General features: G+C 45.3%; 49 protein-coding genes and 1 riboswitch. Of the genes, 30 read left to right on the top strand and 19 right to left on the bottom strand.

The features are described from left to right. The first annotated feature begins 152 nt into the window (after positions 1-152). From QUA33_RS13635 to QUA33_RS13590, 10 genes are all read left to right on the top strand, one after another. A complete protein-coding gene (locus QUA33_RS13635) occupies positions 153-4,097 on the top strand; it encodes a PAS domain S-box protein (RefSeq protein ID WP_333149029.1) in 3,945 nt (1,314 codons plus the stop codon). A 7-nt stretch (positions 4,098-4,104) separates the two neighbouring features. Then, a complete protein-coding gene (locus QUA33_RS13630) occupies positions 4,105-5,529 on the top strand; it encodes a response regulator (RefSeq protein WP_333149028.1) in 1,425 nt (474 codons plus the stop codon). A 215-nt stretch (positions 5,530-5,744) separates the two neighbouring features. Next, positions 5,745-6,137 carry a response regulator gene (locus QUA33_RS13625; RefSeq protein ID WP_333096600.1) on the top strand — a complete coding sequence of 131 codons (393 nt, stop codon included), beginning with the start codon at positions 5,745-5,747 and terminating at the stop codon, positions 6,135-6,137. Beyond that, positions 6,134-8,704 (top strand): response regulator, encoded by a 2,571-nt coding sequence (locus tag QUA33_RS13620; protein ID WP_333149027.1) that lies wholly within the window; start codon positions 6,134-6,136, stop codon positions 8,702-8,704. Before QUA33_RS13625 ends, QUA33_RS13620 begins: the two co-directional genes overlap by 4 nt. Continuing rightward, a complete protein-coding gene (locus tag QUA33_RS13615) occupies positions 8,679-10,337 on the top strand; it encodes an adenylate/guanylate cyclase domain-containing protein (protein WP_333149026.1) in 1,659 nt (552 codons plus the stop codon). Before QUA33_RS13620 ends, QUA33_RS13615 begins: the two co-directional genes overlap by 26 nt. 68 nt (positions 10,338-10,405) lie before the next feature. Continuing rightward, positions 10,406-10,921, top strand: a complete 516-nt coding sequence (locus tag QUA33_RS13610; protein WP_333149025.1) for a DUF1499 domain-containing protein — start codon at positions 10,406-10,408, stop codon at positions 10,919-10,921. Between the two features lie 390 nt (positions 10,922-11,311). After that, a complete protein-coding gene (locus tag QUA33_RS13605) occupies positions 11,312-12,172 on the top strand; it encodes a DUF2382 domain-containing protein (RefSeq protein ID WP_333149024.1) in 861 nt (286 codons plus the stop codon). 221 nt (positions 12,173-12,393) lie between these two features. Beyond that, positions 12,394-13,287 carry a DUF2382 domain-containing protein gene (locus QUA33_RS13600; RefSeq protein WP_333149023.1) on the top strand — a complete coding sequence of 298 codons (894 nt, stop codon included), beginning with the start codon at positions 12,394-12,396 and terminating at the stop codon, positions 13,285-13,287. A gap of 290 nt (positions 13,288-13,577) precedes the next feature. Then, the gene (locus QUA33_RS13595) at positions 13,578-14,063 is read left to right on the top strand and encodes a glutathione peroxidase (RefSeq protein WP_333149022.1); all 486 of its coding nucleotides are present in this window, start codon (positions 13,578-13,580) and stop codon (positions 14,061-14,063) included. A gap of 491 nt (positions 14,064-14,554) precedes the next feature. Then, positions 14,555-15,016, top strand: coding sequence for a VOC family protein (locus tag QUA33_RS13590; protein WP_333149021.1), 462 nt, complete (start codon positions 14,555-14,557; stop codon positions 15,014-15,016). 93 nt (positions 15,017-15,109) lie between these two features. On the opposite strand, the gene QUA33_RS13585 is transcribed toward QUA33_RS13590, so the two are convergent. Further along, on the bottom strand, positions 15,110-17,644 hold the full coding sequence (locus QUA33_RS13585) for a PAS domain S-box protein (RefSeq protein ID WP_333149034.1): 2,535 nt from the start codon (positions 17,642-17,644) through the stop codon (positions 15,110-15,112). On the opposite strand from QUA33_RS13585, the gene QUA33_RS13580 reads away from it, so the two are divergent. Beyond that, complete coding sequence (locus QUA33_RS13580; RefSeq protein WP_333149035.1) at positions 17,622-17,747, top strand: hypothetical protein; 126 nt, start codon at positions 17,622-17,624, stop codon at positions 17,745-17,747. The two genes, QUA33_RS13585 and QUA33_RS13580, sit on opposite strands and share 23 nt — an antisense overlap. A gap of 79 nt (positions 17,748-17,826) precedes the next feature. On the opposite strand, the gene QUA33_RS13575 is transcribed toward QUA33_RS13580, so the two are convergent. The 3 genes from QUA33_RS13575 to QUA33_RS13565 form a co-directional block, all read right to left on the bottom strand. After that, positions 17,827-18,153, bottom strand: coding sequence for a hypothetical protein (locus tag QUA33_RS13575; protein WP_333149020.1), 327 nt, complete (start codon positions 18,151-18,153; stop codon positions 17,827-17,829). Positions 18,154-18,634: 481 nt separating this feature from the next. After that, positions 18,635-20,773, bottom strand: a complete 2,139-nt coding sequence (locus QUA33_RS13570) for an ATP-binding protein (RefSeq protein ID WP_333149019.1) — start codon at positions 20,771-20,773, stop codon at positions 18,635-18,637. Between the two features lie 148 nt (positions 20,774-20,921). Continuing rightward, on the bottom strand, positions 20,922-21,266 hold the full coding sequence (locus QUA33_RS13565; RefSeq protein ID WP_333067612.1) for a slr1659 superfamily regulator: 345 nt from the start codon (positions 21,264-21,266) through the stop codon (positions 20,922-20,924). 447 nt (positions 21,267-21,713) lie between these two features. Here QUA33_RS13565 and cynS point away from each other — a divergent pair, with 447 nt between their 5' ends. From cynS to QUA33_RS13550, 3 genes are all read left to right on the top strand, one after another. After that, complete coding sequence (cynS, locus tag QUA33_RS13560; protein WP_333149018.1) at positions 21,714-22,157, top strand: cyanase; 444 nt, start codon at positions 21,714-21,716, stop codon at positions 22,155-22,157. Between the two features lie 227 nt (positions 22,158-22,384). Beyond that, complete coding sequence (gene clpX, locus QUA33_RS13555; RefSeq protein ID WP_333149017.1) at positions 22,385-23,767, top strand: ATP-dependent protease ATP-binding subunit ClpX; 1,383 nt, start codon at positions 22,385-22,387, stop codon at positions 23,765-23,767. A gap of 66 nt (positions 23,768-23,833) precedes the next feature. Continuing rightward, a complete protein-coding gene (locus QUA33_RS13550) occupies positions 23,834-24,421 on the top strand; it encodes a type IV pilin-like G/H family protein (protein ID WP_333149016.1) in 588 nt (195 codons plus the stop codon). Here QUA33_RS13550 and QUA33_RS13545 read toward each other — a convergent pair. Then, on the bottom strand, positions 24,413-25,687 hold the full coding sequence (locus tag QUA33_RS13545; protein WP_333149015.1) for a serine/threonine-protein kinase: 1,275 nt from the start codon (positions 25,685-25,687) through the stop codon (positions 24,413-24,415). The genes QUA33_RS13550 and QUA33_RS13545 overlap by 9 nt on opposite strands. A gap of 87 nt (positions 25,688-25,774) precedes the next feature. Then, entirely contained in the window at positions 25,775-27,781 is a 2,007-nt protein-coding gene (locus QUA33_RS13540; RefSeq protein ID WP_333149014.1) for a protein kinase domain-containing protein, read from the bottom strand. 267 nt (positions 27,782-28,048) lie between these two features. Then, positions 28,049-28,195: riboswitch (cobalamin riboswitch) on the top strand. 22 nt (positions 28,196-28,217) lie between these two features. Between QUA33_RS13540 and QUA33_RS13535 the strand changes: the two genes are divergently transcribed. From QUA33_RS13535 to QUA33_RS13520, 4 genes are all read left to right on the top strand, one after another. Then, on the top strand, positions 28,218-28,628 hold the full coding sequence (locus tag QUA33_RS13535; protein WP_333149013.1) for a DUF1636 domain-containing protein: 411 nt from the start codon (positions 28,218-28,220) through the stop codon (positions 28,626-28,628). A 368-nt stretch (positions 28,629-28,996) separates the two neighbouring features. After that, positions 28,997-30,031 carry a cobalamin biosynthesis protein CobW gene (cobW, locus tag QUA33_RS13530; RefSeq protein WP_333149012.1) on the top strand — a complete coding sequence of 345 codons (1,035 nt, stop codon included), beginning with the start codon at positions 28,997-28,999 and terminating at the stop codon, positions 30,029-30,031. Between the two features lie 182 nt (positions 30,032-30,213). Further along, positions 30,214-31,185 (top strand): GTP-binding protein, encoded by a 972-nt coding sequence (locus QUA33_RS13525; protein WP_333149011.1) that lies wholly within the window; start codon positions 30,214-30,216, stop codon positions 31,183-31,185. After that, complete coding sequence (locus tag QUA33_RS13520) at positions 31,173-32,222, top strand: WD40 repeat domain-containing protein (RefSeq protein ID WP_333149010.1); 1,050 nt, start codon at positions 31,173-31,175, stop codon at positions 32,220-32,222. Before QUA33_RS13525 ends, QUA33_RS13520 begins: the two co-directional genes overlap by 13 nt. A gap of 119 nt (positions 32,223-32,341) precedes the next feature. Here QUA33_RS13520 and QUA33_RS13515 read toward each other — a convergent pair whose 3' ends face one another. Both QUA33_RS13515 and QUA33_RS13510 read right to left on the bottom strand, forming a co-directional pair. Then, the gene (locus QUA33_RS13515; RefSeq protein WP_333149009.1) at positions 32,342-33,178 is read right to left on the bottom strand and encodes a metal ABC transporter permease; all 837 of its coding nucleotides are present in this window, start codon (positions 33,176-33,178) and stop codon (positions 32,342-32,344) included. Between the two features lie 96 nt (positions 33,179-33,274). After that, positions 33,275-33,994 (bottom strand): metal ABC transporter ATP-binding protein, encoded by a 720-nt coding sequence (locus QUA33_RS13510; RefSeq protein ID WP_333149008.1) that lies wholly within the window; start codon positions 33,992-33,994, stop codon positions 33,275-33,277. A gap of 90 nt (positions 33,995-34,084) precedes the next feature. Between QUA33_RS13510 and QUA33_RS13505 the strand changes: the two genes are divergently transcribed. Continuing rightward, a complete protein-coding gene (locus QUA33_RS13505) occupies positions 34,085-35,158 on the top strand; it encodes a metal ABC transporter solute-binding protein, Zn/Mn family (RefSeq protein ID WP_333149007.1) in 1,074 nt (357 codons plus the stop codon). Between the two features lie 116 nt (positions 35,159-35,274). Here the strand turns inward: QUA33_RS13505 and QUA33_RS13500 are convergent, their stop codons facing one another. Continuing rightward, positions 35,275-35,535, bottom strand: coding sequence for a DUF7219 family protein (locus QUA33_RS13500; protein WP_333096569.1), 261 nt, complete (start codon positions 35,533-35,535; stop codon positions 35,275-35,277). A 289-nt stretch (positions 35,536-35,824) separates the two neighbouring features. Continuing rightward, on the bottom strand, positions 35,825-35,992 hold the full coding sequence (locus tag QUA33_RS13495) for a metallothionein (protein WP_333096568.1): 168 nt from the start codon (positions 35,990-35,992) through the stop codon (positions 35,825-35,827). Between the two features lie 148 nt (positions 35,993-36,140). Between QUA33_RS13495 and QUA33_RS13490 the strand changes: the two genes are divergently transcribed. After that, positions 36,141-36,548, top strand: coding sequence for a metalloregulator ArsR/SmtB family transcription factor (locus QUA33_RS13490; protein WP_333149006.1), 408 nt, complete (start codon positions 36,141-36,143; stop codon positions 36,546-36,548). Positions 36,549-36,550: 2 nt separating this feature from the next. Here QUA33_RS13490 and QUA33_RS13485 read toward each other — a convergent pair whose 3' ends face one another. From QUA33_RS13485 to QUA33_RS13465, 5 genes are all read right to left on the bottom strand, one after another. Further along, on the bottom strand, positions 36,551-36,751 hold the full coding sequence (locus QUA33_RS13485) for a heavy-metal-associated domain-containing protein (protein WP_333067593.1): 201 nt from the start codon (positions 36,749-36,751) through the stop codon (positions 36,551-36,553). A gap of 140 nt (positions 36,752-36,891) precedes the next feature. Continuing rightward, complete coding sequence (aroF, locus tag QUA33_RS13480) at positions 36,892-37,782, bottom strand: 3-deoxy-7-phosphoheptulonate synthase (protein ID WP_333149005.1); 891 nt, start codon at positions 37,780-37,782, stop codon at positions 36,892-36,894. A gap of 103 nt (positions 37,783-37,885) precedes the next feature. Then, positions 37,886-38,110 carry a hypothetical protein gene (locus QUA33_RS13475; protein WP_333149004.1) on the bottom strand — a complete coding sequence of 75 codons (225 nt, stop codon included), beginning with the start codon at positions 38,108-38,110 and terminating at the stop codon, positions 37,886-37,888. A 492-nt stretch (positions 38,111-38,602) separates the two neighbouring features. Continuing rightward, a complete protein-coding gene (locus tag QUA33_RS13470) occupies positions 38,603-39,367 on the bottom strand; it encodes a sulfotransferase domain-containing protein (protein ID WP_333149003.1) in 765 nt (254 codons plus the stop codon). 114 nt (positions 39,368-39,481) lie between these two features. Next, positions 39,482-39,721, bottom strand: a complete 240-nt coding sequence (locus QUA33_RS13465; protein WP_333149002.1) for a hypothetical protein — start codon at positions 39,719-39,721, stop codon at positions 39,482-39,484. Between the two features lie 255 nt (positions 39,722-39,976). Here QUA33_RS13465 and hpsA point away from each other — a divergent pair, with 255 nt between their 5' ends. From hpsA to QUA33_RS13440, 5 genes are all read left to right on the top strand, one after another. Next, positions 39,977-45,175 (top strand): hormogonium polysaccharide biosynthesis protein HpsA, encoded by a 5,199-nt coding sequence (hpsA, locus tag QUA33_RS13460; protein ID WP_333149001.1) that lies wholly within the window; start codon positions 39,977-39,979, stop codon positions 45,173-45,175. 40 nt (positions 45,176-45,215) lie between these two features. Next, entirely contained in the window at positions 45,216-45,836 is a 621-nt protein-coding gene (locus tag QUA33_RS13455) for a prepilin-type N-terminal cleavage/methylation domain-containing protein (RefSeq protein ID WP_333149000.1), read from the top strand. Positions 45,837-45,924: 88 nt separating this feature from the next. Beyond that, a complete protein-coding gene (gene hpsC / locus QUA33_RS13450) occupies positions 45,925-46,983 on the top strand; it encodes a hormogonium polysaccharide secretion pseudopilin HpsC (RefSeq protein WP_333148999.1) in 1,059 nt (352 codons plus the stop codon). Between the two features lie 58 nt (positions 46,984-47,041). Further along, positions 47,042-47,635 (top strand): GspH/FimT family pseudopilin, encoded by a 594-nt coding sequence (locus QUA33_RS13445; RefSeq protein ID WP_333148998.1) that lies wholly within the window; start codon positions 47,042-47,044, stop codon positions 47,633-47,635. A gap of 117 nt (positions 47,636-47,752) precedes the next feature. Then, positions 47,753-48,391: a Uma2 family endonuclease gene (locus QUA33_RS13440; protein WP_333148997.1), complete on the top strand. Its 639-nt coding sequence runs from the start codon at positions 47,753-47,755 to the stop codon at positions 48,389-48,391. 159 nt (positions 48,392-48,550) lie between these two features. Here the strand turns inward: QUA33_RS13440 and QUA33_RS13435 are convergent, their stop codons facing one another. Next, positions 48,551-49,297 (bottom strand): cobalt-precorrin-6A reductase, encoded by a 747-nt coding sequence (locus QUA33_RS13435; protein WP_333148996.1) that lies wholly within the window; start codon positions 49,295-49,297, stop codon positions 48,551-48,553. A gap of 210 nt (positions 49,298-49,507) precedes the next feature. Between QUA33_RS13435 and QUA33_RS13430 the strand changes: the two genes are divergently transcribed. Continuing rightward, positions 49,508-50,326 (top strand): tetratricopeptide repeat protein, encoded by an 819-nt coding sequence (locus QUA33_RS13430; RefSeq protein WP_333096549.1) that lies wholly within the window; start codon positions 49,508-49,510, stop codon positions 50,324-50,326. 202 nt (positions 50,327-50,528) lie between these two features. Here the strand turns inward: QUA33_RS13430 and QUA33_RS13425 are convergent, their stop codons facing one another. Beyond that, on the bottom strand, positions 50,529-50,765 hold the full coding sequence (locus QUA33_RS13425) for a hypothetical protein (protein WP_333096547.1): 237 nt from the start codon (positions 50,763-50,765) through the stop codon (positions 50,529-50,531). Positions 50,766-51,099: 334 nt separating this feature from the next. Further along, a complete protein-coding gene (locus QUA33_RS13420) occupies positions 51,100-51,885 on the bottom strand; it encodes a TIGR01548 family HAD-type hydrolase (protein WP_333096545.1) in 786 nt (261 codons plus the stop codon). A 177-nt stretch (positions 51,886-52,062) separates the two neighbouring features. On the opposite strand from QUA33_RS13420, the gene QUA33_RS13415 reads away from it, so the two are divergent. The 4 genes from QUA33_RS13415 (at position 52,063) to obgE (ending at position 56,757) form a co-directional block, all read left to right on the top strand. Then, the gene (locus tag QUA33_RS13415) at positions 52,063-52,374 is read left to right on the top strand and encodes a 30S ribosomal protein PSRP-3 (protein ID WP_333056906.1); all 312 of its coding nucleotides are present in this window, start codon (positions 52,063-52,065) and stop codon (positions 52,372-52,374) included. A 380-nt stretch (positions 52,375-52,754) separates the two neighbouring features. Then, complete coding sequence (locus QUA33_RS13410; RefSeq protein ID WP_333148995.1) at positions 52,755-53,828, top strand: class I SAM-dependent methyltransferase; 1,074 nt, start codon at positions 52,755-52,757, stop codon at positions 53,826-53,828. Between the two features lie 417 nt (positions 53,829-54,245). Continuing rightward, positions 54,246-55,139, top strand: coding sequence for a Mo-dependent nitrogenase C-terminal domain-containing protein (locus QUA33_RS13405; protein WP_333148994.1), 894 nt, complete (start codon positions 54,246-54,248; stop codon positions 55,137-55,139). A 577-nt stretch (positions 55,140-55,716) separates the two neighbouring features. Next, positions 55,717-56,757, top strand: a complete 1,041-nt coding sequence (gene obgE / locus QUA33_RS13400) for a GTPase ObgE (RefSeq protein WP_333148993.1) — start codon at positions 55,717-55,719, stop codon at positions 56,755-56,757. Between the two features lie 138 nt (positions 56,758-56,895). Here the strand turns inward: obgE and QUA33_RS13395 are convergent, their stop codons facing one another. Beyond that, positions 56,896-57,648 carry an HNH endonuclease gene (locus QUA33_RS13395; protein ID WP_333149033.1) on the bottom strand — a complete coding sequence of 251 codons (753 nt, stop codon included), beginning with the start codon at positions 57,646-57,648 and terminating at the stop codon, positions 56,896-56,898. Positions 57,649-57,671: the final 23 nt, after the last annotated feature.

Here is a 57,671-nt window from a genome sequence, read left to right as displayed (position 1 = left end):
CGAGAAATCCAGAAAGAAACCGGGTTTCTGAGGTCACGCACTCCAAAGAAATAAACTCCGCTTTTTAACATTTATCAATTACCAATTACTAATTACCAATTACCGATTACAAATCTGTACCTCACTCACTTGATAATTGCCAGAGAATGAATATGGTTCCTACACCGCTCAATCGCTTTGTTGCCAGAATTATCGGCAAAGTTCCATTACAAACTGTGCTAGTAGTTCCTTTTTTAGTGCAAATTGTCGGCATCGTAGGAGTTGTAGGTTGGCTGTCGTTCCAAAACGGTCAGCGGGCGGTCAACGATGTTGCCGCTCAGTTGCGGGGAGAAATTAGCGATCGCATCAAAGACCGCATGGAACATTATATGTCAATTCCCCACATAGTCAATCACCTGAACGTTCAAGGAATAAAATTGGGGCAGTTGAACCTAGAAGACAGCCAAAAACTAGAACATCATTTCCTCGAACAAATTCAATATTTTGATTCGATTAGCATCATTTACACAGGTAAAGAAAATGGAGAACATTCGGGAGCAATCCGCACTAAAGAGCGGACTTTGATATCTGCTGCCGACAGATCTACTGGCAATAAATTAGCTCGGTATACTGCTGACTCTCAGGGAAACCGCTTTCAATTAGTGCAAATTTCACCCAATACTTACGACCCGCGAATTCGACCTTGGTACAGAGCTGCCGCTGCCGCAAAGAAACCAATTTGGACTCCAATCTATACAGATTTCTTGACTGGGGAACTGGCAATTACTGCTGCTATGCCTATCTACGATGACGCTGGCAAGCTGATAGGAGTAGCTGGTAGCGATGTGCTGTTTTCTCGCATCAAAGAATTTCTCGTCAGCCTCAAAATTGGCAAATCGGGACAAACTTTTGTCATGGAGCGATCGGGGATGTTAATTGCCACTTCAACGGCGAGCGCAGAATTTGTGGTGGAAGGTAAAGAAACAAGACGCATCAAAGCTTCAGAAAGCGACAATCCGGTAATTAGACAAACCGCACAGCATTTAGATAAACACTACGACAGCTTAGCTAAAATCAATAGTTCTCAACAGCTTACTTTTGATGTTGACCGCAAGCGAAACTTTATTCAGGTAGCTCCTTTTAAAGACGATCGAGGGTTGGATTGGCTGATTGTAGTAGTTGTACCCGAGTCTGACTTTATGGAGCAAATTAACCTCAACACGCGCACGACTTTTTTACTGTCGCTTGCAGCTTTGATGGGGGCGACAATCCTGGGAACTCTTACTGCTAAATGGGTTGTTCAGCCGATTTTAAGATTGAATGCAGCGGCGAAAGCTTTGGCGCGGAATAAATGGGATACAAAGCTCACTCTAAATCGCGAAGATGAACTCGGAGAACTTGCAACTGCTTTTAACAGCATGGCAGAGCAATTGCAGCATTCATTTACTTCCCTCTCAGAAAGCGAAAGCCGACTCAAACAATTTCTCAATGCAGTACCGCTAGGGATTTTTATTGCAGAGCCAAACGGTCAACCTCACTACATTAACCCTACAGGAGAAGAAATTTTATCTCAAGGAATTGTGGCAGCAGATGCCGAAAAATTGCGCCAATTATACAGAGTTTATTTAGCTGGAACTCAGGAAATTTACCCGGCGGAACGCGACCCAATTTTAAATGCTTTGCAGGGCAAAAGTGTAACAGTTGATGACATTGAAATCTTCTCCAATAACAAAACTGTTCCCCTGCAAGTTTGGGGGACTCCTATTTACGACTCCCAAGGAAATATTATTTACGGAATGTGCGCTTTTCAAAATATTACGAAACGGAAACTAGCGGAGAAGTTATTAAGGGCATACAACCAAAATTTAGCAGTGCAAGTTGCACAACGCACCGCCGATCTTGCTAAGGCAAAAGAAAAGTTTTCCAAAGCTTTTCGTTCGAGTCCGAATGCGATTACAATTACAAGAATTCGTGACGGTTGCCACCTAGAAGTTAATGATAGTTTTTGCCGGATGATGGGCTACACCCAGGAAGAAATTATCGGTAAAACAGCGGTAGAACTAAATTTTTGGGCGAGTTTGAAAGAGCGTGACCGCATGATTCAAATGTTAAAAGACAAGACAGCAATTCACAATTATGAGCTGAGGTTTCGCAATAAAAATGGTACAGAAAGAACGGCACTGCTGTCGATAGAAACCATCAATATTGACGGAGAAGCTTGTTTTTTGTCTATTTCTAGCGATATTACCGAGCGCCAAAAAGCAGAAACTGCCCTCCGGGAAGCAGAAGAAAAGTACCGCAACATTTATGAAAATGCTTTGAATGGAATTTTCCAAACTGCTATTGACGGGAAATACATCAGCGCTAACCCCGCTTTAGCTCAGCTTTATGGTTACGAATGCCCCGCAGAATTAATAGCAGCACAGCCGAATTTCAATAACCAGCTTTACGTGAAACCCAACCGCCGCGACGAATTTGCAGCGCTGATGACCGAGTGCGGGATACTATCAAACTTTGAATCGGAAATTTACCGCAAAGATGGCAGTATAATCTGGATTTCGGAAAATTGTCGCGCTGTCTGCGATGAAGCAGGAAATTTACTTTACTACGAAGGTTTTATTAAAGACATTACTGATAACAAACAAGCTGAAATAAAAATGCAGCAGGCGAAAGAAGCGGCCGAAGCAGCAAATAAAGCTAAGAGTACCTTTCTCGCCAATATGAGCCACGAATTGCGATCGCCCCTGAACGCGGTCATCGGCTTTGCTCAAGTCCTGATTCGCAGTCAAACGTTATCTCAGGAAAATCAAGAAAATGTCGGAATTATCCTGCGGAGTGGCGAACATTTACTGGCTTTAATTAACCAAGTTTTAGATTTATCAAAAATCGAAGCCGGACGCACGACGCTTAATGCAAAAAGCTTCGATTTGTACCAATTAATCGACGATTTAGAAGATATGTTTGCTCTCAAAGCTGAGCAAAAAGGTTTGCAACTAATCTTCGACACAGACGCAGAAGTTCCCCATTACATTTGTACTGATGAAGTTAAATTGCGGCAAGTCTTAATTAATTTGCTCAATAATGCGATTAAATTTACCTCTGAAGGGAGAGTGTCGGTGAAAGTCAAAGGAGGAAGGCGGCATATACATAAAAACAGCACTGACCAATTGCCCGGCCGCTACTGGCTGCATTTTGAAGTCCAAGATACTGGTGCAGGCATTGCGGCTGAGGAAATCGATCAGTTGTTTGAAGCATTTGTGCAGACGAAAACAGGTAAAGATTCTCAGGAAGGAACGGGTTTAGGTTTAGCTATTAGCCGCCAGTTCGTGCAATTAATGGGAGGTGAAATTACTGCGAGCAGCGATATCGGAAAGGGTGCATTATTTCAGTTTGATATCCAAGTTAATCTGGTTGAAGCTAGTGATATTGAAAGCAAAAAAACTCAACGTCGAGTTGTTGCCCTCGAACCGAATCAGCCGAGTTATCGCTTGCTAATTGTGGACGACAAACCTTTAAATCGCCAACTGTTAGTAAAACTTCTCAGTCCACTCGGATTTGAGTTGAGAGAAGCAAATAACGGTAAAGAAGCGGTTGATATTTTTATGGAGTGGGAACCGCATCTGATTTGGATGGACATGAGAATGCCTGTCATGGACGGCTATGAGGCAACGAAACAGATTAAAACTACAACTGGCGGGCAAGCAACGGCGATTGTTGCCCTAACTGCTAGCGTTTTGGAGGAAGAACGGGCGGTGATTCTTTCGGCGGGTTGCGATGATTTTATGCGGAAACCGTTCCGCGAGGAGGATATTTTTGTGGCAATGGGAAAACATTTAGGAGTACGCTATATTTATGAAGATTCAACCGCAGTAAGTGCCGCAGGTGTAGAGGAGTCAAGTCAGGAGGTGCTGACACCGGAGGCTTTTGCCTCTCTTTCTCCAGACTGGATGGCCCAATTCAAGCAAAGTATTTTGAGTGTAGACATGGAGGCGATCGCAACTTCGATCGCACAAATCGGCACTGTCAATCCCTCTCTTGCGGGCAAGCTTCAAGATTGCATTAATAATTTTGAATATGACAGAATTTTGAACATAATCGAACTCAGCGAAAAACAGTAAATACCAGATGATTTCAACTTTACCTAAAACCAATCGAGCTAATATTTTAGTAGTAGACGATACACCAGAAAACCTGCGGCTGCTGACCGGAATTTTGAGCGAAAAAGGCTATCAAGTTCGCCCCGTACCCAATGGCAAGCTAGCATTGTCTGCTGCTCAAAAAATACCCCCAGATATAGTGCTGCTGGATATTCTGATGCCAGAAATGGACGGTTATCAAGTTTGTCAGCAACTCAAAGCTTCTGAAATTACCAAAGACATTCCTGTTATTTTTATTAGTGCGATTAATGACGTGCTGGATAAAGTTAAAGCTTTTGCAGTGGGCGGAGTTGACTTTATTACTAAACCGTTTCAGGTTGAAGAAGTTTTAGCCCGGATAGAAACTCATTTAAAAATTTGTTCACTGCAACAAACTTTGCAACAGAAAAATCAAGATTTAGCAATGGCACTCCACCAACTGCAAGCCGCCCAAGATCACTTGATTCAATCGGAAAAAATGGCAGCACTGGGACAACTGATTGCTGGCATTGCCCACGAAATCAATACCCCCCTGGGCATTATAGGTTCCTCTATTAATAATATAGCTAATTTTTCCGACGAATTTTTAGAAAATTTCCCTGAAATTTATCAACAACTTTCTGAGGAAAGCAAAGCTTATTTTTTAGCTTTACTGTACAGAGCAACCCATCAAGAAGTTTTATTTACAAGCCGAGAGAAACGCAAGTTTAAGCAGCAGTTGGCGGCGGATTTGATGGCAGAATATGTTGAAAACGCCGAAGAAATTGCGGATACTTTAGTTGACATGGAAATTTACGAAAAAATAGAAGAATTCTTGCCGCTTTTTAAATCCCCGGATTGGGAAGTGGTTTTAAATAGTGCTTACCAGTTTGCAAGCTTTAAAAAAAGTATTAGCCTGATCCAAAGAGCAACAGCGAAGTCTGGGAAAGTAGTATTTGCCTTAAAAACCTACGCTCATTTTGATAGCAAACCAGAAAAAGTCCAGGCGAACTTGCACGATGGCATTGAAACGGTGTTAACCCTTTATCAAAATCAACTGAAACATGGTATAGAAGTAGTTAAAAACTATGGAGATTTACCCCAAATAATGTGCTATCCCGATGACTTAAATCAAGTTTGGACGAATCTCGTTCATAATGCCCTGCAAGCAATGGATTATAAAGGTATTTTGATAATTGAAACTCGGCGGCAAGAGGCAAATATTTTCCTCAAGTTTACTGATAGCGGCAAAGGTATTCCCTTAGAAGTTATTCCCAAAATTTTTCAACCGTTTTTTACGACTAAATCTGCAGGCGAAGGTAGCGGTTTGGGATTGGATATTGTGAGAAAAATTGTGGAAAAACACGAAGGCACAATTGCTGTAGATTCTGTACCGGGGCAGACAACTTTTACAGTCTCGCTGCCTATTTATTAAACAAAACTTACCTGCAAGGGGGCAGATTCCCGATGACACCCGTCGCTGTCTCGCTGACAAATACAAGATTTATTACCAGAAACCGGGCCGATCTTCGGAAGTCCTATTAAAATAAGAAAGATAGGGGACATATATCCTGCATCGTTGCCCGAAATCAATAATGTAAAAGCAAGTCATGTCAGTAAACCTACTAAAATTTCAGCGGAGAGGAAAAGATGAATAAGCCTATAATTCTTTGCGTTGATGATGAACCGGATATCTTGAATACTCTCAAGATGCAGCTAAAAAAGGAATTTAAAAATAATTACTTTTATGAATTAGCTGAAAGTGGTGATGAAGCCTTAGATTTACTGGAGAATTTTCAAGAAAAAGCTCAGGTGATTGTGGTTGTTTCTGATTGGCTGATGCCGGGAATTAAAGGTGACGAACTTTTAATTAAAGTTCACCAAAAATATCCTAAAATTATTAAGGTGATGTTGACGGGACAAGCGGATGCAGCGGCTGTTCAGCGGGCAGTAGAAGAAGCAGATTTATACTGTTGTTTGTACAAACCCTGGAAAAGCAAAGACTTAATAGAGACTATAAAATCTGGGCTGGCTAAGTTATGAAAAAACCTGTGATTGTTTGTATTGACGATGAACCTGACGTTTTGAATAGTTTAAAGATTGAACTGAAAAAGGCGATCGGCGATCGGTGTATAATTGAAACCGCTGAAGGGGGGGCTGATGCTTTAGAGTTGTTGGCTGATTTGCAGGCAGATGAATACGAGATTGCGTTGGTGCTTTCCGATTATATCATGCCCGATATTAAAGGAGATGAACTGCTGAGAAGAATTCACGAAAGCTCGCCGGAGACGCTGACTATTATGCTAACGGGGCAAGCAGATTTGGAAGCCCTGAGCAATGCTATTAAGTATGCTAAATTGTACCGTTATATTCCTAAACCTTGGCAAAATGAAGACTTAAAATTAACCGTAGTAGAAGCAGTTCACAGTTATTTGCAAGATCAAAAGTTAACTGATGAAATTCATAAGCGCCAAGAAGTAAACGAGGAGTTAAAGCTAGTAAATGAGGCGCTGTCTGCGAGTGAAAGCCGCCTGAGTCAATTTTTAGAAGCTTTGCCAGTGGGGGTATCTGTTTATCATCCCGATGGCTCGATCGCCTATTTCAACCAAGCAGCGCGGGATTTGCTGGGTGCAGACACTATCCCGGAAAGCACTGCGGAACAATTAGCTGCTACTTATCAACTTTATGTTGCCAATACTGATGAGCTGTACCCGCCGGATAATCTGCCAATTTTGCGCGCACTGAAAGGAGAATCTGTCAAGGTTGACGATGTAGAAATCTGTCAAGAGGGCAAAAGAATTGCGATCGAGATCAATACCACGCCGATTTTTGACGCTAGCGGAAATATTGTTTATGCGATCGCAGCTTTTCAAGATATTAGCGATCGCAAACAAGCCGAAAAAATACTAGCAGAATACCACCACACCTTAGAAGCCCAAATTGATGAACGCACAGAACAACTGCAACAAGCCGCATTAGCTGCTGAAGCAGCAAACAAAGCTAAAAGCACGTTTCTGGCTAATATGAGCCACGAGTTACGCACCCCTCTCAATTCTATACTCGGCTTTGCACAAATCATGGAACCCAGCCCGGATCTTACTGTCGAAAACCGAGAAAATATGAGAATTATTCGCCGTAGTGGCGAACACTTGCTCACCTTGATCAATGAAGTCTTAGACTTGTCAAAAATTGAAGCAGGGCGGATGACACTTAACCCCACAGACTTCGACCTCTACCGTTTGCTTGACGATTTGCAAGATATGTTTCAACTGCAGGTTGAGAATCAAGAATTGCAGTTGCGTTTTCAGCGCGATGCTGACGTTCCTCAGTACGTGCGAACCGATGATATCAAACTGCGACAAGTGCTGATTAATCTTCTGAGTAATGCGATTAACTTTACGCAAACAGGCGAAATTCTTTTAAGAATTATAAAGTTAGAAAAATCGGGATTTCTGGATTTATTGGATAGTCCCACAGCTTGCTTTGATACAACAAGAAGTATTCGGGATTTTTCGAGAACTAGCAGTGATATCGCAAGGGTTCGATGGAGGGATGAGGCTGAGAATTCAACTGTGCCTGGTTTTTTCCTTCTGTTTGAAATTCAAGATACAGGAGTTGGCATGGCTCCGGAAGAATTGGGCAATATTTTTAAGGCTTTTGTGCAAACAGCTTCCGGTCAAAAAAATCAGAAAGGTACGGGTTTAGGATTGAAGATCAGCCGTCAGTTTGTCCGCCTGATGGGAGGAGAGATTGTTGTAGAAAGTCAACTGGAACTCGGCACCACTTTTAAATTTGAAATTCCAGTCGGTGCAGTTTATGCTGCTGAGCTTCCCGATCGGCAACTTAACCGCGAAGTTAGTGGGTTAGAGCCCAATCAACTGTGCTACCGGATTTTAGTTGTGGACGATCGCGAAGACAACCGCCAACTTTTAGTCAAAATGCTTTCTCCTTTAGGTTTCGGGGTGGAACAAGCAACCAACGGCCAGGAAGCAATAGAAATGTGGGAAACTTGGCATCCGCACTTAATTTTGATGGATGTGCGAATGCCAGTGATGGACGGCTACGAAGCTACTAAACAAATTAAGGCTAGAATCAAGCAGAGAGAGCAACAGCAGCAAGGAAATGGAGAAACCAATATTTCCCATCCCGACTCGCCGATTCCAAAGATTATTGCTTTGACAGCTAGTACAATTGAAGGGAGGCAAGCGTTTGCTTTATTGGTCGGCTGCGACGATTTTATTAGCAAACCTTTCCGCAAAACAGATATATTTGATACTATCCACAAACATTTGGGGGTGAAGTATATCTACTCTAACTCAACGGACTCGATCTCTATAGGCGATCGAAATAATTTACCTGGCTCCCTCCCTAATGCTGCGCTTGCTTATTTACCTACACTTCCCGCAGAATGGATAGACAACATGAAGCAGGTAATCCGCAGTGCTGATTTTGACTTAATTGTCAGGACAATCAACGAAATAAGGGAGCCTCATCCTGAATTGGCGGAAATCCTCCAGGGTCATCTCGATAATTTTGATTACCAGAAAATTCTCAATTTAATTGCCGAGGCGGAGGAATCAGATAATGCAGATGAAGGCGGAACAAACTGAAAACTATCAAGCAGATATTTTAGTAGTTGACGATACGCCAGATAATCTGCGTTTGTTGATTAGAATTTTGCAAAAAAATGGCTATAAAGTTCGCCCTGTTACTAATGGTTTTTCGGCGTTAGATGCTATTCAATCTAGCGCACCAGATTTAATTTTACTCGATATTATGATGCCGGATATTGACGGCTACGAACTATGTAAAAAATTAAAATCACAATCGCAATTTAGGGAAATTCCCATTATTTTTCTCAGCGCGCTAGAAGAAGGAATAAATAAAGCAAAAGCTTTTGAAGTGGGCGGAGCCGATTATATCACCAAACCTTTTCAGGTGAAAGAAGTATTGGCGCGAGTGAGCAATCAACTTACTGTGCGTTCATTGCAAATTCAATTGCAAGAAAAAAATCAAAAACTGACCGCTCAAAATATCCAGTTGCACCAGGAAATCGCTGAACGCCACCAGGTGGAAATGGAAACAAGATTGCTGCTTCAAGCCACTCAAGCTATTAGCAAATCTGATGATTTTGAGTCGGCTATAGATGTGATTTTAGGTTTAATTTGCAAAACTATTGAATGGAATCTGGGCGAAGCTTGGATTCCTTGCAGTGATGGCTTTTTAAAATGCGCTACAGGCAGGTACGTCAGCGACTTGAGTTTTGCCGAATTCCGACAAACAAGTTGGCAGTTAATTTTTGCTCCCGGTGTGGGACTCCCAGGCAGGATTTGGCAGTCGCAGCAGTCTGAATGGATCGATGATGTTTCTAGTGCACCGGAACAAGTTTTTTTACGAGCGGAAATTGCGGCTAGTGTGGGATTGAAAGCGGCTTTTGGGGTGCCAATATTGGCGGACAACCAAGTGTTAGCTATTTTGATTTTTTATCGCGAAAAAGTTCTGAAATGTCAGCCGCGCTTGTTGGAATTAGTGAGCGCGGTTGCTACGCAGCTCGGTTCGTTGATTCAGCGGAAACAAGCTGAAGCAGCGCTGAAAGTGCAGCAAGGACAAACCGAGAAATTGCTGCTGAATATTTTACCGAAACCTATTGCGGAGCGCTTGCAAAAAGAGCAAAAGTTGATAGCGGAGCATTTTGATGAGGTGAGCGTCTTGTTTGCTGATTTAGTGGGTTTTACAGAGTTTTCGGCTCACAAAAGTCCGACGCAGTTGGTAGAAATTTTGAACGGGATTTTCTCGGAGTTCGATAGGTTGTCTGAATTGCACGGGTTGGAAAAGATTAAGACGATTGGGGATGCTTACATGGTGGTTGGGGGTTTGCCGACGCCGCGGGAGGATCACTCTGAGGCGATCGCACTTTTAGCTTTGGAGATGCAGGCAGCTTTGAGGAGGTTTAATGCCAAAATGGGAGAAAATTTTCAATTGAGGCTTGGAATTGACAGCGGTTCGGTGGTGGCTGGAATTATTGGAATTAGTAAATTTAGCTACGATTTGTGGGGGGATACTGTTAATGTTGCTTCACGCATGGAATCTAACGGATTGCCTGGTAAAATTCAAGTAACGGCGGCGACTTACGAGCGTTTGAAAGACCAGTTTGTTTTGGAAGAACGGGGTCATATCCCGATTAAAGGTAAAGGAAGAATGCTGACTTACTGGTTAATTGAAGAACAAAAAAAATCTTTTTAATTTTTTGATGTGAATTTCAATTAACATGAAAAGTAGACCGCATTTATACTTTCAGGAGGGCTAATCCTTTGCAAACAGTTGAAACAAAATCGCCGACAGCGTGGAAAAAAGTCCTGGTTATTTTAATATCACTGCTAGCAGTAGCGGTACTGTCGATCGCTACTTTTATCGCTCTACCCGGAGAAAAAACAATGTTTGCTGGAACAAGACCTGCCAATATCGGGATTCAGTCAGGAAAACTCGCAGCGTGCCCGAATTCCCCCAACTGCGTCAGCAGCTTCAGTCAAGATGCCGAACACAAAATTGAGCCTTTGGCATACACTTCGTCCGCTGCGGAAGCTATGGCAAAGCTCAAAGGGGTAATCGAGTCCTATGGAAAAACTAAAATTATCACGGCAAGTGATAATTACTTGTATGCGGAGTTCACCAGTGCTTTGATGGGGTTTGTTGATGACGTTGAATTTTTGGTAGATGATGCAGCAAAAGTCATCCATGTGCGATCGGCTTCGCGTCTGGGACAGTCGGATTTGGGAGTTAACCGCAGTCGGATAGAAGCTATCAGAACTCAATTCAATCAACTTTAAACTTAAAATTTCTAGCTTTCCTGAAGCCCCTCTCGTGCAAGATGAGGGGCTTCGATCTTTTTGTAATACTATGTAATGCTGATTTTTTACTACATAGTTAACAATTATTAACAGTAGGCACAATGCAAAGGAGTATCCTGCAAGGGAAGTAGGACGCAGCAAGGCAGTATCCCTACGGTTGGCTTTGAGTTTTAATACTTGTTATAAGATTGACGATTGTAGAGTTTTACAATCTTTAAAATAGCTGAGTGCGCTAGCGCAGAAGCACAGATGCCGTACTATTCCTATAGTATTAAACAACCTAAATTATACACTTCTGACTTTAGGGAGAGGGAAGTTAGCGAATTAATTTCTACTATTAACTTAAGTAGAGCAAAGAGGAAAAAACACATGGCACTTCAAAGATTAGCAGAATTTTATCCTAACTATCAGGAAGAAATCTTTGCTGGAGACGACATCAAGGGATTTGATGTTTATGCTGGCGACTCTGATGAAAAAGTAGGCACGGTTTATGATGCTTTGGTTGATGACACTGGTCGTTTCCGCTATCTGGTAATTGATACCGGTATTTGGATTTTTGGCAAAAAAGTATTGTTGCCAATCGGCTCGGCCCGCTTCGACTACGGAGCCCGTCGCGTCCACGCCACAGGCCTTCGCAACAAAGCTCAAGCAGAACAATTGCCGGCTTACAATGAATTAGAAGCAGTAGATTACGATCGCGAAGAACAGGTAAGAGGCGTCTACCGCAATCAAGGAACGGCCGCTGCAAGCACTGCAACTCCTGCTAGCTACGATCGCAGCAGCTACAGCTACGATATCGACCGCCCCCTCTACGAAACCAACGAACAGCAGCACCAAAATCTCAAGCTTTATGAAGAACGCTTGATTGCCAACAAACACCGCGCAAAAACAGGCGAAGTAGCAGTTGGCAAGCGCGTGGAAACTGAAACAGCGCGAGCTTCAGTACCCATTGAAAAAGAACGAGTCGTAATCGATCGAGTAACCCCGGTAGAAGCGGGTCGAGTAGTTTCAGTCGGTGAGGCTGACTTCCAATCAGGGGAAGTTGCACGCATGGAAGTCTACGAAGAAACGGCCGACATCCACAAGGAAGCTTTCGTGCGCGAAGAAGTCAACGTCAGAAAAGAAGTTGTTCGCAGCACGGTTGAGGGCGAAGAAACCTTGCGCCGCGAAGAATTAGACGTTAAGACTGATGGAACTGCGGTTGTAGATAATAAAAATCCAAAGATCTAAACCAACCGCAACAGCTATTGCATAGGAATTGCGCCTTAATGACATAATTCTGTCACCGCCCAGGTTTGATTGAACTGGTGGCGATCGTGCAATTCCTATGTGAGTGGCGGGGGGGGTACAAAACTTGTCTGGTTTTGGCAACGTTTATGCACTTTCCCCGCCTTTACCAATTTCCCCTTACCAATTCATAATAAAAATCCCTAAGCAGGAAAGTTTAAAAAATGAACGGTCAAGCATCAGCAGAAAAGATCGCAACTGCCAAATCAATAACCCGTCTCAACCGGGTGCCTGAAAAAGTCAGAACTAAGCTAAAAAGTTTTACCGTCAAAGACAACCAAGGTCAGTTGGTCGGCAAAGTTAAAGATGTCTATTTTGATGCTAAAGGTCAGTTAAACTTTGTGGTGGCTGGGCTAGGCAGCGAAAATCCCCGCATTTTTTTATTAAGTGTTAAGCTGCTCAAAAAAGTGGATTATCACCAAAAAGCGCTGTTTGTAACTATTAATTCGGCTCAAGTCGATCTGCTGCCAGTAGTTTCGGCAAATGGCGAGTATCCGTATTTAGAAAATGCCTCGGAACCGGATAGTGAATTTAGCAACCGTGAATTAACAAATCCCTCAACAGTTATGTCAAATCTAACAGATGCCGATCGCACAGATGCAAATTGGGAGACCGATCGGAATGAGGAAAACTTGGATATTGTCGATCGAGAAGTAATTCGCCTGCTAGAAGAACGATTGGTGATCAATCGCAGCAAGCGCAAAGTCGGCGAAGTCATAGTGCGTAAAGAAATTGAAACTCGGATGGTACAAGTGCCTATCCAGTGGGAAAAGCTGATTGTCGAACAAGTCGGCGACGATCCGAAGGTGTTAGCAGAAATAGATTTAGGCGAGGGAAACATCACCGGTATAGATTTGAGGGAGATTCAGAGCGATCGCCAAGAACCGACAGTTAAGGCGGAATTTACCTCTGTGCAGAAAGCTAGCAAGATCTTAAATTCGATCGCCTCTCAACCCCGTCACGGTTGCGTCAAAGTTCGCCTAGAACTCGTTCTCGAAGACAAGCAACTTGAGGATACTTACCAAAAATGGATGACGGAACACCACTCAGAGAGTTAAAATATTCGTCCTTTTCGGTGTAGATTTTAGCTATTACCGAGCAACTTAAATCTAATAGCTGACTGTGGCGATAGATGCTGTGGGGAAAGTTCACCGCCATCTATTAAGATCGGGTTCGGTAAGTTAACCGTGATTTTGGTAGAGGCGGGTTTACCAATATCTCTAATATAAGCCCGATATCGGTAAACCCGCCATGACCGGGATATTTGAATTTTTAGCGATCGACCTCTAGACAAAATTGTACCGACTTGCGGTAAAATTGTGGTGGTAAAATTTAAAAGTATTTGAAAATGCCCAGCACAATCTCCGACATTCAAGTCAAAACGATCGCAGGCGAAGACAAGCAGCTAGGAGAGTACGCGGGCAAGGTACTCTTAATAGTTAATGTAGCTTCCAAATGTGGCTATACACCTCAATACAAAGGACTCGAAGAATTGAGCCAGAAGTACAGCGCGGCTGGACTCCGTGTTTTAGGATTTCCCTGCAACGACTTCGGAGGTCAAGAACCCGGAAGTAATCCAGAAATCGTCAATTTCTGTACTACTAAATACGGCGTCAGCTTTGAATTATTTGACAAAGTACGCGCTAAAGGTACTCAGCAGCACCCCCTATACGCTAAGCTTACGAGTGCAGTCGATCCCAAGGGTGAGGTTTCCTGGAATTTTGAGAAATTTTTAGTTAGCAAACAGGGTGAAGTGGTGGCCAGATTCCGCAGCAGTGTTGGCCCCGATTCGCCAGAACTAATCGCTGCTATTGAGCGAGAATTGGCAAAATAAGAAGTTCGCCAACGAAGCTGTGTACAGGATTTAACTGATTTAAGGGATAGATGTTTAGGGAAGACGGAAGAAATTAATAGGCTTTTTTCTAATAAGTTGAGAGCTAATTATTCTCTGCCGATCTTCCCCATAGTGTGCAAGCACTCAACCGTGAACAAATACCGATGATTGTATTTAATTGGAGAACAGTTTAATTTAATGGAAAATACATCGGGATTAGATTTAGTTGTAGGTGTACTTGCTTTCGCAATTCTGGCAGGTGGTCTGGCTATGCTATTTGTAGGCATGGCATCGTTTCCTAAAGAAAAATAATATTAATGGATATGATGTGCGATCGCACAACTCGAATAAAAATTTTGGTAGTGAGGACTGAAGTCCTCATATAAATCCGAGGGTTCCAGTCCTTACTACCAAATTAAAATGCTTATTTTACAGGGCACCATCTGAATAAATCAAACTGCATTCAATTTGAACATTCGCAATTGACAATCATGCAAACTACCGACAACAACGTCAAAATTGCTCTCGCGCCGGGGAATTTGCGCCGCGTTCACCATATCGCTTTAAACGTGCGCGACATGAAAGCTTCCCGCCACTTCTACGGTACAATTCTCGGCCTGCACGAACTAACAGGTGCAGAAATTCCCGCAACTTTAACAGAAATGGTAGCCGCTGGTAAAGTCGCGAATTTCGTTACCCCTGACGGCACTGTTATTGACTTATTTTGGCAGCCCGACTTAGAACCGCCAAACCCAGACCCGGAGAAAGCTTTTACCCGCGCCAACCACTTAGCCTTCGATATAGAGCCGGATTTGTTCGATCGCGCTCTGGAAGTGCTAAAGTCAAATCAAATAGCGATCGATAGCGGCCCCGTCACTCGCGCTACAGGACGCGGCATTTACTTTTACGATCCTGATGGATTTATCATCGAAATCCGTTGTGATGCAGTTTAAACAGTCGCTAGCTGGTTCTCGGTAGTCCGGGCGCACCCTACATTTACTCTTTGAATCGCGGTGATCTGTAAACATCCTACCTTTAAAGTTGTTTTATTTTCCGTCTTGGCTAATAGGTTGCTTCGGCCAAGTAAACCGAAAAGTTGCTCCCTCACCTTCAGCAGATTCGAGGGAAATACTGCCCCCTTGACCTTCGACAATTTTTTTCACTAGCGACAAACCAATCCCAGTATTTTCTACTTTATCGCGAGCTTCCAAGGTCTGAAAAATCACAAAAACTTTATCGTGATATTGAGGAGCAATCCCCGGCCCGTCATCCTCTACAGAAAACTCGTAAAAATCATCTAACTCTTTAACCGATATTTTTACATTACCCGATTCAGCTCGGTTGTGCTTAATTGCGTTGCTAATTAAATTAGAAAAAACCTGCTGTAGCGGCAATTTTTCCGTCACAAAAGTTGGCATTCCCGGTTCAACTTTCACCTCAAATTCAGACGGTGGCGCCAACGAATCAATAATTTCTGCTAATAAATTCTCAACTTTTACCATTTCTGAAGGCACTTGAATCCGTCCGACGCGGGAATATTGCAGTAATCCCTCAATCAAACCTTCCATCCTGTGAACTCTGCCGCGCAGCAGGTTCATTTGGTGCAAAGTATCCTCTGTCATCGACTCGCTGAGGTCTTCTTCTATCCAACTGCTGAGATTTGCGATCGCCCTGAGCGGCGCTTTCAAATCGTGAGAAACTACATAAGCAAACTGGTCTAATTCTTGATTGCGCTTTCTTAAAACATTCGTCGTTTGAGCCAGATTTTGGGCTGTCAACCTCAATTCTTGAGCACGTAACCGCAGCGATTCCTCCGCTTGTTTGCGATCCCTAATATCTTCAACCACACTCATCAGAAATTGACTGCCATCTTGTTCTCGCAGCAGCGAAACCGTTAAGTTTGCCCACACCAACTCGCCGTCTTTGCGGATATAGCGTTTTTCCAGAGAGAAATTTTCAATTTCTCCTGCTAACAATTGGCGCAAAAGTTCCAGTTCGCTTGCCAAATCTCCAGGCCAAGTAATATCCTGAAATCTTTTCTCCACCAATTCTGGGCGGCTGTAGCCCAAAATTTCGCATAGTTTTTGATTGACTAATAGAAATTTGCCTTCCACACTCGCTTGAACCATCCCGACTGCGGCCTGCTCAAAAGTAGCGCGAAACCGCTGCGCGCTTTGGGCCAAAGCAATTTCTGAGCGTTTGCGATCGCTAATATCGTTGCTGATTTCCAAAATAGCAACCGGTTGATCTCGATCGTCGTACTGCAAAGTCCACCGGCTTGCCACCGTTATTTTTGTCCCGTCTTTCTTAGTTCGCACCAGTTCTCCTTGCCAAGAACCCTTCTCTAAAAATACTTTTTGAATTACCTCAAAAGGTTGGGCCCATTCTGTTTGTAAAAGCTGGTGAATATTTTTTCCTATTGCTTGCGACTTCCGCCACCCGTAGAGCCACTTCGCCCCCAAATTCCAATAAGAAATTGCCCCATTCAAGTCTAGTACCGCGATCGTATCGTTGGCCAAATCCAGCATTTGCGCTTGCTTTCGCAGAGTTTCCTCGGCTTGTTTTCGTCCTCTGGCATCGCGGCAAATCGCAATAAACAAGTGTTGATTTGCCAGACGCATTTCGCTGATAGCTAACTCCATCGGAAACTTAGTTCCGTCGTGGCTAATTCCAACTGTTTCTTGCTGGTAAGTCTTCAGCGTAGTATCTGGATGTAACACAAAATATTCGATCGAATAATCCCCCACGCTGTTGTAAGGCTGCGGTTGAGCTATCAGTCGCCGCAGGTTAGAGCCAATTATTCGATCGGCTTTCTCGCCAAAAATCTTTTCTGCTGCCCTATTAAAAGACTCAATATTTCCCCGTGCGTCCAAAGTAATAATCCCGTCAGCCGCATTGTCTACCACAGCTTGAATGCGACTTTTACTTTCTTCCAAGCCTGCTTCGCGCTTCCTCAATTCCTTCTCTAAACTATCAAATAAATACCAGGAAGCCACTGCGCCCAAACAGCCGAAAAGCAAACCAGCAACTTGCACAAAATTAGTGAAATCTATCAAATCCCGTCTTTGCCGATCTAGAGCTTTCTGGTAGGCTTCGCCGGCATTAGCAAACACATTAATTTTTGCGCGCAGGTTATCCCTCCTCAATTTGCCTTGAGTGAACACCTCAATTATTTCCGGCGACTGCACGCTTTTTGCCGAACTGTCGAGCTTATTCAAAGTGTTTTGCAAGAAATTTATATGCTGTTCGGTACTTTTTTTTATATCTTCAAATCGCTGAGCTTGCAGTTTGTTTTCTTGAACCATAACCTTGAGTTCAGCCAGCAGCGGAGGCAAACTCTTCTTGGCTTCTAAGTACGGTGAGAGAAATGCGCGGCGCTTCGTCAACCCGTAACCTCGAATGCCCGTTTCCGCATCCACCACGAGGGTTAACAAGCCGTTAGTTTCTTGAAGTATTGCCATATTAGTATCTGCTCGCTCTCTTATCTGTATGGTAATCTGCCGGAGGCGTGCAATTGCTAGCAGCGAAGCAAACAAAAAAATAATGGGGATAGCAACGATGATTGTTCCCCGCTGGCGAATTGGTCGGTCTGTCCATACAAAGTGGAGGCAGCGATCGAGCAAATACTTCACGGATATTGAAGGAGAAAGTTTGCTGCCAGTATATCGCTTTTTGACAGTTTAAGCTATGGATAAGTTTGTTTTGTTTGGTTTGACGAGCGCCGGGGACTAACCGTGGAAACTAGATTAGACCCCTGCAATAGCTACCTGCTGACACTAACAGCAGATTTTTTGGCACGTTGTTTAAACTGAGGCACAGAAAAAGAAAGGACTTTTTTCGAGACCGAGACACCAGGCGAAGTAGAAAGGATAGTTTCTGCTTTACCTTCGTTTTCGCCTTCGGCTTCTGCTTTTAAACTAGAGTCTGTTTCACAAGTGTTTGGAACACTTGTAACTACAGTAGTCCACCTGCCTGTAGCCGGATCGCGATAACAAGTAAAAGGATTTATTTTTAGCGGTTGACTGCAAGGTTTAATCATGTAGATGCACTCCTTTGATTCTGAGAAATTGTGCATTGCTTTCAGCAGCATTGCTATCTCGCCAGTAGAAGCAGTATGAAGGCAAAAAGCAGAATTGTGTTTCTGCGTCCAGAGACTTTTGAAACTTCCTGATTTCCTGTTAACTTTTGCCTTCTACCGCTTCGCGACCATAGCATTACTTTTACCAAATTGCCTGTCTGGAAGCAACCCCCCACCCCCTTAATTAGGTTGAGGTGGGACTTGTGAATGCAGCGAGGCGCTCGATCGTGCCTGCAGGACAATCTTGGAATAATATAGGTATTCTAGGCTGAAAAAAAATGCTACTGTGTGATCGACAACAGAGGTCGATCGCGATCGGTGTCACAATTAAAAAGGGAATTGGTAATTGGTAATGGCTAATTTGTAAGGGGGGAATGGGTAATTGGGGAATTCTTCCCTCTTTTGCCATCCGTTAAATAGGTTAAATCCGGTACAAAATTCCTGGCATAACCCACCCGTTAAATCCCTACATTTCTCGTTGCCCAACTTGCTTTTAACTAATATCAACTTCTGCCTTTAAGTGAACAGTAAAAGTAGAGCCAACATCCAACTGACTCTCAACAGTGATATCGCCGCCCATCATCTGGCAAAACAAGCGGCTAATGGCCAATCCTAAACCGGTGCCGCCGTACTTGCGAGTAGTCGAAGCGTCTCCTTGAATAAAAGGTTCAAACACACCCTGCTGCTGTTCTGCCGACATTCCAATCCCCGTATCAGATACCTGCAAATAAACCCAATCGCTGTCGCCTGCTGGTTCGCGAGTCGCGCTCAACAGCACCGTTCCACCTTCGGTAAACTTCAGGGCATTGGATAGCAAATTAAAAAGAATTTGCCGGACTTTAGTCAAATCTGCATACATCACCCCCAAATTTTCAGAGCAAGAAACTTGCAATTGATTGTGATTTTTTTCGACCAAAGGGTGCAAAGTGGCAACGACTTCTTCTATTAAATTAGTGAGGTCAAATTTTTCTAAATAAAGCTCCATCCGACCGGCTTCTATCTTAGAAAGGTCTAGAATATCGTTAATTAAAGTGAGCAAATGTTTGCCGGCGTTATAAATTTTTTGGGTATCGGGAATGATGTCTTCGAGTCCCGTTTCCCGTGCTTCTTCTTGTAGCATTTCGCTGTAACCGATAATCGCGTTTAGCGGTGTCCGCAGCTCGTGGCTCATATTGGCTAAAAAAGTGCTTTTAGCTCTCGAAGCTGCTTCAGCTTTGTGTAAGGCTTCTTGCAAGGCTATTTCCGCTCTTTTGCGCTCGGCAATTTCGATGCGGAGCAGTTTATTGGCGGCGGTGAGTTGAGCGGTGCGCTGATCGACGGTCATTTCTAGCTGCGCTTTGGCTTTGGAGAGGGCTTCCTGAGCCCGCTGGCGCTCAAATCCTTCGATCGCCAGCGCTACCAAATTTGCCAAAGAATCAGCGAAGGTGCGCTCCTCCAGAGCCCACTGGCGGGGCGCGCCGATATGTTCGAGAGAGAGGATGCCCACGATCTGGCCGCCGAGCCTAATTGCTACATTTAATATGGATGAATTGGGCTTGCTGGCATTTGGCCGCACAGCGGAATTTTCGGCTAGCGAAGATGATTGGGACAAATTTGTGTGTAGAGAGTTTTGAGTCTTTGTCGTAGGTTCTAAAGCATTCTCCGATCGCAAATTTTCGCCCGGTGCGTCGCCTTCCACATCTAAAATTGATAAATTTAAATCGCTGGCCGATATGGACTCCCGGCTCAAATGATTCTCCTGGGTGCGATCGTACAAGTCGAGACAAACTAATTTGGGGTTGGGGATTTTAAACTTAGAATGATTAACCCCCTCGTCTTCGTCTGGAGCAGCGGCCTCTTTATCAAGTGGCCCTGTTTGGTTGTGGGCGAGCACTCTCTCGGTAAAATTTAGCTGGGGATCGCTCGGGTATCGAGTTCCAAATTTTCCCTGGTTGTAAAGCCAGACGCTGACTTTTTCCACATCCAAAGTCCGGGCTGCTGCCTCAGTAATTTCGCGAATTCCCACATTCAGCGCACCGCTGTTGAGAGTTCTCTGCCTACCTAGCTGCAACAAAGCCAAACTCTGGCGGCGGAGACGCTTTTCGCTTTCTTGGAGGGTTTGTTCTGCTTCCTTGCGCTGGGTGAGGTCGTACAAGGCGCACAATGCCGTCTGCTGCCCGTTAAATACCAGCGACTGAACCGAGATCATCGCCCAGAAAGCGGTGCCGTCTGATTTTTTGCAGTGGAGTTCGTAGTTTTGGAGGTATCCGTTTTTAGCAAGTGCCTCCAGTACCTTTGGGCGATCGGCGGGGTTCAAGTAAAAGTCTGGAGTGCTGCAGCCGATCAATTTTTCTAGGGGTATGTTCAGGAGAGAAGCCAATTGAGCGTTCGCATACATAATTAAGCCGTCACAGAGGCGAGAAACTAATATCGGCACCGGAGTTGCCGAGGCGATCGCCCGAAACTGCTCTTCGCTTGAACGCAGCGCCAACTGAGCTTTGCTCAGCAAGTGAGCTTCCATCGTATCTGAATGTTCGGTGGTAGTCTCCAGCAAAAGTTCTAGGTCAACCTTTTCGCGCTTCAAGTTTTCAAGTTCCGCACTCAGCCGCTGAACGTCGAAAAGTAGCTGTTCTGTCGAGGGTTCTTCCTGCATAGCAATTGAAAATTGGTAATTTTTAGTCGGTTCTGAAGTTTTTTAGGGTTTTGTGCTAGTTTAACTATGACTTATTCCGATTAACTTCAGCCACCCTCATCCTGGTTCCCCGACTTAGCCGACGATTCATCTTTACCTTTTATCGTTGCTATTCGAATTCTAAGTGCAAGGAAGGCATCAGCCGCTGCAAGTTCTTCAGGGATTTGATCTGCCAGGGGATCTGTTTAGAACCTTTGATGGCGATTTGAATATTTTTTTGCTGTCGCACTTTGATCACAAATTTTGAGACAATATTAATTCCAGAGCTATTTAAAAATTCTAGCTTTCGCAAGTCTAGAGTAACGGTGTTTGGGCAGGAGTCAGCCACTTCGTTGAGCAGATCGACGATCGGTGCGTATTCTTCCACCTGGCTGAGTCGGAACGAGCCGCTACAGGTGACTGTTTGCGTAGCGCGATCGTACTGGATCGTGTAATCTTTGGTCTGAATCTCCATACTTTTGTCAGTTGCCGGTTTTGAGTGGTAAAGGGGCTTTGGCTGCGTGAGCGAGGATTGAGCTTCAGGCTAGCACGATCAAACTTCAGCCGTTTGCCGAATGCCGAAGGCCTTTGCGGGTGTAACTTTTATTACATATACTGCCAACTGTACCATTGTCGTAGGGCAGTTATGAGTTATTTTAGGATTTATCGGTTGTGATACCAGTTGGAATAAAGAATGCAACTGTTGACTAGCTCTCAACCCTGGTAGCCATCAGTCATTGCCAATCTAACATCTCAAATCTCAAATCTCAAATTGTCTGAGTTGTGGGGGTTAACGAAACCAACTTTTTCTGCTGTTGCGAGCTATCAATTCGATTTTTTTTCTCAACTTAAGTATTGACAATATTACCAAAATGTGAGAAAAATTTCACATCTTACACCGAAGTGAAGGGGAGAATATTTAATGGCAATTTCAGGAATTACAGAAAAGCTTTTGGCGGCTAAAAAAGCTAAGGGAATTAGTTTTGCAGATTTGGAAAAAGTTTTGGGGCGCGACGAAGTTTGGATTGCCGCGGTTATTTACCGTCAAGCTACCGCATCAGAAGATGAAGCCGAGAAAATTGTCTCGGCTTTGGGACTAGATAGCGAGACGGGTGCGGTTCTCTGTGAACCTCCGTTAAAAGGTTCTTTGGAGGCCTCGGTTCCGGTTGACCCCCTGATTTATCGTTTCTATGAAATTATGCAAGTTTACGGGATGCCACTCAAAGCAGTAATTCACGAAAAATTTGGTGACGGGATTATGAGCGCGATCGACTTTACTATGGATGTCGAGAAAGAAGCAGACCCAAAAGGCGATCGAGTGAAAATAATTATGTCAGGAAAATTTTTGGCATACAAAAAATGGTAAGCCCGGGCCACTTAACTTTCAAGTGAAAATGAAAAATTCAAGTTGGCTCGAATGACTCATGACTAATGACTAAAGCCTCAAAAGTGTTAACTTAGAAATAGAGATCGCGAAGCTTGACTGGCTTGGGTGTCCGATCGGGAAACCCTTCTAGGGCAAAGCTAAGGTCGCTCCCGCGGCAACTTCCCCAGTCGAAACAAGCAACCGGAACCGTAAATTAAGAGGCAAATATGTCAAAATATGACTCCCATCTCAGATGCTCCTTTTGCGGCAAGTCGCAAGAGTACGTCCGCAAGTTAATAGCTGGGCCCGGCGTATACATTTGCGATGAATGCGTGGAACTGTGCAATGAAATTTTAGAGGAGGAGTTCTTTGACTCCAGTAAAACAATTGGTCAACAGATTCCCCAATCAGAGGTGCGAGAGTCTCAGGGACAAGGAACGCGGCGCCAGGGTCGATCGAATAAATCGAAAATTGTTTTAGCTCAAATTCCGAAACCGACAGAAATTAAGCAGCATTTAGACAACCACGTCATCGGCCAGCATTCAGCAAAAAAAGTCCTTTCTGTAGCAGTTTACAACCACTACAAGCGCTTGAGCGTTGACCAAGCTAAAGATAGCGAGAAGTCTTCCCCTGACAGCGATGTAGAACTGCAAAAATCCAACATCCTCCTAGTGGGCCCCACAGGTTGTGGCAAAACTTTGTTAGCGCAAAGTTTGGCGCAAATGCTGGAAGTTCCGTTTGCGGTAGCGGATGCGACGACACTGACTGAAGCTGGATATGTCGGCGACGATGTAGAAAATATCTTGCTGCGACTGTTGCAAATGTCAGATTTTGATGTTGAAGCGGCGCAGCGGGGCATTATTTATATTGATGAAATTGACAAGATTGCTCGCAAAAGCGAAAACACTTCGATCACTAGGGATGTATCGGGAGAAGGAGTGCAGCAAGCGCTGCTAAAAATGTTGGAAGGAACAGTGGTTAATGTTCCCCCGCAAGGCGGCCGCAAGCATCCTTATCAAGATTTTATTCAAGTTGACACTAGCAAAATTCTATTTATTTGTGGCGGTGCTTTTGTCGGTTTGGAAAAAATAGTTGAACAGCGTTTGGGCAAAAAATCATTGGGCTTTATTCAGCCAACGGAAAGCGACAGCAACTCAACTTTGCCGGCGAAAGACAAGCGGGCCGCTGATATTTTGCAGCAGGTACAGCCGGACGATTTAGTCAAATTTGGTTTGATTCCTGAGTTTGTCGGGCGGATACCGGTGGTGACGGTGATTTCGCCGCTGGATGAAGCAGCTTTGATGCAGATATTGACTGAGCCCCGAAATGCGCTGGTGAAGCAGTATCAAAAGCTGTTGAAGATGGACAGCGTGGAATTGGAATTCCAGCCGGAAGCGCTACGGGCGATCGCCCAGGAGGCCTATCGACGAAAAACCGGCGCGAGAGCTCTCCGCAGCATTTTAGAGGAGTTAATGCTGGATGTGATGTACGAGTTGCCTTCTCGTAAGGATGTGGCTAACTGTATGATTACTCCTGAAATGGTCGAGAAGCGATCGACTGCTGAATTGCTGTGGCATCCTGCATGGCACAAACAGCACGAAACTGCATAATTTCTAGTCTGTAGGGTGTGCGGCGCGCACTCTACAGACTTAGCAAGATTTTAGGGCACTAAAAAAATGTCAGCAGATATAGATAAAAAAAGTAAAACATACAGCGTTTCACTATCCAGTTTGCTGGTACGGACTGTAATTTACAGCGGTTTTATGGCTGGTATACTAGCATCTTTTTACAATTTCAAACTCAATACTATTGTCATCTCAAGTAGTCCGAAATCTCCGGCACTACAAGCAGATCTGGCTTCGATCAATAAAGCGCAGGAAGATTACTATGCAAAAAATAACAAATTTAGTGATTCCCTGGAAGGGTTGGCTATACAAGGTCTCAGCAAAGCTCAATATTATTACCACATTGACTCATTATTAATAAACCCAGTTCAAACGTTGGAGAATAAGCGCGAACCAGCACAATTTGAAAGCGCGATCGCATTTTCTAAAAAGCTGGATTCCGTTCGCCAAAAAGACTACAGTCCAGTATATATAGGAGCAGTATTTGCTTTCAAAAAAGATGTTAGCAATCAACTAATAACTATTTCGGCAATCTGCGAAAGCGAGCCGGAAAAGGAGGTGGATCAATTCAATCTGATACAGCCAACTTTTGACGGCACAGAAATTCACTGCCCGCCCGGTACAAATATTTTAAGGTAATACCTTTAAACTATTTTGTGTCATTCTTTGATTGTCTAAATAAAATTCAAACTTCCAATTCCCAGGCTTGTCATCCTTTGTAAAATTGTACCCGCACCAAGTATTTAGTCTATCTGCCGTTGTTCTTAAATGAGATCGACCGTCGGCTGCCAATTTTCCTTGAGAGTCAAATACGCGACAAGTACCGTAATATTCTCCCGGTAAAAAGTTAGTAACACTGACAGCAAAATAGACTTTATGTGTTTTTTTTAAAGACACAAAATCTATAATTTTATCCGATTTTAGTTCGCTAGTTAACATCACTTGAGTCACAGGTTTTAACTTCGGTTTGCTGGTTTCTGGTTGGGATTTAACTACTTGTTGAGGTTCCTGAGATTTCAAAATAAATGGGAGTAAAATAGCAGCACTTGCTGTCAACAATCCGACTGATATCAGTGCAAGTTTTGATTTTTTAGGCTGGCGAACTACATTGAGGGGAATCAAAGCGTTGAGGGCCGCATCTGCGGAAGCATAGCGGTGTTTAAAATTTGGTTCCACCATTTTTTGCAGCCAGTCAAGAAATTCTGGAGTTAGCTGCGGTAAGCGATGTTTAAAATTAATCCGCCCCGTCTCATCCATCAAGCTGCCAATTTCGGTAGAATTGATGCCGATTAGCAAGCAAATTAGCGTGGCGCCGAGACTGTATAAATCCGATGCGACTGTTAGCTGGCGGTTGAACATTTGTTCGGGCGGCATAAAGCCCAAGGTACCTTTGACAACGCTGCTGGCGGCTACTTCTCCCCCACCGATTCTAGCAAATCCGAAATCGACCAGGCTGACATTCATCCTGTCATCAACTAAGATATTTTCTGGTTTTAAATCTCTGTGAATAACAGGCGGCACCCGATTTTGCAGGTATTTGAGTATTTCTAACACAGAAATAGCAATTTGCTTAGTTTTTTGCGGTGTTTGCTGGCGGGAATTTGCGAGAGAATTAGCATTTTTGTATTCCTGCACCATGCAGAAACCCGATGCAGTTTGGAAAGAATCTAAATAACGGGGAATGTTGGGGTTATCGAGTTCTCGCAAAATCTGAATTTCTTTTTCATAAGCTTGATATTCGGTCCAATTAGCACCTGTCTGGGCAAATTGAAATTGTTTGACAACAACGGAACGTTTTGTATTAATTTCAGTAGCGAGATAGGTAACTCTACCGCCCGCGCGGTTGTGTCCGAGTTCGCGAGTTACTTGATAGCCGTAGTTGGAAAAATCAGGGAAATCATTCATAGGTTCGTAATGATAAATTCTGTCACAAAAAGGTTTTTAGTAAGGACTTTAGTCCTCAATAACTGAGTAAAACAAGCGAGCAATTGTTTAAGGTTTAATTAAACTTGCTTGTAATTTGCGATACTTAGCAAGGATTCTATTTGGTTTAAAAACACTCATCTCAAGTAATGGAATACCAGTGACAGCTAAAGAGGCGATTATAGCTCCTCCTACAGCTACTATTTCCATTGGTTCAACCCATTCTCGTTGGGCGACAACGTTTAAAAACAGTCGAAATGCTACTACCAAGCTAGTACAAAATCCGGTCGTAAGAAAAGCTATTTTGTCATTATAAATGTTAATTATTCTTCTGAGGGTAGTCTGCTCGTCAATCCGATTATGAAAAATCCTATAAACTATCATGCAACACAAATAAACTATCATGCAACATAAATTGCTTAGGAAAATAAAAAATGCTGCATTGAAAGCCTCATCGAATATCATTGCCACGAAAGAAAACAATGCAAACAATGCAAATAATAAAAATTGCCCGATAATAGCAATAATCATAGCCAAATTCCTATTCATCATACTTCCAAGTGCAGCTCCACATAAACTAAAGAATATCAGCGCAATTACCATCCCTATCGAGGCAGCAATTGATATAATTGTATTGTTCGATAGGGGTAAATTACGAATAACTTCAGTAACAACAGACAAAACGAAAAAATATAAAATTAATCCTATTAGCGATCCTAATACTCCTCCTACCCAAGTTTTTTTAGTTCCATGTGATTCTGCTAAGAGTGTGATTTCAGCAACTGCAAATCCATAGACTAAGCTCATAATAATACCCAAAGCAATGTCATAGTTGCTGCCCATACTAAATAGAAAGCCGAATAACACCAACCAGCAGATCAAAATCAGGTTGCCCTTAGACAATAAAGTAGTTAGTTTGGGTATAGGAAGGAGAGCTGTTGTGACTTTAATTTTGAGTTGATAAGTGTCGGGTTCGGAATTTGTATGGAAGATTATATAGCGCTCATAAGCTTGACTTGCCAACAATTGTTTGGTATCAACTAGGATTTTGACATCAAAATTATTGCTCTCAAATTTCTGCGGCTCAAACGAGATCCAAGAGTGGTCGTAAGGTGTATGCGGCGGATCATTCGGATGCGGCGCGACTTCCCATCTACCACAAAGCATTGTATCGGGAATTGGGTTGCTAATTGCGATGGTTTGTGTTATTGTTTCTCCATATTCTGTAGCGGCAAATTCCAGCGTATCGCGCTCAATTCTCACTTTCGGCAAGCTGCTGACATCCAAAGATTCTAGTGCAGCTAAAGCATCAGCAGCCGACTGATATCTATCTTGAATTCTCGGCGCTACCATCCTTTCCAGCCAATTCATCCAACCTTGCTGCAACGGCGGTACTAAATGCCGAAAATGAATGCCATAATTAGCATCAATTAAATTACCAACATCCGCAGATTTTGTCCCAGTTAACAAACAAATCAGCGTTATCCCCAAGCCGTAAAGATCCGAGGCTTTGGTTAATTCTCGGTTGAACATTTGTTCCGGTGGCATGAATCCCATCGTGCCTTTGACGACGCTGCTGGCGGCGATGTTTCCGCCTCCCAAGCGTGCAAAACCGAAGTCTACTAGGTAAACATTTAAGTCTTCGTCTATTAACAAGTTTTCCGGTTTGATGTCGCGGTGAATTACGGGCGGTTTTTGCGATTGCAGGTAAGCTAAAATTTCTAAAGTGGCGATCGCAATTTGCTTGATATCCGGCGGCGAAAAAGTTCGGGCGACAGCAGATTCGGCATTTTTGTATTCCTGCACCATGCAGAAACCGCTGTCAGTTTGAAAAGAATCGAGATAGCGGGGAATGCCTGGGAAATCCAGTTTTTGCAAAACTTTAATTTCTTGTTCGTAAGCTTCGTATTCTGTCCAGCTAGCACCTAATTGGGCAAATTGAAATTGCTTAATTACAACTAATTTTTGAGTCTTCGTATTTTTCGCTAAGTATGTAACTCTGCCGCCGAGACTGTTGTGTCCGAGTTCTTTTTCAATCTGATAGCCGTGAGTGGAAAAATCTGGGAAGGCGTTCATATAGTTTGTAGTAATGTTCTTATGGGAGGGGCTTCTAGCCCGTCATAAACAGGCAAGAAGCCTGTTCCACAAAGAGTTATTTTTTTTTGATGGGTTTCTATCCTGTCAGCAACAGGCAAGATGCCTGTTCCACAAAGAGTTATTTTTTTTTGTGGGGTTATATCCTGTCAGCAACAGGCAAGATGCCTGTTCCACAAAGAGTTATTTTTTTTGGATGGATCGACATTACCAACATAACTTTTTTCCAAAAAGGCGGCAAGTGCGGTATGATGTGATTTCGCGATCGGTTCTAGCGGGGAGCAGTCGCTAGAGGAAACGGGGAAAGTTCGGTGCAAGTCCGGCGCTGTCCCGCAACTGTAATGAAACCCTTGTGGTTTCTCAAGTCAGAATGCCCGCCGATATCTAACTCACTTTTGAACGCATCTGCGAGGTACGGATGATGGATGGAATTAACACGGCTGTACGCACAAAGCACAGTCTATTTGTTTGCACTGCTTGCGCTAGTGTTTGGAAAAACGGCAAGCGAGAAGGCAAAAGCGGCGGTCAACAATTTATGGAAAACTTGTCGCAACTCGCTAAAGATTGGGAGTTTTCTGATAAGTTTGAGATTCAAGAAGTTGAGTGCATGAGTGCTTGCAGTCACTCTTGTGCGGTGTCTTTTGCTGCTGTAGGAAAGTACACTTATCTGTTTGGCGATTTACCAGCAAATGAGGCGGAAAGCGTCGAGGCTGTACTCGAATGCGCGGGTCAATACTATGCTAAACCGGACGGTTTGTTGCCTTGGTCTGAGCGTCCTCAAGCTCTGAAAAAAGGCGTTTTAGCAAAGATTCCACCGCTGGCAAATTAGAGCATTTCTCGTTACCATGCTCTGCCCATTGGTGACAACTTAACGTCAAACCGATCGTCTCTCTTGTTTTTATCGAAATCTAGATCCCCCCTAACACCCCTTAATAAGGGGGGGACAAGAAATATTCTCAAAGTCCCCCTTCTTAAGGGGGATTTAGGGGGATCTAGAGTTCGCCTAACAGCGACTTTTAATGTAGGTTTCAGTATTAATTTGTCACCTACGATCTCGGCCTGGTAACGCCTACGCAGAGGCTCTGCCTCGTCTTAAAAGCGCTCCTTTATTCCAGCGAGGCAGAGCCTCTAGATTAGCATTCCCAGGCAGAGCCTGGGAACGAGATATCCCATCACCAAATAAGCACAAAATTATCAATGCACAAAATTCCTGTTACTGTCATCACTGGTTTTCTCGGTAGCGGCAAAACTACCTTAATTCGCCACTTATTGCAAAATAATCAAGGTCGCCGCATTGCTGTTCTGGTTAACGAATTTGGCGAAATCGGAATTGACGGAGAACTCCTGCGCGATTGTCAAGTTTGCGACGAAGAAGAAAATGTCAGCAGCAATATTGTAGAACTAACAAATGGTTGTCTTTGCTGCACTGTTCAAGAGGAATTCTTGCCGACTATGCAGGAACTGTTGAAGCGCAGAGAACAAATTGATTGTATTGTAATAGAGACTTCTGGCCTCGCACTTCCTAAACCTTTGATTCAAGCTTTTCGCTGGCCGGAAATTCGCACGGGTGCTACAGTGGACGGTGTGGTTGCTGTTGTCGATTGCGAAGCTGTTGCTAGCGGTTCTTTTGTCGGTGATATCGATGCTTTGATGGCACAGCGGCAGGCTGATTCTAGTTTAGATCACGAAACTCCGATCGAGGAATTGTTTGAAGACCAGTTAGCCTGTGCCGATATGGTACTTTTAACGAAGGTCGATCGCGTAGATGCTGAAACTCACCAGAAAGTCCAAAGCTGGTTGCAACAAGAGTTGCGTCCGAGTGTGAAAATTGTTCCCTGCAAAGGTGGCGAAATTAACCCCGATGTGCTTATGGGATTTAATGCGGCGGTTGAGGATGATTTGGAGTCTCGCCCGAGTCACCACGACACTGAGGAGGAACACGAACACGATGATGATATTAACTCGACTTTCTTTATTGCCGATCGCGAATTTGAACCTGAAGCATTGGTGAAAAAACTGCAATCCTTGATGCAGCAGGAGGAAATCTATCGGATTAAAGGGTTTGTGGCGGTTCCCAAGAAACCGATGAGGATGGTGTTGCAAGGTGTGGGTTCGCGGATAGAATATTTTTACGATCGCCCTTGGCAACCTTCCGAGATCCGCCAAACCAAATTAGTGCTGATCGGTCGAGAGTTAGAGCGCGATCGAATTGCAGCTATGATTAACAATTAATTGTCATCGGAGAGGGGCGGGTTTATCGATATTTTGAATTGCAGCAAATATTATTGGTAAAACTCGCCCCGACAAGTTCTGACAAACCATTTATTAACATTATTTAATATTGTGGGCGCTGCCAGCAGGTCTGGTGTACAATAGCGATAATGGTTATCATTGTACAATAATCGAGGTCAAGTATGGTGACTGCTGGGGCGATCGAATCAGTTCCTGTTACCGTTCTCACGGGTTATCTCGGCGCAGGCAAAACTACGCTACTGAACCGCATTTTAACACAAGAACACGGCAAAAAAGTTGCAGTCATCGTCAACGAATTTGGCGAAGTAGGCATAGACAACCAACTGATAATTGATGCCGACGAAGAAATTTTTGAGATGAACAACGGCTGCATTTGCTGTACAGTCCGAGGCGATTTAATTCGGATTATCGGTAACTTAATGAAGCGGCGAGACAAATTCGATCACATAGTTATCGAAACCACAGGTTTAGCCGACCCCGCACCCGTAATTCAAACCTTTTTTGTAGACGAAGATATGCGGGAAAAATTACTGCTAGATGCAGTTGTCACCGTAGTAGATGCCAAGCACATCTGGCAGCACTGGGACGCCGACGAAGCTCAAGAACAAATTGCCTTCGCTGATGTAATTTTGCTCAATAAAACTGATTTAGTGAGTGACGAAGAATTGGCAGAATTAGAAAATCGAATTCGCGCCATGAATGCAATGACCAAAATTTACCGTACCCGCAACGCTGAATTAGCAATGGAGGCTTTGTTGGGCGTTAAAGCATTTGATTTGAACCGGGCATTAGAAATCGAACCAGACTTTTTGGGCGAACACACTCACGAACACGACGAAACAGTTACCTCCGTAGCCATAGTAGAATCAGGGGCTATTGACCGCAACAAATTTAGCGATTGGATGGAGGAATTGTTGCGAACTCAAGGACCGAATATCTTTCGGACAAAAGGCATTTTGAATGTCGCCGGAGACAACAAGCGATTTGTTTTTCAAGGAGTACACATGGTGTTCGATGGCCGGCCGGATAGACCTTGGAAAGCTACCGAAACTCCGAAAAACGAGCTTGTATTCATCGGTCGCAACTTAAACGAAAATCAATTGCGAGAGGATTTCAGTCGGTGTCTAGTTTAAAAAGTAGCGAACGAACCCTGGAATTTCACGCCGAAGCAATGCTGTCTGACTACGTAACTGCTGTTACTTGGTCGCCGGATGGCACAAGTTTAGCAATGTGTTCCGCTGCGGGAGAAGTGATGCTGGCGGCAGTAGGGGAAGTTAATGAATTGTGCTTGCAAACACTACAAAGTGCCACGGGTAAGTCAGCCGATTGTTTGTCTTTTTCCCGCGACAGTCAATTCCTAGCTGCTGGCGGACAAGATGGAAAAGTGCGAATTTGGCGGGTTAATTCTGGCGAATTAATTGCTGATTTGAATAACCAGCGCGTCTGGGTTGATAAGTTAGCTTGGAGTCCCAACTGCAACCAGTTAGCTTTCAGTATGGGCCGCTACGTTCAAGTCTGGAATGCTGAGGATAATGTTGTTGAAGTAACGCTGAATTTCGACTCATCATCTATCTTAGATTTAGCATGGCATCCTATGGTTCAATATCTGGCAGTTAGCGGCTATCAAGGTGTCAAAGTTTGGCATGGCGAAGACTGGGACGAAGACCCGGAAATTTTATCAGTACCCTCCGCAACAGGTGCAGTTTCTTGGTCGCCACAAGGGGAATATTTAGCTTGCGGCAATATGGACAATACTCTAATTGTTAATGAATGGGGCAATTTTGAACCGTGGGTAATGCAGGGTTTTCCGGGGAAGGTTCGGGAGTTAGCTTGGTCGGATAAAACTAATTCTTTGGGTGCGCCTTTGTTAGCAGCTTCGAGCTCTCAAGGTATTTCTGTCTGGGAAAGAGACGCTGATGAAAGAGTCGGTTGGGATTCTTGGGCGTTAGAAGTGCATGAAAATGTGGTAAATGCGATCGCCTTTCAACCTAGCACATTTTTATTAGCTTCCGCCGCTGCAGACGGTCAAGTTTGTTTGTGGGGAGAAGCAGAACAATTGCTGCAAATTCTAGAAGGTGCAGAGGGCGGTTTTTCCTGTCTCGCATGGCATCCCGAAAGCCACTTTCTCGCCGCTGGCGGATGCGGTGGCGAATTGCTGGTTTGGTCATAAACTTATGCGCGGCAAAGAGTTCGGGCTGAGCAAGCTGTTATAAGTAGGGCGTTAAATTACTTTTTGCGTAAGTAAGCGTAAAAAACGTACAACAGATAGAGCCTGTGCATCCTGGACTTTTATCCTCTCTTTCTTGTCAAAATTCCTTGACTGGGACTGAACAGCAAAGCCCCTAAAAATAACCCAAAAATAACTAATACAATGGCCGCCCCAGACGGCATATTAAAATAATAGCTGAGATACATACCAGTCACGCTAGCTGTAATCCCAATCATTGCTCCCAATCCCATCATTAAATGCAGCTCTTTTACCAACAAATACGCTGTTATTCCCGGCCCGATTAACAGAGAAATTACTAACAGCGCCCCCACAGTTTGCAAACTCGCAACAATCGTCAGCGTAATCGCCGAAATCATCCCCAAATAAATCCAGTTTACAGGCAAACCTGACGCTTGCGCTCCCAACGGGTCAAAAGTATAGAATAGCAGTTCTTTGTAAAGGAGTTTGACCGCCACCAAAATTATTAAAGTTATGACAAAAGTCTGCTGCACGTCAGCAGGTGAAACTGACAAGATATTTCCGAACAAAAAACCGTCTAAGTCTAATTTTGTTGTCCGCAACAGGCTAATTAGCGTGACGCTAATTGCTAAAAATGTAGACAAGATTAATGCCATAATTGCATCAATTTTTAGGCGCGATTGCGATTGAATCCAGGCCATTATTACCGCGCTGATAATTCCCGATATAAACGCGCCGATCGAAATATTGAAACCTAAAGAAAAAGCTACTGGCAATCCTGCTAATACTGAATGGGCAATCATGTCAACCATCATTCCCATTTGCTGTACAATTAAGTAGGAGCCGACAACGGCGCAGAGAATGCCTAGCAAAACGCCGACGGCGATCGCATTTCGCATAAACTCGAATTGTAGTGGCTCAATTAGTAGGTTTAACATTGAATTCCATCAATAATATAATTTTTTCAACTACAATAAACTGCACAGGCGGGACGCCCGTGCCACAATCAACTTTTAAGATAAATCTTTTTTTGCTTAGGCAGCAACTAAACTTAAATCGTATCCATAGGCTTTTTGAATATTGGCTGCGGTCAGCACTTCTCGGCAGGAACCAGTTGCAATTAACTGCTTATTTAGCAATAATAAATTGTCGTACTGTTTTAAAGTTTCGCCTAGATCGTGGCTGATTACTAGCAATGTTTTATTTTCTGCTTTTAGTTCGGCAAAAATATCGAAAATAATTTCTTCGGTTGCTTTGTCGATCGCGTTAAAAGGTTCGTCGAAGAAGAATAAATCGGCTTGTTGGGCGATCGACCTTGCTAAGAAAATCCGCTGCTGCTGTCCGCCAGACAGTTCGCCAATTTGCCGATCGCGCAAATCCCACATTCCCACCCGCAGCAAAGCAGCTTTGACCAATTCTTGCGACTGCTTCGAGGGGCTGCGAAACCAACCAGTCTGGACAGTTCGCGCCATCATTACGGCATTCCACACCGTAATCGGATAATCCCAGTCAATTTGCGATCGCTGCGGCACGTAAGCCACCCGCGACAACTGTTCCTTCAGCAGCCGTCCCTGATATTTCACCAAACCCCGACAGGCCGGGATCAATCCCAGCATCGCTTTCACCATCGTGCTTTTCCCCGCGCCGTTGGGGCCGAACACACCGGTTAATTGTCCGGGATCTAACTGGAAATTCACGCTGTTGAGGGCCGCAATTCCTCGATAATTGACAGCCAAGTCTTGCACTTCTAGCATAATTAGAGATTTTGAGAACGATTCTTGTTCGTAGCTACTAGAATAGGATAACTCGAAAAAGCAATAACGATTATCGTTCCAAAGGTGAAAATGTTAACGAACTGGGCTGGAAAAAGCTGCAGATTATGCGGTGCGGCTGTTTTGGCAATTGGCTGCGGGCTGGTTGGGTGCAGTGGAGGACAGAACGCAAGCCGGGCGCCAGAGAGTCCCGCCGCGACTCAAACTCCAGCCAGTCGGGCGGCCAACTTGCCCAAAGTCGTCGCCACGACTGGCGTTATCTGCGACATAACTAAAGAAATTGCTCAAAGTTCGATCGACACCACCTGTCTAATTAAGCCGGGAGACGACCCCCACGCCTACCAAACCAAGCCGGAAGACCGCAAAGCGATTGAAACAGCAAATCTGATTTTATACGGCGGCTACAACCACGAACCCAGCATCATTAAGTTAATTGAATCTAGCAGTAATTCCGCGCCCAAAATCCCCGTCCACGAACTCGCCGTTCCCAAACCGCTGATGGGCGAACACGAGCACGAACACGGTGAAGAGAAAGCGGAAAACAAACCCCATGCAGAAGGTGAAAAAGTCCCTGACCCTCACGTTTGGCATAATCCTCAAAATGGCCGGCGCATGGTAGAAATAATTCGCGATCGATTGATCGAACTTTCCCCCAACAATGCTCAACTTTATACAAAAAATGCAGCAATCTTAACAGATGAGTTGCAAAAAATAGATACTTGGATCAAAGCTCAAATTGCGACTATTCCAGCTCAAAAACGGAAGTTAGTAACAACTCACGATGCTCTGAGTTACTATGCCGATGCTTACGGTTTGGAGATGGCTGGAGCTTTGCAGGGTGTGACGACAGAGGAACAGCCCACCGCAGCAAGAATTGCTGAATTGTCCTCAGAAATTAAGACTGCAGGAGTGCCGACAATTTTTGCCGAAACTACAACTAATCCGAAGTTGATGGAGACTGTGGCGAGGGAGGCAAATGTCCAAATTTCCGACAAGGAACTTTACAGCGACGAGTTGGGCGGCCCCGGCACCGGTGCTGATACATATCAGGGAATGCTGAAAACTAATACTTGCGCGATTATTTCTGGCCTCGGTGGCAATTGTACTTCTTTTGCCGGAGAAACTTCACCAAATCCCCAACCATAGACTTTCTAAAGTTCCTCTACTAGCAGGCACCTTACCTTTGCTGGGTACGCAGCAAAAAGCAGCGCTCGCAATCGCAGGGGTTTTCGATGGCAAACGCTGCGTTTGCAGCGATGACTTTAAGGCGAATTTTTTTCCTCGGTACTGGGGGGTTTTTGGCCAATTCCCAATTGCTTTTTAGAGGATTTTAAGTCTTTCCAAAGCATCTTAATATCTTTATAAGCTTTCTCAGCGCTAATTTTCCCCCCTGTTTCCAGCGAGCAAATATAAGTTATTTTTTGAGCAAACTCCTGCAAGTTGGCATTAAACGCCAAGTTTTCTGGCGTGAAATCACCGTAGTAGCGATTGCGAGGATGTAAAAAATCTTCCCGCTCTTTCATTGCCCCCTCCTAATTAAACTTTTGGTATTCAACTTTTGGTTCGGTCTCTGCTGTTAATAGCACTATTTGTACTCTGTATCGCGGCGCTAACTTGCTTCTATTGTATTGCGTAAGTAGCAATTGTGCTTTTTCGCTCTGTATTTAGTCTATTAATGCAGTCTTAACCTTAAGTTAGCTTTATTTTAACTTTTCTTTAACCTAAAAGCACAAAAAATGGGAAATGCGCGGTTCGCATCTCCCTTGAGATATATTTGGCAGTTGGTGATTAACCTTTTTTGAAGCCGAATATTTACTTGTGGCACTCGCAGCCGGCGTGGCCGCAGCCTTGGCCGTTGGGGTGGCCGTCAGCGCAAGCACTGGAACAGTATGTTTTGCCGTTTTTTTCAATGGCTTCGCTGGGGCTGACAACGCACGAACATGAAGGACAGGCACATTTTGTTTGGGTGGCGGTAGTCATAATTTAGATTCTCCTAGTGGGGTTATTTCTCTGTACTAATATCTGAACACATATTCAGATATTAGTCAAGGGAATGTAAAAGTTTTGTTACAAAAGGTTTGCCGATCGCACTAAAATGAAAATGAGAATTAAAACTAGCCGGGAAAAGATGTCACCCAACTCTGCTGTTAACGGAGCGATAAGTCAGTCTCACCAAGAAAACGATACACCAACGTGCGATCCATCGCACTTAGTTGACTGTTTGCGGGCCGGGGACATCCAAACACAAGTTCTCAACACCGCCCAAGCCCAGCGGATGGCAGAGTTTTTCAGTCTTTTGGGAGATGCGAACCGCCTGCGACTGCTGTCGGTTTTGGCCAAGCAAGAACTGTGCGTGTGCGACTTGGCTGCGGCGTTGAGTATGAGCGAGTCAGCGGTATCGCATCAGTTGCGGGCGTTGCGGGCGATGCGGTTGGTAAGTTACCGCAAGGTTGGGAGACAAGTTTTTTATAGTTTACTCGATCGCCACGTTTTTGAACTTTACCAAGCAGTCGCCGAACACTTAGACGAAGCCTAATATTATTCTCCTTGGATGGTGTGGCCTGTCACCACAACCGCCTGTTTAATTGATTCTTCAGAAGCTTGAGCCTCAACTGTAACAGTCTTAGCAGCTACATCCACATTGACAGAAGCATCGGAGTCAACTGTTTTGATGGATTTTGTAATTGTATCACCGCAGCCAGAACAGACGATCGACGGAACTTTAAGTACCAGTGCCATAATAAAACCCAAATATTGTAGATGACAGTATTGATTGTGCTTTTATTTTAATCTAATTTCGCTTTCCAAACAAAAGTGCGCCAGAATAAATTCTGACGCTACAAGAAGTAACTCTTCGGGCGCCGATTAATGAGTGATGACTAATGAGTGATGACTAATGACTTAGTATCTGGTATGCACCGCCCAACGGCTGCTGCTACAGGCCGCAAACTAAGAACTAAATCAGCCATATCTGCCAAAGAAAGAGCTTGCCGCGCGTCAGAAACTGATTTTTCGGGTTGCGGGTGACACTCAATAATTAATCCGTCAGCACCGCAAGCAACCGCTGCTTTGGCTAGCGGTGCGACTAATTCTCGCTTGCCGACGGCGTGAGAAGGGTCTACAATTACTGGCAAATGAGTTAACTGTTTCAGTGCTGCGACTGCACCTAAATCTAATACGTTTCGGGTGTAATTGTCGAAGCTGCGGATGCCTCTTTCGCAGAGAACTACATGAGGATTTCCGTGACTGAGAATGTATTCGGCGGCCATCACAAATTCTTCGATTGTGGCTGATAAGCCGCGTTTTAGGAGGACTGGTTTTCCGGCTTGACCGATCGCCTTTAGCAACTCGAAGTTTTGCATATTCCGACTGCCTACTTGCAGCATATCAGCATAGGTGACAACTGGCTCGATTTGAGCGATCGACATTACCTCTGTCACCACGGGTAAACCGTAACGCCGGCTGACATCGGCTAAAATTTCCAGTCCCTCAATTCCCATTCCTTGGAAAGCATAGGGAGAAGTGCGGGGTTTGTAGACTCCGCCTCGCAAAGCTTGCACCGATGCGGCGGAGAGTTGGCGGGCGACGGTTTCCATTTGTGCGGAACTTTCGACGGTACAGGGGCCGCCGATGATTAATAATTCTGTGCCGCCGACTGAGACTGTTTCTGAGAGTTTGACAATTGTTTGGTGTTCGGGATGAGATTTGGTTGCGAGTTTGGCTTCTAACATGAGGGTATTTTCCTGGAAATTTAAGTGGGTGGTTGACAATAAAAAACCCGGAACTTTTAGGAGTTCCGGGTTCGTGCGAAAAGACAGCGCGACAATTTACCCAGAACTTTTGTTGGGCCAAAAATAAAAGCTGTCGTACCAGTTACTGAATAATGTCATTGCTGTTTTCGCTTGTACTGGATTGGTTGTTGGGAAAAGAAGTAGAAAAAACAAAACCGCAGGTGTTAATCTGCGGTTCGCCCGGATGTTCACAGTGAATTACCAATTCACTCCGGGCGAACTTGGCTGCACCAAAAATAAAAATTGCTGTTGGCTGTGAACTTGGCTGTGAACATAGCTGAAGTGCTGCGATTTGTTGATTAAACACAATACTATTCGACAAGCTAGCACAGGGAAAGAGGGATGTCAAGTTATTTTTTCCAAAAGTTTTGTAGAGTGGGCGCTCTTGTCCCCCCTTGTTCAGGGGGGCTAGGGGGGATGGAGGGGCTAAGTAGTAAGGTGGAGTTCGATCGCTCTTTTCGCCCCTTAATCAGGAATATGTCTCGTTTATAGCTTCGTTTCAATAGTCCCTAACGGCTCTTATTAAGGGGGGCATGAGTATTTAAAGTCTTTATCTATATCTCGTTTCTAGCGCAGTTTAGATCCCCCCTAACCCCCCTTAATAAGGGGGGAACAAGAAGCACTCAAATTTAACCCGTACTCCTCTTATTAAGGGGGGCATGAGTATTTACAATCCTCATCTATGTCTCGTTTCTAGCGCAGTTTAGATCCCCCCTAAGCCCTCTTAATAAGGGGCGGACAAGAGGGAGCTTTCGGATGGGAGGGGGAGCGATACTTGGATGCAAGGGAGATATATTGATTAATCCCAGCCGAAGTCTCGATCGCACAATTCGGCTAGTCTTTGGTTGTGCGATCGAAAATATCCTCTCAATTGCTCGTATACTGTGTTGTTGATGGGGGGATATTGGGTGGCGTTGTACTTTTCGTAGGTTTGTAGTTGGTGCGGCGGTAAGTCTAGAAATTCTAAGACGCTGTTGTATGTGCCGAAGGTATTGGTATACAAGTCTTCGCTTTTGAGGATTAAAAGTTGTGATTTGGGAAAAAGTTTCATCCAGGCTGGGAGTTGATCGGCGTAAATGCCGCGGGTTAGATAGCTGTGGTGTTGGTGTTCGTAACTGTAGTAGTTTGGGTTGGCTTGGAGTTTTTCTATTTCGCCTTTGAGTCTTTCGGGCTCCGCGGCGATCGCACTTTCTAATGATAGGGATTCGTAGCCTATTTTGATATAGTAATAATAGTGGGAGATTGCGCGTTCTACTGGGTTTCTCAGCAGGGCGATTATTTTAACTTTGGGACATAAATCATAAATTCGCTGGGGAACTTGGGGGTGACAGATGTAGTAGGGGCTGGCTTCTCCGGTTACTAGATTTTCGCCTGTTTGGGGCTGGGGAAATTGGGCGTAGTACCAGTCTGGGCTTTTGTCGAAGTTGAAGTCGAAGTAATGGATTTCTTTTTGGGCGGCGGGGGCGATTTGGGGATGTTGGATTAGGTAATTGTACAGGGATGTTGTGCCGCCTTTTTGGGCACCGATGATGATGAAGTCGGGGGGTTTGGAGGGTTGTTTCATGGGTGGGGATGGTAGGTTTATATTTTGCACTTGTACTGACAGTGTGCCGGATTTGGCATTTGTACCGATAGTCCGCCGGGGGGACAAACGAAAATTCGATCGCACTTGGGGGCATTACGGCAATTCGATCGCACTTGGAGGCATTACCGAAATTCGATCGCCCAATTGAGATTCGATCGCACTGACAGGCTTAACCACAATTGGATCGCCCTCTCTACATTCTAGATTCCGGTGGTTGAAACCGAGCCTAGACAAACAAAGCCTGCCGGGGCGGGCTGGGAAATACATGGTATACGATGATCGCGATCGCTGTTTTTGGGCGATCGAATTCACTCTGGGTCTGGCGACTGACATTTCAATTTAACTAGATTAGAGTGGAGTGAGGAAGATCTAATTCGTGCGGGGCAAATCTTTCGCTGAGAAATATATTATCGGCGGCGATTTTGGTTGCGGGTTTGTGGGTTTTATTTTTCAGCCAAGGTACAGATTTAAATTTGTGCAAGAGGCTGATATGTAAGTTGCAAAAAATGGGAACAATAAAGATGGGATTGTACTGTCGAGCAGTAACTACCAGCAATACCATCTCTGAAATTATTCAGGAAGGCGTCAATGTTTAAGAGCAAATTATCCAAAGTTATCGTATCCCTGCTGCGGCGGATTGCTGGTGTTACCAGATCCGGTGCCAAGCGGCTGATGAGAGCAATGCTGCAAACCCTGATGGCTATGGGCCGGAGGGCGAGACTGCCGGTGGCGGGGTTTGTGCTGCCAACGGTGACGATGGTGTTGCTGGTAGTTATTTTGTTGACAGTGGCGATTACGCTGCGATCGTTCGATCGGGCGAATACGGCGCGTAACGTGCGCGTGAACCAGCAGGTGCTGGCGGCCGCGACTCCCGCGCTCGATCGGGCGAAAGCGAAAATTGCATATCTGGTGGGGGAAGGCAACCTAGTGACGGGTACTCCCTCAGATCGACAATTGTACCTGGCCATGTCGTCTTACCCAGCCGCCCCAACTCCGACAAACCCAGATTTGTATACATTTGGAGACGAAGAGCGCTTGGTACTCAGAGCAGATCTTTCTGGAAATGGTATCAGCCTTACTGACGACCCAAAAGGATCGCTTTTTAGCGCGTCCGGAGAAGAAAATGAAGCGCTAAATACTGCATGGAGGTATCCCGTCGATACCAATAACGACGGTATATTTGACACTTTTACTCTTTACGGAATCTACTTTCGTACTCCAAGAAGTGTAACTCCAAGACCGAGAAGGGAACTGGATGCCAGAACACCGCCCATGCGAACAGGAACCACAAACCCAGCCTGTGCTCAAGGAGAGGGTACAGTTGCAAGTTTGGTAGGGGACTCTGGTTGGGAAAGAATAAGTGGCAGGCTCCAGAAAAGTTTTTTTGTTTACACGGTTAACGTACCGATTACACAGACAGAAGCTAGCACATTGGGTGGGAGTTATCAAGCTTTCCCCGGAACCCCCAGCATATCGGCTCTCGAATACCAGCAAGATCAAAGCCGCATTCCCCTCAGCAACAATGCGGTTGTATATGAAGACGACTTAGATATATCGCCTGGGCCTCCGTTGAATCTAAACGGACGGATATTGACAAATAGCAACTTATTGGTATCGGGATTGGGTGGTGCTAGAAACATCAGACTATTTGAAGTCAGCAGCAAGCAATCTTGTTTTTACGATCAAGAAAATAGCAGAATTGTCGTAGGCGGTAATGTTGTTAACGGGTGGTCGGGCAGCAATGCGCCGACAAATTCGGTGGAAGTACATCTTTTCAAAACTATAGCCGACGCCAACCAACCCAATACAAATGCACCCGCAATTGACACCACCAATCAATCTGTCGCGGACAACAGCCTTCAGGTACTGTACAACAACAACGCTTACTCCGAGCGGTTAGCTGCTCTGGTAGACGGTCAAATACAAGCAGATCCAACAGGTGCTAACGACCCAGTTTCTGTTCAGCAAGCAATGCTGCCCCCTAAGAGTCAGAGTCGCGATCAAGCATTACAAGATTATTTTAGAGAACGGCTGCGGAAAGTTACTTTTGCAGAAGCACCCCTCGCCAGCGCGGTCAACGGAAAGTATTTAGCTCCGAATGTACCGAACAGGAACTACAGAATTCAAGACGCCGGTAACAACAGTCTCAGACCCGCAGATAATACTTGGAGCCTTCCTAATGGAACAGCGACAGTAGGCGCTCTTACAGGGGCGGGACTCACTATTCGTCCAGATCAGCTACCAGCCGAAAACCCCGAGGAGTTACAACTTACTGAGAGCGAAAATTTCTTGGGCAATCGAGTCACAGTGGGTAACAACTTGCCAGCACTGCGGTGGAACGGTACTAGCTTTACTGATGATCCTCAGCAAGTAGATGGCACCACTCCATGGCAAGACGGCGGAATTCGCACCCGAACACCGCAAGTGACTAAACTTGCTGACGTGGGAGCAACAGCCCGCGGCAACGGTTTAGGCGAAGCACCAGGCAACCCAAACTCTTTCAGCGATGGTTTCTGGGAAAAAAGCGCCGCTGAAAGACCGCGAACTCCCCTGGACGGTGTTGGTGGTCTGCGGGTAATTACCAGTGCAGGAGTGTACGATCGCACTAATTCTTTCCTACCGCCACCTACCTGGATACAGCCTGCTGCTGCTGCCGCTAATGCGAGATTGAAAAGCGGCCCGGCATCGAGGGCTACTGCTTTCACTGTAGACAATACTTACGACGACCCGGAAACTCCTGCTGTGGAAGAGTACCGCGTCGTGTGGCCCGACTCGATGCCGATGTCACCGCTGGGTCCTGGTTCTCAAGTATGGAACAACGGTACTGTAGCGGCGGGTGGTGTTGCTGCCGGAGGTTGGGGAAACTGGAACCCTATTTGGTCGCCGCCGGTGGCACTCCCCGCTCTACCAGACGCCACGGCCCTGCCACTAGCAGAAACAAATCCTAATTTTGTTAATGAAAACCTAAACCCCGCCAATCGCAAATTTGCCAAAGGCGACTTGCGGATGCGGGCAACGGCAGTTTATCACTACGCAAACAGCGCCTTCGACCCAGTAGCACTAGCACCAGGAGCTCAACCAACTCAAACCCCCCTGGCTTGCGTCAGCAGCTACTACGACCCCAGCAATGCTTCCACAGCGAGAAACATCTCGACGGGGGCGCTGCCCGATGTCAGCGGACAGGGAGGGCTGGCACCAGATGTGGCTACACGCGCAGCAACACTGGGAAGACAGCAGGCTTTTATCGGCTCTAACAACGGCATCACCTACGGCCCCCCAACCCAAAGACTGCAACCGGCTGTTTCAAACTTGAACCCTGCTACAGGCTTGCTGGGCGGTGGAGACGCAATTTTGGAAGCCCAGGCAAATATGGTTTTTCCAGACGGTAGGTTTGCCAACGGGCCGTTGAGAACCGCCCTCCAAGTGGCTCCTGCGGCTCGCACCCTAGCACAACAAGCCGCTATTGACTCAACTAATTGTGCGCTACAAATACTTGATGGCTCGATAGGCGTTCCCCAGCCCGCACTGATTCCCCACGGGGCAATTCAAGAAGTAGCATTTATCAACGGCAGAGAAGTCAAGGCGATCGATCGCGACAACTCGACCACGATCGTCAACGAAGCCTTTACGCTCAGCAGTCCCCTTCCTCAGCCAGCCCCCGCCCCCCAAGCAGCACAATTAACAGCCACTTACAACCAACCCCTAGAAGAACGGGAACCCCTAGAAATTCGAGCCACTCAGCTAGATATCAATGTTTTGCGCGGAACAAACATTGCAGGAACTGAGTGGTTGCTGCCAAACAGCGGGATTATTTATGCTAGCCGGGACGACGCGCTGCCGGATCGCAGCTCTCGATCGAATTCTCGATTGACGGACAGAACTATCAGTCCTGGAGACAACCTGCTCGACCCCACCCGCAAGCCTAACGGCATTGTCCTGATTAACGGTCAGCAGCTATTTCGCGGTGGCGCCACCCCCACAGCACCAGCGAACCTCAATGCTGTGGTCATAGAAAAAGGACTGACCCTGGTATCGAATTTGCCCGCTTACATCAAAGGAACCTTTAACCTTCACGGCAACATCCCGCCCGCTGCTCCGGGTAGTCCAACCACTTTTACACAAGTGGAAGAGTTTGGGGCTCTTGTGGACGCAACCTGGGGAAATTTTTACACCCGCAATAACCTTGACCCCAACTTTGCCTGCCGCGCGGGCGATCCGAGGCTTCCGAACTGTACCGTGGGAGACTTTTGGAGACCGGCAACAGTGCTGGCAGATGCAGTCACCCTGCTATCGCGAAATTACCGTTTTGGCTTCCGCAACGAGGGAGACTTTGACCTGAGAAACAATGCGGGCGCTGCTGCTGTATTGCCCCGCAGACAGCAAGGATTTTTCAACAACAACTTTGTTACTAACGGACTTTCCAGCGGGGCGTTTTCAGACAACCTCAATTTACGAAATACCACAGGTGCTAGCACTACACCGGTGACAGACGGTACCTACGTGGCTGCATCTCCCGCGCCCCGGCTATGGAGTTCCTACTTCAACAACTTTGTCACGCCGGTGCAGCGGCGCGGGAATTTCCCACACTATTTAATGGAAGTTTGCACAAAAATCCCGGTGGCTGCCTGTACCGATGCTGACTGGTTTGTCGATCCGCTAGCACTAGTGCCACTGACGGCAGCAGCCGCGAACGCAGCGGGCCAAACAACTTATGCGTCACCCGTTACTACCCCTGCTACCCCTTTTAAAGCTGGATCGACTGTCGATCCCCCAGTGCCAGCATTGCAGCGATTCCCCCGCCGCGTAGCTTTTGCAAGAACAGCAGGTAATCCCGCCACACAGCCTTGGGGGATTTCTGGAACCGCTATTGCTGCCAATATTGCTGCCCCTACACCTGGCTCTCTGTGGTTTGCGGCCAATACTGGGGGTGCCGTCAGCTTTAATGGCACAGGTCTCCCCTATGTGGTAAACAATTCCACCATTCCTGCCAACACCCTAGACGGCGCAAATGTACGGCTACCCTCTTTAGTGCCTGTATCAACACCCGCAAATTCGGCAATAGGATCGGTAGCAAACCCAGCGCCAACTGCACTACAACTCTATAATGGGTCACAGCCGCTACTGCTCCCAGTCCCGCAGATCCAAACTTTGTCAGCAGCCACCGCTCCAGGCGGGAATATAATGCCAAGAGGTACAACTAATGTCAGAGCAACAGGATGGATACCCCAAGCTGTAAATACCACCTTTAATCTGATCATTGGAGCTGGCGACACTCCTTCACGGGCACTCAACGCTACCAGTGGAGACTTTAACGGCGGCTTGCAAAACTTGCCTCGATTCTTGGAAAGCTGGAATAACGGGGGAGTGACTAGTAATATCCGAGGCTCTTTCATCCAGCAAAATCGCAGCGCTTTCAGCACAGCGCCTTATCAGCCAATTCTGCCGCTGAACCCATCTGGCTTAGCGAGCCTGTTTCAACTTCAGGGAGTACCTCCAAGCCTAACTATCGCAAACACATACAACACAGATGCTGGTGCTGGGTTGATTCCCTACTTCAGCCCGCCCGCCCGGAACTGGGGTTATGATGTGGGCCTGCTATCTCAGCCACCTGACTTGTTTACTCAAAGGTTCACTACTCCTGCGACAAAGACTCAGCCTGCTGAGTATTTCCGGGAAGTATCCCGCAATGACCCGTGGGTAACAACTTTGATGTGTGGCACTGTAGCTCCAGATCAGCCGAATGCCAATCAAAATGCCACTTCCATTCGCAGTGGCTGCCCGACTTAACCCTCTAACTTTCCGCCGCGCAATTACTGGAGTCCTATTTATGACTAAGCGACAACAACAGCAAAATTTATTGCAGTCACGAGATGGTGGCTACACGATTATCGAGTCATTGGTAGCGATGATTGTAGTTTCGGTGCTGATGATTGCGATCGCCCCTGTGATGGCTTTCTCAGTAGCGACTCGCGTACAAGCGCGGCGGACGGAACTCGCTACCCAGGCGGCGAGAACTTACATCGACGCTCTCAGGACGGAGGCGATCAAATTCGGTGGCTCAGGGTTCCCAATCCCTGCAGGAGGCGTGTTGGCCGATGCACCAGTTCCGACAGTCAACCAGACATACTGCGTTGATATGGATGGAACAGGAGTTTGTGAGACGAGTAGCACCAAAGACTTTTACGTTCAGGGCGCTTGGCTAAATCCAGATCCCTCTATTACTGGTGGCGATCCAACATCAAAAGGCTACCAGCTCTTAGTCCGGGTTTATAGGGCTGATTCCTTTGCTTCGGGTGTAACTTTGAATCCGACCCCAAGGACTGGGAAAAAGCAATCTGTTGTGGGTTCAGGTTTGGGCGATCGGACAATGCCAGTAGTAGAAATGTCTACAGAGATTCCCGCCACTGGAGATGCGTCGTATCGCTCACTCTCCGATCGCCTCAGATAACCATCATGAACTACTGTATGCCCATAATTACAGTGAGTGTTATTAGATTAAAATCCCTCCCAACCACTCGCCACAGGAAACGGTCAAAATGAAAACTTTACTCAGGTTGCTTCTAAAAAGTCAGCACCAGCGAAACCGCTCAGGGCCAGCTCAAACAGAAAAGGGCATGACTCTGGTCGAGCTATTAGTCGGAGCAATTATGGCGTTTTTAATCATCACGCCAATGCTCGGTTTTGTAGTCGATATGCTGAATACCGACAGGAGGGAACAAGTCAAGTCAAATACCGAGCAAGACGTTCAGGCGGCACTTGATTTCATCGCCCAAGATTTGAGTCAAGCTATTTATATTTACGATAACGCTGACATTACTGCTATTAACGGCAGCCCAACTCCGCTTCCTAGCGCTCCAAACGCAACTCCTATTCTGGTATTTTGGAAGCGCAAGCAGATTCAAAATGCTGTGTCTGTCGATACGAATCCAGCTACTCGCGTACTGCCAACGAATTGCACCCAAAATACTTGCAATGATACCTACACTCGCTCCTTAGTGGCTTACTACCAGGTTAGAGAAAACAATCTTAATTCTATTTGGTGTCAACCATCAGGAGCCCCTTGTCCGGCACGCATTGAGCGCTATGAAATTAGCGAGGGCATCATGAAAAACCCAGCAGGAACGACTGCCGCCACTCGTTACTTCGATGATAATGAGGCAAAAGATGGTCAAAGACATAGTGCAGCTTTTAATTTAAACTTTGACTGGAACCAGCCAACCCAGAACGTGACAAATCCAGCGGGTTTTGCGGGGTTAAACCCTCAAGTGCTAGTTAATTATATAGACCAAAGTCCATTAGTACCAGCACCTCCAATCGACGAGTGCCAAAGAACTCTAGGCAATCCCACAGCCCAAGTACCAGGGACAACGACAACCTCCCCAGTCTTAGAAACAACTTTAAAAATAGCCAACCCAGACAATACAAATAGCTTTTACGCTTGTGTAGATACCTCTCAAAACATAGCCAGAGTAACTATCAGAGGAAACAGCCTCCGCCGCCTTCAACCCAACAATGCTGATTTCCAAACCAGCAGATCGGCGTTTTTTCCAACAGCAAGCGTGCAAGTACAAGGTCTAGGCGCGCGAGGAAGATAACTGATTTCTAAAACTGATTGCCGAAGCCCGCCACTAGCCGATAAAACAGGAGAATAAAATGAAAATCCCAATATTATTAAAAGTTTTGCAGATTTCTGCAACAAAAGCAAACCCTAATTACAAAAATACTGCATCCAGAAAGGGCGATCAGGGATTCACCCTTCTAGAAGTGCTGGTGATAGCTTTAATCATCGGTATATTCAGTTCGATCGCCGCTCCAAGCTGGGTGGCATTCATCAACAGACAAAGAGTTCGCACTGTGAACGATCGCGTTTTCCAATCATTACGACTGGCACAAAGCGAAGCAAAGCGAACTAAGCGCGAGGTCACAGTTACATTTTCTGCCCCATCTGTCGATCCACCAACAATTACGTTTAACCCGCCACTAGCCACGGGTGGTAGTACCCAGACGTTAAATTCTGGAGGCGAAATCAAGCCCGGCACTATTAAACTTGTCTCTAATGCAACCTCAATCACTTTCGACTACCTGGGCAACGTGAAGGATCAACTTCCCTTAGATACATCAAATAGTCGTCGATTTGTTGCCACAGCTTCTACTGTAAACGGTGCTGCTAAGCAGTGTGCGATCGTGGAAACTATAATAGGAGGCATGAGAACTGCTGAAGGAAATAATTGCACGACTGTACCCTAACTTTCAATAATAAATTTAATCTTAATCTCTAACAGCAATTCCGCCTAAATTCTGAATTGCTAAAATCTATTAACTTAAATTATTTTATATTTCAAATCCTATTAAAACAGTCAAAATATGCAGTTAGAACTAAAACAAATAATCATCCAGCCAGGAAATCAACTATTACTCAAAGACATAACCTGGCCGATGTTTGAAACCCTACTAACAGAATTGGGAGAAAGTCGCGCATCCAGACTTTCTTACAGCAAAGGAACATTAGAAATCATGGTTCCCCTACCCGAACACGAAATTGGGAAAGTCCTGATTGGTAACTTAGTCGAAGCACTACTCGAAGAACTTGGTATTGAATTTTGGTCTCTAGGTTCCACCACATTCAAAAATCAAAAAATGGCTCAAGGAGTAGAACCAGATACCTGTTTCTACATCCAAAACGAAGCCGCAGTCAGAGGCAAAAGCCGCATCGACTTAGAAACAGACCCACCCCCCGATTTAGCCATAGAAATCGACCTCACCTCCCGCACTCAGTTCAACAACTACGAAGCATTAGGAGTACCCGAATTGTGGCGCTACAACGGCCGCAACCTGCAAATCAGCGTACTGCAAGATGGAAAATACATACAGTCCGATCGCAGTCTCCAGTTTCCCAACTTCCCCATCACCGAGCTCATCCCCCAGTATTTAGAACAAAGCAAAACAGCCGGCAGAAACGTCGCCATGAAAGCCTTTCGATCTTGGGTAAAAGCGCAAATTTAGCGGGGCGATGACAAATTTGCAGTAGGGAAACCGCACTACCCTTTCTTGATATCATTTCCGGTAACACCGGAATGATGTTGACGGTTGACGGTTGACTGTTCACTGTCAACCGTCAACCGTCAACTCGAATTTACTATTCCAAGGCTAACGGATTTGATATCATAACTGCTTAACTAACCAAGCGATCGCCCCTTCAACATCAGCAACCTGCTCAACATCCGCAATCGGCGGCCGCTGCACCATCACCACCGGAATTCCCAGTTCCCTAGCCGCCACAATTTTCGCATAAGTAGCACCGCCGCCGCTGTTTTTACTAACAATTGTATCAATCCCATATTCTAATAGTAATTGGCGCTCCTCTTCCAAAGAAAAAGGCCCCCTTGCTAATAACAATTTACCATTAGGAATAGGAGAATTGAGTGCCGGAGGATCGATCGCCCGCATCAAAAACCAAATAGCATCCAAACCCGCAAAAGCAGCCAATTCCTGCCTGCCAATAGTCAGAAACACCCGCTGAGACAGCCCTAATAAAGCCCTTGCAGCCTCCGAGTGGCTGGCAACTTCAATCCAGCGATCGCCCTCCACCCTCTCCCAAGCTGGACGCACCAGCATCAAATAGGGCACATTACACTCAGCAGCAGCAACAGCAGCATTAGCAGAAATCTGAGCCGCAAACGGATGAGTAGCATCAATCAACAAGTCGATCGGGCTATTGAGCAAAAACGCCGCCAGCCCAGCCGCCCCACCAAACCCTCCAATTCGCACCGTACCCGTTTTTTGGGTAAAAGGCTGTTGAGTGCGTCCTGCCAGCGAAGATACCACCTCAATTTCAGCAATTTGAGACGCTCTTGCCGCCAGTTCAGCAGCATCCCCCGTCCCGCCCAAAATTAACAACCGTTTTTTCATAAAATTAGTCCTAACATATCGAACTAATACCTAAAATTTTGGTTAATAATGTCTTTAAGGATCGTCAATTAAATAATTTCCCTTTTTTCTTGTGGGATGGGCGTCCCGCCCGTCCCCGATAGACGGGCGGGACGCCCATCCCACAACAAACAGGAAAAGTGGATTTTATTTAATTCTCATTCCTCAGTAAAGTTTCAACTGCCAACAAAGATGATTCGCTCACTTTTCACATTTTTTACAGTATTAATTGTAACCGGGTTAGTTTGGCTGGGAAATATCGCGCCCGTTGCCGCACAAGTACAACCAACAGATATCACAGATCCCCAACAGGAATTGGGAGAACTCGTTCAAAAAGCTTTTGAAGCTACAAATGAAGGCAAATTTCCTGCCGCAGAAACTTTTTGGACTCAAATCATTGACAAATTTCCCTCACAAGCCGCCGCTTGGAGCAACCGAGGCAATTCTAGAGTCAGCCAAAACAAACTACAAGCAGCTATTTCCGACTACGAAAGAGCGATCGAACTAGCACCCGACGCCCCCGATCCCTACCTCAACCGCGGCACCGCCTTAGAAGGTTTAGGACGCTGGGAAGAGGCGATCGCAGACTACAATCATGTACTAGAATTAGACTCCCAAGATCCAGCAGCCTACAACAACCGAGGCAACGCCGAAGCAGGTTTAGGAAAATGGGAACAAGCAATTGCCGACTACAGCAAAGCCTTTGAACTAGCCCCCGAATACGCATTTGCCCGCGCCAACCACGCCCTCGCACTTTATCAAAACGGGCAAACCAAAGAAGCAATTCGCAACATGAAAAACATCGTCCGCAGATACCCCCAATTTGCCGACATGAGAGCCGCCCTCAGCGCCTGTCTTTGGGAAGCCGGAAAGCGCGGCGAAGCTGAGAGCAATTGGGTAGCAGCAGTCGGCCTCGATGCCCGCTACAAAGACCTCGATTGGGTTGCCAATAACCGCCGCTGGCCACCACTTGCAGTCAGTGCATTAGAGAAATTCTTGCACTTGCAATAATCTCACAACACCAATGAAAAATTGCGAGCATCCCCTGGATTGTGGGGTTTAATTCCTAAAAGGGATGCTCCCAAGAATTGCCAAATGTCATCCTAAGCTAGCAGTAAACAAACTATTGAAGAACACTTTAAACCCTTCTTCCTTGTTTCTTTTTTACTCAATCTTCATCCCTTAAATTCGTTCCCTCCCTTCAATTATCTTCTCAAAACTCGTATTCCACATCTCCAGAAACAATCTTATCTGTCACCAACATTCTGTACAGTCCCAGTTCTTCAACAGTAACTTTTCCGTCAGCCCAAATCGCTCTATTGATGTCTTCCATCTCTTGCTTAGATATCTTGCCGTCAGCAACAGCTCGCTCGATTTGGACTTGGAGCTTTTCTAGTTGCCGACTTTCTTCCGGCGTAGCTTGTTTATCAGTCGATCGCGAAACTAACATAGTTGCTTTCTCCTAGAGCTTGACCTCTACTCTGTACTAAGCCGCAGCAGCAGATATTGTCAACTCAAAGATGCAAAAATTGACAAATAAATGTAACAAAACTACATTTACTTGTCAATAGGATAAGGTGCAAAATTATTTAACAAAATTACATTTGTTGGTCAATAGTATCAATATCAAATCCGCGCTTCATCGTCGGGCCTAAAGTCGAATCAAGCTGCCAACAAATAATTCGCGAAATTTTCAGTTTTTTGACCCCTCCTTCTACAGTCAACAGTCAACAATCAACAATCAACAATCACCTGACGGTGCAACGGGAATCGATATGACTGGCCTACTGAACTAAGTCTCGAATCCGCGCAGCCGTCAACTCCTCGACATTCCTGAAAACCGCTGCAGCACCCGCATTTTCCAGCACCTTAGCATAAGCCTCACAGCGCACAGCATCATCCAAAACATGAGGTGGCAAAATACCAGTCCCCAGCCAAACTCGATGTGGTTGCAATTCCCGCGCCTTCACAACCGTGTAAATATCGGCAACCGTATCTCCCGCGTAAATCACGGGCAAATTTTTTTCTAAACCGTGCAGAGTTTCCAACTGTTCAATTGCAGAGAAAAGTCCAGCCGGATCTGGTTTTCCCGGTGCATCTTCCATCGCCACCAACACCGGGGAATTTAAACTCAGTTTCCCTGACAAAACATAAGCAGCTTCATCCCGCATCGCCCCGCTAAAAAAGCCCCAAACAATCCCCCCAACCGTTAAACTTTCCAGGTAAGCCGGACTTAACAACAGCGGTTCGTCACAAATGTAACCAGTCCAATTATTCTCATCGGGCCCGCGATAGCGACTTTGGAAAAAAGCCACTAATTCCTCATAGTTGAGAGCGAGTTTGTTTCTCGATCGCCCAATCCCCTCAAAATAACGGCAAACTAACTCGAAAGACGCCTGCCAGTCATTATTCCACACTCCCTCCGACTTCAGAGAGTCGATATCGAGAGAATTCGGGCGAAAAGCACCCGCCGTGAAATGTTCCACCGCATCCGCGATCGCCCGCCGGTAGGAACCGGACACATCCCGCACCACACCGTCAATGTCGAAGACTAAAATAACTCTGTTCACAGCTTAACTATCCTTGTACCTAGGGCGGGTGAGAACCCAAATTTTATCTGTTCCCAGCCCCTGAGTGGCGCTAAAACCAGCCGCGCCACAAAACTTTTCATGGCCGATGACCAATTATCGAACAGAGTGTGCTACGCTTAGCGATTGTAGAAATTTTTAACAAGTTCGATCGGAACCCTGGAGGTTTGCTTGTCCAAGTTCATCTTAAAAGTTCTCTGGCTAGAAGAGAATGTTGCCCTCGCCGTTGACCAAGTTGTCGGCAAAGGAACTAGCCCGCTGACATCCTACTTTTTCTGGCCTCGCAAAGATGCCTGGGAAGACCTCAAAAACGAACTCGAAGCCAAACACTGGATTGCTGATAACGATCGCGTCGAAATCCTCAACCAAGCCACAGAAGTCATCAACTACTGGCAAGAGGAAGGCAGACGGCGCCCGATGACTGAAGCTCAGTCAAAGTTCCCCCTAGTGACTTTTACCGGCAGCAACTAAGCCCAGCTTTAATTTGCTACCCATATAAATTGCCTGTTATGGCTGACGAGGGGAAGGATAGAGGGGAGAAGGCGAGAGGATTTGACGCTTTTTCCACCTCGCCGTGAAACATACAATTTTAATGCGCTACAGCTTATCTTGATATTAACTCCGATTTTGGAACCTACTCGGGTTTTGGGCTTGGTCGATTTGAGATTTGAGATTTGAGATTTATCCAAAATAAAGCTCTCAAATCGGATTTTCTACAATCTAAAAAGACTAAGCAACCAAACCAAATAAATCTAAAATCGGCTTTTTTATACTCTTGAATTGTACAGTCAGCTCTCAACATCCTTCCCTCTGACTAATGACTAATAACTAATGACTTCTTCGCGGAATCTATGGGCGCCGAAAGTACGATCGACCAGACCGAACAGCTACCGCTGGTAGTAAATCCCGACATTCTCCAGCAAGCTATCCTCTACAAAATTAATACTCGCATAAACGCTCGCGGAGAATTAGTTTTCCCCTGCATACCGGGAATGCTAAGCCACTATCTCAATTCGATAGAAAAGCTATTTAGCACTCTCGACAGACCCCTGCCAGAAGACCGCAGAGACGAGCTCAGCAAGCTTTTAGCCACCAAGTTAGAACAAGGCTACCGCACCTCCACAGCATCAATGTTGATTCTGCAATACGAATCAGTGCAGCCGCCGCAAACCGGTTTAGCTTGCAAAGTGATTGTGACTACCTCAACAGTTGGAGAACAGTACAAAAGCTGGGTAGACACCAGAGAACCGCCGCTTTTCGGCTCTCATCCCGATGCAAAATTGATGGCAACGGCTGCTAAATTGGGTACGCCCGATCGAGTGCGGATTTTGGACGTGGGCGCTGGTACCGGCCGCAATACCTTGCCCCTGGCGAGATTGGGCTATTCTGTAGATGCGATCGAACTAACTCCAGCTTTTGCAGAACAATTGAAAGCGGCAGTAACAGCCGAAAACCTTCCCGTCACAGTTACAGAAGGCGATGTGCTTGACCCCTTAATGCGGATGAAACCGGCCCGCTACCAGTTGGCAGTTGCCGCCGAAGTCATTTCACATTTTCGAGACAGCGATCAAGTACGGCTTTTCCTCGCTAAAATGTGCGATTCCCTGTGTCCCGGAGGTCTGTTGCTGTTCAGCACGTTTTTAACTGTCGGCGACTACCAGCCGGATGCCCTCGTGCGACAAGTTGCCCAACTCTCCTGGTCTACTTTATTTACGCCCCAAGAACTCGCCACCGCAATGGAAGGGTTGCCCTTAGTCCAAATATCCGACGAATTGGTGTTTGAGTACGAACGCCACCACCTGCCGGAAGGAGCCTGGCCACCGACGCCTTGGTTTCCCAGTTGGGCCACCGGTCGAGATGTCTTCCCGATGGCAAACGCACGGCCGCCAATGGAATTGCGCTGGATTTTGTGTCGCCGAAGTTAAAAAATTTTGTCATTTCTAGGCGGACACAGCAATCAAAACTGTTAACCGGCAGTAACATTTTCCTCAAATATTTTTATTTCAACAGCTTAAATCAGGGTCGCTGTTAATATTGTGCATCCTGCACAGAAAAATTTACAAAAATATATATTAAAATGTAAAGAGAGCGAAGTTCGATCGCCCCTGGGTGACAAACCCAGTGCCTGATTTGATCCTACGCTTGCCAACCTTTTATTTCTTGCGAAAAATCGGGTTGCTAATGGCAATCGGGCTTGCTTAGAATTCGATCGCCATCTCGATGGGTGCAACTAGAGTTAAGATGAATTCAACAAACCTATTCCTCCCGATAGATGACTTTTTAGGGAATAGGATTAGCCAATAGATTAGCTCGCTACTCAGCGATGCTGCTGAAAAACAAATATGCTTTTAACACATCCACTACAAGCGTTTGGAGCAATCTTCGGGCACCAACCTTCCACAAATAGATCATCAATCGACCAAAAAACCAATAAAAATTATTGGGAGGGGAATATTGAACTGGCTGTAAACGAACAAATTGACTGGTACATCCAAGTGGAAATGCTAATGAGTAACGCTAAATCTTCCTGCACCAATGAAGAGATTACTGCTTGGCTGCGGGGATTGCTGACAATTGCTTGGGCAGATGGCAACTTTGACGAAGACGAGCAAAAAATGATTGCAAATCTAACTCAAGATGAACTACACCCGGTATCTTTTGAGGCGGGCTTTGAACCTATTACTACAGAGGAATTAGCCGCTGTGTTAGGAGAAGACACCGCCAAAGGCGAGGATTTTTTAAGGACAGCAGTCATGGTAGCTTTGGCAGACGGTACCTACTCGCTCAGCGAAGACGAGGTAATCTCTAAGTTTTGCACAGCTTTGGGGCACAATGTAGAGGCGATCGAAGCTCTGCGACACACCATCGAAGACAGCAAGTGCGATCCGCAGGGGCCCAGCAGCCAAATAGTCTTTGATGCCAATGTCGTCCCCGTCGTCGGAACACCCCTTTCATCTCGGCTACCTAAACCTCACCACAAAAATGTCCTGCAACCGGTAAAAGACTGGCTCGACGGCTGGGAAATTCACGACCCAAAATTGGCACACTTTGTCTGTAAAATTATTCCACCCCAGTGTCCGTTTGAGCGAGATGTCGTGTTATTTGGTCACAAAATCGTCCACATTCCGGCGATGTGCCAGATTAACCCGCTTTACGAACAGTTAGTCGGGATGCGCTTTCGAGCTCTCTGCTATTTGGCAGATGAATGTAAGGAAGATGTATCGTCCTATTGTTAAAAGGAATGGGTAATTGCTAATTGGTAATTCATTCCGGGGCGCAGAACCTCTATCTGTAGGATGCGCCCATAAGCACCTTACCGCTATAATTAGCACGTTAAATGCGTATTTGGCAAAGTTCTGTAATTAGCAATTGCTAATTTTCCGTAGTAAATTATTTGCGATGATTTAGAAACCGCTTTTTGGCAGAAAAAAAGATTTTTACAGCTCTTCGCACCTGATAAAAACCCAGTTTATTCTGTTGGCGTGCGTGATTTCTGCAAATATCAAGTCTGCTTTTATAATACTAATTTAATAAAAATTTTGGTAGAATTCTGAAATTATTATATAGCTTATTAAAAGCTTTAAAAGCCGGACACGGCAGTGCCGTTTCCCTACAGATGCTCGCGTACAATCTCTCGCTCTGCACTACTTTTGAGAATTGGTATAATTATATTTTTCCGGCAACTGTAAATCGCGACTAAAGTTGGCTGTCATCCGCCGACGCGGACTAAAGGAAAAGGGGAATATGGTACTTGCATCTGGTATAATAATAACTAATGACTATTGACACTGACTATTGACTACTGACTAAATTATGCAATTTATCGATCGAGCAGATATTCAAGTCGCAGCCGGCAAAGGCGGCGACGGTATGGTAGCTTTTCGCAGAGAAAAGTATGTACCAGCGGGTGGCCCCTCTGGTGGGACGGGTGGCAAAGGCGGTTCCGTGTATATGGTGGCGGTGGAAAGCCTGCAAACGCTGCTAGATTTTCAGTACAACCGGATTTTTAAAGCCGATGACGGGAAGCGAGGCGCGCCGAAAAATATGACCGGTGCCGGTGGGGACGATCGCACGATCGAAGTTCCCTGCGGTACAGTAGTTTACGACGCGGAAACTCAGGCCATATTGGCAGATTTGGTGACGCCCGGACAGACTTTTTGCGTAGCCAAAGGCGGCAAAGGCGGTTTGGGCAACAAGTGTTTTCTGACCAATTCCAACCGGGCTCCCGATTATGCGATGCCGGGAAAAGAAGGAGAACACAAATTTTTGCGTTTGGAATTGAAGCTATTAGCTGAAGTGGGAATTCTGGGGATGCCGAATGCTGGCAAATCCACCTTAATTTCAGCTTTATCTGCGGCCCGCCCCAAGATAGCAGATTATCCGTTTACAACTTTAGTCCCGAATTTGGGCGTAGTCAGAAAACCGACTGGAGACGGTACTGTTTTTGCTGATATTCCGGGATTGATTGAGGGAGCTCACGAAGGTGCTGGCTTGGGTTACGAGTTTTTGCGGCACATCGAACGAACTCGGTTGCTGCTGCACTTGATCGATATTACCGATGAAGATCCGATCGCCAATTACGTCACAATTCAGGAAGAATTAAAGGCTTACAGGCGTGGTTTAGCCGATAAACCGCAGATTTTGGCTTTTAATAAAGTAGATGCGATCGACCTCGAAAGCGAAGAAATCGGTAATTTAATCAGCCGACTTAAAGAAATTAGTGGCGCTCCTGTTTTGTTAATTTCCGCCGTTAGTAGACTTGGATTGGATGAATTGATGCAGCAAGTTTGGCAAAAACTCGACGAGATGAACGAGAAAGAGGCGGCTGAACAGTTAGCAGTCGCGAGTGTTTAATCGCTTTCCGGTTCTTGGAATTTCCGTGAATGGGTAGGTGTTTTTTTGAGGGGTCAAATCTTTCGGCTGTATGGCTGGTGCGGCAAGGGTTTGAGCCTCTCAGGTCTCAGAAAATATCTTGGACATCTATCTAGGAAGTCACTTTTTACTGAGTAAATCTTTAATTTCTTCAATAGTAAATGGAGGATATTTCCTATGAATCATTGCATGACAGTTAGGACATAGTGGAAGTAAATCTTGAATAGGATTAACTTCATATTCTTGATTAATTTCAGCTAAAGGTATTATATGGTGAACATGAATAAAACCTTTACCTATTTCTCCAAAAACTTTTTCAAAGTTAAACTTGCAAATATAACAATTTAGCCCATAATATTCAATACATTTTTTGCGAGCTTGATTATTTCGTTCATAAGCATTAACTTGTATTTGACGGATAGAACCTTCTTTAAAAGTTTTAGTTTCCTCTACTTCTCCGACTTCATCAGAAAATATTAGCGTATCATCTGAGACACTAACAGAATCGAAAAGCTGTTCAAAATCAAGCTTGGGTGTGGTTAAAATTTTGCAAACTAAAACATAGAGTTCTTCTTCAGAATATTCTTTAAATCCTTCATAAATTTCTTTCTCACAACGCCATAACTCTCTCTGCCACCAGCCTCTACGCCTATTTTCATGATAAGGATCAAAGGCATCTCTCAAATTTTTGATTGTATTAGCGGAAATTCCAAGTAGAGAGCCTATTTTTTCATGGGTATCAGTCATATTACCAAATCCCAATTTCTGATAAGCATCTCTATCAAATCTTGAAAGATAATAAGCTACTATATAAGCATAGTAATTGCTCAACCCCCTTGACAAGAGAACGAGATAGACATTAGATAGAGGAATGAAAAAACTCCCTGACCTAAAAC

Source organism: Microcoleus sp. Pol14D4 (assembly GCF_036701245.1).
Taxonomy (GTDB): domain Bacteria; phylum Cyanobacteriota; class Cyanobacteriia; order Cyanobacteriales; family Microcoleaceae; genus Microcoleus.
The sequence above is the reverse complement of the archived record's forward strand: the minus strand, read 5'-3'. Positions and strand labels throughout refer to the sequence as shown.

Excerpts from the sequence above, each read along its gene's own strand:
- QUA33_RS13485 (WP_333067593.1), bottom strand. The coding sequence starts at position 36,751 with ATGGCACTGGTACTTAAAGTTCCGTCGATCGTCTGTTCTGGCTGCGGT.
- QUA33_RS13545 (WP_333149015.1), bottom strand. The coding sequence starts at position 25,687 with ATGAATGATTTCCCTGATTTTTCCAACTACGGCTATCAAGTAACTCGC.
- QUA33_RS13535 (WP_333149013.1), top strand. The coding sequence starts at position 28,218 with ATGATGGATGGAATTAACACGGCTGTACGCACAAAGCACAGTCTATTT.
- QUA33_RS13510 (WP_333149008.1), bottom strand. The coding sequence starts at position 33,994 with ATGCTAGAAGTGCAAGACTTGGCTGTCAATTATCGAGGAATTGCGGCC.
- QUA33_RS13590 (WP_333149021.1), top strand. The coding sequence starts at position 14,555 with ATGCAAACTACCGACAACAACGTCAAAATTGCTCTCGCGCCGGGGAAT.
- QUA33_RS13490 (WP_333149006.1), top strand. The coding sequence starts at position 36,141 with ATGTCACCCAACTCTGCTGTTAACGGAGCGATAAGTCAGTCTCACCAA.
- QUA33_RS13605 (WP_333149024.1), top strand. The coding sequence starts at position 11,312 with ATGGCACTTCAAAGATTAGCAGAATTTTATCCTAACTATCAGGAAGAA.
- QUA33_RS13465 (WP_333149002.1), bottom strand. The coding sequence starts at position 39,721 with ATGTCAGTCGCCAGACCCAGAGTGAATTCGATCGCCCAAAAACAGCGA.
- QUA33_RS13425 (WP_333096547.1), bottom strand. The coding sequence starts at position 50,765 with ATGTTAGTTTCGCGATCGACTGATAAACAAGCTACGCCGGAAGAAAGT.
- QUA33_RS13575 (WP_333149020.1), bottom strand. The coding sequence starts at position 18,153 with ATGCTGCTGAAAGCAATGCACAATTTCTCAGAATCAAAGGAGTGCATC.
- QUA33_RS13580 (WP_333149035.1), top strand. The coding sequence starts at position 17,622 with ATGATTGTTCCCCGCTGGCGAATTGGTCGGTCTGTCCATACAAAGTGG.
- QUA33_RS13565 (WP_333067612.1), bottom strand. The coding sequence starts at position 21,266 with ATGGAGATTCAGACCAAAGATTACACGATCCAGTACGATCGCGCTACG.
- clpX (WP_333149017.1), top strand. The coding sequence starts at position 22,385 with ATGTCAAAATATGACTCCCATCTCAGATGCTCCTTTTGCGGCAAGTCG.
- cynS (WP_333149018.1), top strand. The coding sequence starts at position 21,714 with ATGGCAATTTCAGGAATTACAGAAAAGCTTTTGGCGGCTAAAAAAGCT.
- QUA33_RS13550 (WP_333149016.1), top strand. The coding sequence starts at position 23,834 with ATGTCAGCAGATATAGATAAAAAAAGTAAAACATACAGCGTTTCACTA.
- QUA33_RS13495 (WP_333096568.1), bottom strand. The coding sequence starts at position 35,992 with ATGACTACCGCCACCCAAACAAAATGTGCCTGTCCTTCATGTTCGTGC.
- QUA33_RS13500 (WP_333096569.1), bottom strand. The coding sequence starts at position 35,535 with ATGAAAGAGCGGGAAGATTTTTTACATCCTCGCAATCGCTACTACGGT.
- QUA33_RS13505 (WP_333149007.1), top strand. The coding sequence starts at position 34,085 with ATGTTAACGAACTGGGCTGGAAAAAGCTGCAGATTATGCGGTGCGGCT.
- QUA33_RS13620 (WP_333149027.1), top strand. The coding sequence starts at position 6,134 with ATGAAAAAACCTGTGATTGTTTGTATTGACGATGAACCTGACGTTTTG.
- QUA33_RS13430 (WP_333096549.1), top strand. The coding sequence starts at position 49,508 with ATGATTCGCTCACTTTTCACATTTTTTACAGTATTAATTGTAACCGGG.
- QUA33_RS13595 (WP_333149022.1), top strand. The coding sequence starts at position 13,578 with ATGCCCAGCACAATCTCCGACATTCAAGTCAAAACGATCGCAGGCGAA.
- QUA33_RS13435 (WP_333148996.1), bottom strand. The coding sequence starts at position 49,297 with ATGAAAAAACGGTTGTTAATTTTGGGCGGGACGGGGGATGCTGCTGAA.
- hpsC (WP_333148999.1), top strand. The coding sequence starts at position 45,925 with ATGAAAACTTTACTCAGGTTGCTTCTAAAAAGTCAGCACCAGCGAAAC.
- QUA33_RS13455 (WP_333149000.1), top strand. The coding sequence starts at position 45,216 with ATGACTAAGCGACAACAACAGCAAAATTTATTGCAGTCACGAGATGGT.
- QUA33_RS13600 (WP_333149023.1), top strand. The coding sequence starts at position 12,394 with ATGAACGGTCAAGCATCAGCAGAAAAGATCGCAACTGCCAAATCAATA.
- QUA33_RS13635 (WP_333149029.1), top strand. The coding sequence starts at position 153 with ATGGTTCCTACACCGCTCAATCGCTTTGTTGCCAGAATTATCGGCAAA.
- QUA33_RS13630 (WP_333149028.1), top strand. The coding sequence starts at position 4,105 with ATGATTTCAACTTTACCTAAAACCAATCGAGCTAATATTTTAGTAGTA.
- QUA33_RS13625 (WP_333096600.1), top strand. The coding sequence starts at position 5,745 with ATGAATAAGCCTATAATTCTTTGCGTTGATGATGAACCGGATATCTTG.
- QUA33_RS13525 (WP_333149011.1), top strand. The coding sequence starts at position 30,214 with ATGGTGACTGCTGGGGCGATCGAATCAGTTCCTGTTACCGTTCTCACG.
- QUA33_RS13515 (WP_333149009.1), bottom strand. The coding sequence starts at position 33,178 with ATGTTAAACCTACTAATTGAGCCACTACAATTCGAGTTTATGCGAAAT.
- QUA33_RS13570 (WP_333149019.1), bottom strand. The coding sequence starts at position 20,773 with ATGCAGGAAGAACCCTCGACAGAACAGCTACTTTTCGACGTTCAGCGG.
- cobW (WP_333149012.1), top strand. The coding sequence starts at position 28,997 with ATGCACAAAATTCCTGTTACTGTCATCACTGGTTTTCTCGGTAGCGGC.
- QUA33_RS13470 (WP_333149003.1), bottom strand. The coding sequence starts at position 39,367 with ATGAAACAACCCTCCAAACCCCCCGACTTCATCATCATCGGTGCCCAA.
- QUA33_RS13405 (WP_333148994.1), top strand. The coding sequence starts at position 54,246 with ATGCTTTTAACACATCCACTACAAGCGTTTGGAGCAATCTTCGGGCAC.
- QUA33_RS13410 (WP_333148995.1), top strand. The coding sequence starts at position 52,755 with ATGGGCGCCGAAAGTACGATCGACCAGACCGAACAGCTACCGCTGGTA.
- QUA33_RS13445 (WP_333148998.1), top strand. The coding sequence starts at position 47,042 with ATGAAAATCCCAATATTATTAAAAGTTTTGCAGATTTCTGCAACAAAA.
- QUA33_RS13440 (WP_333148997.1), top strand. The coding sequence starts at position 47,753 with ATGCAGTTAGAACTAAAACAAATAATCATCCAGCCAGGAAATCAACTA.
- hpsA (WP_333149001.1), top strand. The coding sequence starts at position 39,977 with ATGTTTAAGAGCAAATTATCCAAAGTTATCGTATCCCTGCTGCGGCGG.
- QUA33_RS13615 (WP_333149026.1), top strand. The coding sequence starts at position 8,679 with ATGCAGATGAAGGCGGAACAAACTGAAAACTATCAAGCAGATATTTTA.
- obgE (WP_333148993.1), top strand. The coding sequence starts at position 55,717 with ATGCAATTTATCGATCGAGCAGATATTCAAGTCGCAGCCGGCAAAGGC.
- QUA33_RS13540 (WP_333149014.1), bottom strand. The coding sequence starts at position 27,781 with ATGAACGCCTTCCCAGATTTTTCCACTCACGGCTATCAGATTGAAAAA.